Genomic DNA, 57,671 nt, shown 5'->3' on the forward strand with positions numbered 1-57,671 from the left:
GTGGAGAACCTGTGCCTCGCCTCGGACGCCCTGGTCACGGACTACTCGTCCCTGATGTTCGACTACGCCAACCTCGACCGGCCCATCGTCATCCACTCCGAGGACTGGGAGGCGTACGAGGCGGCGCGTGGCACGTACTTCGATCTGCGGTCCTTCCCGCCGGGCGCCGTCGCGCGCAGCGAGGACGAGCTGATCGACATCTTCGCCACGGGGCACTGGCGGGGGTCGCGGTCGGCGCAGTTGCGGTCCGCGTTCCGTGACCGGTTCTGTCCGTACGACGACGGGCGGGCGGCGGAGCGGGTGGTGCGGCGGGTCGTGCTGGGTGACACCGCGCCGGTCGGCTTCGTCCCGCTGTCCGGGCGCCACCCCGTTCCGTCCGCCGCCGCGGCCCGGCCGTCGTCGCCGCTGGCGACGGTCCCGGGCCAGGCCCAGCCGGGTGCGGACGACTCCCTGCGCGCGTAACGGTTTTCAGCGTTTTCAGTCGCCCCCGCCGCCCCTACCCGTCCCATCCCCTCCAGGGGCTGCGCCCCTTCGACCCCCAGGTGCGGGTTCGTCGTGGTTGCTCGCGCGGTTCCCCGCGCCCCTGAAGAGCAGGGGCTGCGCCCCGTGCATTCGTTCCAGCCCCCCACCCGCCCCCAGCCGAACCACGCGCCCCACGCACCGAACCCGAAAGGCAAGAATGCCCCGCTTCAGCATCATCGTCCCCACGTACGGTGTCGAAGGGCGCCTGTCGCTCGCTCTGGAGTCGGTTCTCGGTCAGCCGTTCGGTGACTTCGAGCTGATTCCGGTGCATGAGGCGGCGGCGGACTCACCGGCCGGGGCGGTCAGCGCCGCGTACGCCACCAGGGACACCCGGGTGACCCCCGTCCAGTCGTCGCCCTCGGGCGGGCTGAGCGCCGCCCGCAACGCGGGACTGGCCGCGGCGCACGGGACGTACGTCCTGTTCCTGGACGGGGACGACACGCTCGCGCCGGGCGCGCTGCAGGCGATCGCGGACCGGCTGGGCGGGACAGGCGACCCCGACGTCCTGTACTTCGCGCACGAACGCGCGCACTGGTGGGAGGGCGGTACGACCGTCGTGCGCCCGACCGGTCCGGACACCCCGGCGTGGAGCGCGGCCTACCGCCGGGACTTCCTCGGCGAGCGCCAACTCATGTTCCCCATCGGCCATTTCACCGACCTCGGCTGGAGCGGGCTGGTCGCGCTCGCCGCCGACCGTACGGCCGAGCTGCGGGACACGGTCTGCGTACGCCATCTGCTGCGCCGGCGGGGCAGCCGGCTGGACGCGCCCGGCGACCACCAGCTCGAACTCCTCGACCAGGTGGAGCTGGTACTCGCCAGGGCCGCGGCCGGACAAAGGCTGTCGGAGGCGTTGTTCGCGCAGCTGTTCGCGGTCGTGCTGCGGAGCCTCGCCCACCCGGAGCGGCTGCCCGCCCACCACCGCCGCGCGTTCTTCCGCCGCGCCACGCACCTCTACCGCCTCCACCACCCGGCCGGCTTCCGCCCGCCCACCGGCAGCCTCGGCGTCCAGCACCGGCTGCTCGCGACCGGCTCGTACGCCGGGTTCCGGGTCCTGTGCGCCGCCCACCGGGCGGTGGCCGGAGCCCTGGCGGCGCTGCCCCGCCCCCGTGCGCCCCTGACCCGCGCCCTGTACGCCGCCCAGCGCGTCCTCCCGCTGGACAGGAACCTCGCCGTGTACTGCGCGTACCGGGGCCGTGGCGTCGGCCGCGACCCCGCCGCCCTCCACGCGAAGGCCCGTGAGCTCGCCCCGTGGCTCCGCTCGGTGTTCCTGGTCGAGCCCGACGCGGTGGACCGTCTCCCGTCGGACGTCGAGTACGCCGTCATCGGCAGCCGGCGCTCCTGGCGGGTTCTCGCCCGCGCCAAGTACCTGGTCCACAACGCCGACTTCGACGCCGACTTCGCGGACGCGGTCGTCAAGCGTCGCGGCACCGTGCACCTCCAGACCCAGCACGGCACCCCGCTGACGACGAGGGGCGTGCGCCGGTCCCCGTACCCGGTGGCGGCCGCCGCGTCCGGCCGCTTCACGGACCTCCTCGGGCGCGTGGACCGCTGGGACTTCTGCCTCTCCACCAACCGGCACTCCACCGAGACCTGGGAGCGGGCCTTCCCGGGCCGGTACGAGCAGCTGGAGTACGGCTGTCCGCGCAACGACGTCTACTACACGGCGACGGCCGAGGACGTGGCGCGCGCCCGGCGCGAACTGGGTGTTCCCGAGGGCAGGAAGGCCGTCCTCTACGCCCCCACCCACCGCGACCACGCCACCGGCCACGGCCCCCGGCTCGACCTGGCGGCCTTCTGCGAGGCGGTGGGCGAGGAGTTCGTGGTGCTGCTGCGGGCGCACCACTTCTCCGACGGGTTCTCCGGCGACGGGTTCTCCGGCGACGGAACCTCCCGCGGGAGCGACGGCCGGATCATCGATGTCGGTGCGCACCGCTCCACCGAGGACGTCTGCCTCGCCGCCGACGCGCTGATCACCGACTACTCGTCCCTGATGTTCGACTACGCCCACCTCGACCGGCCGATCGTGATCCTCGCGGACGACTGGGAGGTCTACCGGGAGACCCGGGGCGTCTGCTTCGACCTGCCGACCACACCGCCCGGTCATGTGGCGCGTACCGAGCGGGAGTTGGCGGACCTGTTCCGTGACGGGTCGTACGCGGACCTGAAGGCCGACGTCCTGCGGGCCGTCTTCCGGGAGCGGTTCTGCCAGTTCGACGACGGGCGGGCGGCCGAGCGGGTCGTACGGCGGGTGTTCCTCGGCGAGCGGCCGGAGGCGCTGCCGCCCGTCGTGCCGCTCGCCGAGCGCACGCCGGCCCCGGCGCCCGCCGCCGCGACCCTCGTGAGGAGCTGACGGACATGCCCCGTTTCAGTGTCATCGTCCCCGTCGTCGAGGTACGGGGCTTCCTGCGCGCGTGCCTCGACTCGGTCCTGGAGCAGTCGTACCGGGACCTGGAGGTTATCGCCGTGGACGACCGGTCCCGCTCCTACCGTGAGCTCGCCCGGCTGTTCGACTCCGGGCAGTGGCAGGACACGGAGTCGGCTCGGCCGCGGGCCGGCTTCCGGGAGCGGTACTGCGAGTTCGACGACGGGCGGGCGGCCGAGCGGGTGGTGCGGACGGTGATGCCGGGTGAGGCGGCGCAGGCGGTTCCCGCGCCGGGGCGGGCCGGGTCGTCGACGGCCACCGGCCTCGTGTGGTCATGAGGGTGCGGGCGTGGGTGCTGTTGCTCGCCGCCGGCTTCGCACTGCTCCAGTTCGCCGGTGTCACCGGGCGCGCCACCCCCGACACCAGGAACTACGTCTCGTACGCCCTCACTCTCGGCGGCGCGAGCCTGCGGGAGTCGGCGGCCGGGACCATCGACCACTACTGCGGGAGCCGGGCGGCGACGGCCGCCCGCGACCACAGCGTGGACGTGGTGCGCTTCCGCGCGCCGAGCCCGGCCGCGCGGGTCGCCGAGGAGTGCCGCCGGGAGCTGTGGCGGACGGTCGACCGGCGGCTGGCGGCCGGGCAGACCGGCGGCCCCATCGCGCCGTTCACCTCGGAGCGGTTCCAGCGGATCTTCGAGGTGCGGCCCGGGTATCCGGTGCTGCTGGCCCCGTTCGTCACGGTGTTCGGGGTCATGTGGGGCGTGTGGCTGGCGAGTGTGCTGATCGCGGCGGCCGGGGGTGTGCTGGCCTTCCTCGTCCTGCGCGCCGTCCGCGCCCCGGCCCCCGTCGCCCTCACCGGCCAGGCCCTCTACTACGTCCTCCCGTGCGGGACGACCGCCATGCGGCCCATGACCGAGGGACTGCTGCTGGCCCTGACGCTGGCCGCGCTGTGGGGGTGTGCCCTGGCGATGGAGGGGCGCGTGCGGACGGGGGTGCCGCTGGTGGGCGGCTCCCTGTCGGCGCTGTTCACGGTGAAGCACTCGCAGGCGCTGTTCCTGGGGGTGTGTCTGGTGGGGGCGTGCGCGGTGGTCGTCGCGCTGCGCGCACGCGGTGGTGAACGAGAGGGGTGTGAGCGGGTCGAGCCGTGGGTGCGGGCGGTCGGGGCGGTCTCGGCGGGCGCGGTGGTGTGCACGCTGGCGCTCGCCAGGCTGCTGCACTACCCGGCGGCGACGGAGAGCCTGCAGGACCTCCTCACCGACCACTTCACGCGCCCCGACCGGGCCCGGCCGTGGCCGGAGTTCCTGCGTCTGGAGCTCGGCTTCTGGGTGGAGTGGGGGCGTCAGCAGCTGACCCGGCCGTTGTTCCCGGCCGCGCTGGTGGCGGGCGCGTGGGGCGCGCTGCGGCAACGGCCGGTGTTCGGGTGGTTCGTGCTGGCGGGCGCGTTCACGGGGATCCTCAACCAGGCCGGGCACCCGGACATCACCATCTGGGGCGACCGGCTGATCGTGGTGGCGTGGCTGCTGCCGGTGCTGGGGCTGCCGTTGTCACTGGAGCGGATCACCGCCCCCCGCCGCTCACTCGATGTGGTGACCGCGCGCTGAGCCGCCGACCCGGATGAAAATATCGGGAATAAACGGCAAATGCCTCAGACAGTCCAGACCGGTCACCCTTCCGGTCGTCGCGTCGCCCTCGGGGTCACCGCCCTGCGCGGCGGACGTACCTGGCTGACCCGGCGGCCGACCCCGTATGTCGTCATGGGCGGGCTGTTCTGGCTGGTCATGACGCTGGCCTACTGGCGGGTGCCGCTGTGCTGCGACGCCGGCCAGCACGCGGCGGTCGTCGAACGGCTCCGCTGGGACCTGCTGCACCCGGCCCACCCCACCGCCGCCCTGCCGGGCGCGGGCAGCCCTTACTACTCCCCGTACACCGTCGCCCAGGGCGCCCTCGCACGGCTGACCGGGCTGAGCGGCTGGTCGCTGGTGAAGCTCGCCGGGCCGGTGAACCTGGTGGTGCTGCTCACCGGGATCGGCCGCTTCGTGCGTGTGCTGACGCCCCGGCCGTGGGCACCGGTCCTCGCGCTGCCGTTCATGACGCTGTTGTGGGGCACCGAGCGGGTCCTGTGGAGCGGCTATCTCGGGCTGATGTCGATGGCGACGACCCTCGGCTATCCGTCGACGTTCGCCATCGGGCTGACGTTCTGGGCGTGGGCGTGGACGGGGGAACGCGCGCGGGGCGGCGGGTTCTCTTGGCGGGTGCGGTACGTCGGGCCGAGCGGCCTCGGGAGCGTGGGGGCGTACGCCGGTCTCGGCGCGCTGTACGGACTGATCCTGCTGGTGCACCCGATCACGGCCGTGGCGTCGGTGGCCGGGGCACTGGCGATCGTGGCGGCCTGGCAGTGCGGGTGGCGGGGGCCGCTGGTGGGGCGCTGGACGCTGACGGGAGCGGTCGCCCTGGCGGTCGCGGCCTCGTGGCCGTACTACGACATCCTGTCGCTGGCCGGGAACACGGGCGTGGACGGCATGCACCGGACCCTCTACGAGGGCGCGGCCGGACATCTCTGGCTGGCGCTGCTCGGGCTGCCGGCGCTGTGGGTGCGGGGGCGCAGGTCTCGGAGGGACCCGCTGGTGCTGATGTTCACGGCGGAGTGCCTGGTGGTGGCGTACGGCTGGGTCAGCGGGCACTACACGTACGGCCGGGTGCTGGGGCTCGCGGCGGTGCCCGCGCAGTTCGCCCTGACGGTGGAGCTGGCGGCGCCCCGGCCGTGGGAGTGGGCGCGGCGGGCGCTGGGGGGCGCGGCGGCCGCGGGGGCGTGCGCGGGGTTCCTCACGGTGCAGGCCGGGACGGTCGTGCCGCCCGCGCTCGACCCCGTCGGCTTCGAGCAGCCGCCGCGGTGGCCCTCGTACGACTGGGTGGCGCGGCATGTGCGGGCGGGCGACGTGCTGATCACCGACGGGTATTTCGCGGGGCGCGCGATCGCGGGGTACGGGGTGAACATGGCGGCACCCACCTGGCCCGATCCCGCGGTGGAGGAGGGGGAGCGGGTGCGGCGGTACGCGGATGTCCGGGCGTATCTGGATCCCGCGTCCTCGCGTGCGGGGCGGGCGGTGATCGCGCGGCGGTACGGGGTGCGGTGGCTGGTGCTGTCGCGGTGGCAGCGGGTGCCGGAGGAGGCGGTGGTCGTGGACTGGAGTCCCGAGACCGGGGAAGTGCTGGCGCGGATCGCTCCGTAGGGGGTGGTTCGGAGCGATCCGCGACGTGACGGCCGGTGGGGGCTTGACGCGCGGTTCCCGCGTCCCTGACCAGCGGGTCTCAGCCCCTCCCGAACAGCCGGACCTACTCGACGACCAGCTCGACCGGGATGTTGTTGCGGGTGGCGTTGGAGTAGGGGCAGACCTGGTGGGCCTGCTCGACGAGCTTGCGGCCGGTGGCCTCGTCGACGGTGTCGGGAAGTTCGACGCGGAGGGTGACCTTGAGGGCGAAGCCCTCGCCCTGCTTGCCTATGCCGACCTCGGCGGTCACCGCGGCGTCGCTGACGTCGACCTTGGCGGCGCGGCCGACGAGGCCGAGGGCGCTGGCGAAACAGGCGGAGTAGCCGGCGGCGAAGAGCTGCTCCGGGTTGGTGCCCTGGCCGTTGCCGCCGAGCTCCACCGGGAGGGCCAGGTCGAGGTCGAGCTTGCCGTCGTTGCTGACGGCGCGACCATCGCGGCCGTGGGTGGCGGTGGCGACAGCGGTGTAGAGCGCGTCCATGGGAGAACCATCCCTTTCACAGGTCATGTCACGTCCGGCGGTCCGGTCCGACCGCCGTTCACGGACTCCAGTAGAGCACACAATTCAATTGTCCACAACTAAATGGCGGGCAGGCGTTATCCTGGACCCATGACCACAAGTGCCGCTCCCATGCCCGAGGGGATCTCCGAGGAGGTCTCCGGGCAGGTCTCCGAGGAGGACTTCCTCCGTCTCGACCGGCAGATCTGCTTCTCCCTGCACGCCGCCTCGCGCGCCTTCAACAGCGTCTACCGCGTGGCCCTCAAGGACCTGGGGATCACCTATCCCCAGTACCTGGTGATGCTGGTGCTGTGGGAGCGGGGCGAGCTGCCCGTGAAGAAGCTGGGCGAGCATCTGAGGCTCGACTCCGGAACCCTCTCGCCACTGCTCAAGCGGCTGGAGGCGGCCGGTCTCGTACGGCGTGAGCGCAGTGCCCGCGACGAGCGGTCGGTGGTGGTGCGGCCGACCGAGGAGGGCACCGCCCTGCGGGAGCGCGCGCTGGCCGTGCCGCGCCGGATCGTCTCCGCGACGACCCTCGACATCGACGAGATCCGCGATCTGCGCGACCGCCTGGACCGCCTGACGGTCGCCCTGGACGAGGCGGCGCTGGAGGAGCCGACGGACTGACCGTCACCCGCTCGGCGATCGACCCGAGCCGTTCGACCCGTTCGACCCGTTCGGCCTGTCCGACCCGTTCGGCCTGTCCGACCCGTTCGCGCCGCCCGAGCGCGCCGACAGAATCCCACAACCTCAAACGGAACCCCGATCTCCCGCGCGCCATCTTCCCCACGGGGCCGCGAAGCCTCCCTTAAGGGAAGATTGCACACATACCTCTCACAGGTGCGGGGCAACCATGGCTCTTCAGCAGGCGCAGGTCTCGGTCGTCGTCATCGGGTACGACGATGCCGCCCACGTGGCGGACGCCGTGCGCTCGGCGCTCGCGCAGGGGCCGGCCGTCCGTGAGGTGATCGCGGTCGACGACTGTTCGACGGACGGCAGCGGGGAGTTGCTGGAGCACCTGGCCGAACCGGAGCCACGCCTGAGGGTGATTCGGCGCCGGTCCAACAGCGGCGGCTGCGGCACCCCGCGCAACACCGGGCTGGACGCCGCGGCCTCGCCGTACGTGATGTTCCTGGACAGTGACGACGTGCTGCCGCCCGGCGCCGTGGACGCGCTGTTGGGTGCGGCCCTGGAGCACGACGCGCCGGTCGCGTCGGGGCTGTGCGTGCGCAGGGAGCTGCCGTCCGGCCGGGAGACCCCCTGGCAGCCCGAGCTGTACGCCCGGCGCACGCTGGTGGAGCACCCGTCCCGGCGCGCGCGCCTGGTGCACGACACCCTCTGCGTCAACAAGCTCTACCGCACCTCCTTCCTGCGCGAGCACGCGATCCGTTTCCCCGAGGGCCGTTTCCCGTACGAGGACTTCGTGTTCGGCGCGCGCGTGCTGGCCGCCGCGCCGCGCGTCGCGCTGATCCCCGACCCGGTGTACGTCTGGCACGTCCGCCGGTCGGCCGCCCGTCTCTCCCTCTCCCTCGACCGCTCCGGCATCGCCAACTGGCAGGCCCGTATCGAGGCCGACCGGATGTCGTACGACATCCTCCTGGGCGCCGGCGAGAAGCGGCTGGCACGGGCCACGCGGACGCGCTTCCTCGACCACAGCCTGCGGATGTACGCGCGCGAACTGGACCTGCGCGGCACGGAGTACCGGCGCGAGTGGTGGGCCCTGACGCGCGCGTACCTGGCCTCCTTCGACGAGGGTGACTTCACGCCGGCGCCCGCGCCCGGCCGGGTCGTCGCCCGGGTGATCCTCGCCGCCGAGGAGCCACGCGACCTGGCCCGCCTCAAGGAGATCGCGGCCCGCCCGGCCCGGCTGGCACCGCCGTACGCGTGCGCGGGCGACGGCTCCCCCGTCTGGTCCGCCGACCTGCCCCAGGTGGAGCTGGACCACCTCCTCGTCCGCCCCGTGCACCTGCTGCCCGCCGCCGTCGACGCGGAACTGCGGCCGCGCGCGCGGGGAACGACGCTCCGGCTGCGACTGCACGAGCTGTACGGGCGGATGGCGGAGGCGGGGCCGGAGACCGTGGAGGTGGAGTTCGTCGAGCGGGAGGACGGGCGGGTGGGGTTCGTCGGCACGGCGTCCCTCACCGCCGAGCCGGACGTCGACAGCTGGACGGCCGAAGTCCCGCTGGATCTCGCCGCGTTGGGCAGCGGCACCTGGGACCTCCGGCTGCGGCTGCGCTTCGCGGACGGCAGCCACCGGGAGACCACCGCGCACGCCCTCGCGGGCGCCGGGCTGCTGCGCCGGAGCGCACTGCCGAGCACGCGCCATGGAGTGCTCCTCGTACAGCCGTACGCGACCCACGCGGGGGCGCTCGCGGTACGGCTCGCGCCCGGTTGGCGAGGATTGACCGACGTCGTACGCCGTCGCCTCAAACGCCTGCTTCACTGATGACCGACCTGATCACACCCGCGTCATCGCTGTGACATCGCTTCCGCATCACTCCACATCGCTCGATATCGCTCCACATCGCTCGACATCGCTCTGACTACGAGGGGACGGTCGTCCATGACCTGGCTGATCACCGGTGGCGCCGGATACATCGGGGCGCATGTGGTGCGCGCGATGCTCGACGCGGGCGAGGAGGCCGTCGTCTACGACGATCTGTCCACGGGGATCGCCGAACGGGTGCCCGAGGGCGTGCCGTTGGAGATCGGTTCCACCCTCGACGGCGAGCGGCTGGCCCGGGTGATCCGTGATCGTGGCGTCACCGGCGTCGTCCATCTCGCGGCGAAGAAGCAGGTCGGCGAGTCCGTCGAACTGCCGCTGCACTACTACCGGGAGAACGTCGAGGGCCTGCGCACCCTGCTGTCGGCCGTCACGGACGCCGGGGTCGCGTCGTTCGTCTTCTCGTCCTCCGCCGCCGTGTACGGCATGCCCGCCGCCGCGCGGGACGGGGCCCTCGTCACGGAGGACACGCCGTGCGCGCCGATGAGCCCGTACGGCGAGACCAAGCTGGTCGGCGAGTGGCTGGTGCGGGCCACGGGCCGGGCGACCGGGCTGTCGACGGCCTCCCTCCGCTACTTCAACGTGGCGGGGGCGGCGACCCCCGAACTGGCCGACACCGGCGTCTTCAACCTCGTCCCCATGGTCTTCGAGAAACTCTCCGAGGGCGCCCCGCCGCAGATCTTCGGCGGCGACTACCCGACCCCCGACGGGACGTGCGTGCGGGACTACATCCACGTCGTCGACCTCGCGGAGGCCCATGTGGCGACCGCCCGGCGGCTGTGCGAGGCGCCGGGCACGGACCTCACCCTCAACATCGGGCGTGGGGACGGCGTCTCGGTGCGCGAGATGATCGACCGCATCAACGCGCTCACCGGCCACGACCTGCCTCCCTCGGTCGTCGACCGGCGTCCGGGCGACCCCGCGCGGGTCGTCGCCTCGGCGGACCGGATCGCCGCCGAGCTGGGCTGGAAGGCGCGGTACGGCGTCGAGGACATGATCTCCTCGGCGTGGGCGGGCTGGACGAAGCGGCGTCAGCGCCTGTGACTGAATCGACGCGAAGTGGGAACTGTCCGGTGCCGTTTGCTCGTGTGTACTAGGGGAAGTCAACGACGAGCAGAACGACAAGTTCGACGACGACAGACAGTACGGCGACGACAGTACGACGTGTCCGACAGGGCGTTACGGGGGTAGCGACGGTGCCGGCTTGGGACATCGATCCGATCAACGTGCAGACCACGCTGAATTCGACCGGTGAAGCGGCGGGCGGCCTGGAGAAGGCCGCCAACTCACTGGTGACGAACATGGCGAGCGCTGCCGAGTCGGCCGGTACGGCCGTGCCGGGCGGCCAGTTCAACGGTCCCATGATCGGGCCGGTGGCCACGGGGACGCCCCGGGTGCCGGTCGGCCCGGTCGCCGCGGCGCTGAGCAGCTACCTCCAGGAGCGGCAGCAGAAGCTGGCGTACATGGCGCAGCGGACCATCGACTCCGTGCAGGGCGCGGCCGACGCCACCAACGCCTACGTCACCGGCGACCTGGACATGGCCGCCACGCATCAGGCCAACGCCCTCAAGGCGACGGTGGTGCCTCCCCCGCCGGGTGTCGACGGCAACGGCGGGCAGGGGCCGAAGTGAGCGACGACATCCCCGTCATCCCGGAGGAGGTCCCCGAGTTCACCGGCAACCTGGAGCTGCTCGACCAGAACATCGCGGGCGTCCGCTCGGCCGGCACCTCCCTGAAGGACTCGGGCTCGGCGATCCACACCCGCTTCGGCGGCCTCTCCGCGTACTACAAGGCGCCCGAGGCGGAGGCGCTGTTCGCGACGACCGCGCCGGTGGCGGCCAAGGGTGACGAGTTCGCCACCGAACTTCAGACCGTGGCCTCGGCGCTGGACACGTACGCCGCCGCCGTCGGCCCGCTCAAGCAGAAGTTCGACCAGCTCCGCCGGGACGCGATCGCCTTCCGCAGCAAGATCGAGGGCGACGACGAGTGGCGCGCCGACGGCGACCTCGTCGAGGAGAACAACAACCGCCGCTCGGACATCAACGCCACGTACGCCGCGTTCCAGGCCGCCGAACGCGACTGCTACAACAAGATCGTCGCGCTGGTCGGCGGCGAGGCGCTCGTCGTCAACGACGGCTCGAACAAAGAGAACATGTACGGCTACCGGGGCGAGGACCTCGACAACGTCGGCGGTCTGCCCTGGGGCGACCCGGTCGAGGAGTCCAACCCCTGGTACTACGTCCACGAGCACGTCTGGGACTTCGCGGTCGGCTTCGTCGTCGACGGTGTGTGGGGCACGATCAAGGGCCTCGGCACGCTGGTCGGCTTCAACGGCTGGGACGCGGCGGGCCAGGCCTGGGTCGGCCTCGGCAAGCTCGCCACGGGCATCCTCATCACCGCCGTACCGGTGGTGGGCACCGCGTACTGGCTGGCCCCCGACGACAAGCTGCCCTCCTGGCTGCGCGACTCCCGTACGGCCGTGGTGGAGACCGGCAAGGCGCTGATCGCCTACGACGAGTGGGGCAAGAACCCGGCCCGGGCGGCCGGGGCGGTGACCTTCAACGTCGTGACCACGATCTTCACGGGCGGCGCGGGCGGCGCGGTCTCCGGCGCGGGCAAGGCGGGCGCCATCGCCAAGGCCATCTCCTTCGCGGGCAAGGCCGGCAGGATCGTCGACCCGATGACGTACATCACCAAGGGCGTCGGCGCGACGGCGGTGAAGATCAGCGACGTCATGGCGAGCCTGCGCGGCATCACCGACGGCACGCACATCAGGCTCGGCGAGGGCACGTACCAGATCGCCGACGCGCCGAACATCACGGACGACCTCCCGGCCGGCCTGACCCCCGAGAACAGCGTCCGCATGGAGACGCCCAAGGGCGAGGTCGTCTACCTCGACACCGACACCCTGCTCGTGCACAACGCCGACGGCACGGTGCGGGAGTCCCTGAACGGCATCAAGCACGAGGGGACCGCGGCGGAGCGCGGCGCCGATGTCTCGCAGCCTCAGCCGGAGTTGGTGGGGGCCGGGGCGAAGGTCGGCGACGGCGGTACGGCTGTGGGGCGGGTCGGGGACGACGGCCTGCCGGGCGGGCGTACGGACAATCTGCCGGGCGGGCGCGGTGACAACCTGCCGGGTGGCCGCGCCGATGACCTGGGCCGGGGACCGGCCGGCAGTCATGAGACGCCGGGCGGTGGCGGTCGTGGCGAGACGCCGGGCGGCGGGCCTACGGAGACCCCTGCGGGTGGCGGGCACAGGGAGACGCCGGGCAGCGGCGGGACCGACGGACCCGGCAGCGGCGGTACCGACAGCCCCGGTGGCGGCGACGGCCCGGGTGGTGGGCCTCCGCAGGATCCGCCGGGCGGCGGCACGGGTGCCGCCGACGACGGGGCGAACGACCCCGGTGGCTGGGAGCGGCAGGACGGCGACCCTCAGCCGTTCGAGCGCGGCGGTGAGCTGGAGAACCGGGTCCGTCAGGAGATGCGGGGGACGAAGGTCAAGCCCGGCGACCTGGAGCGGGTGCTGGACAACCTGGCCGGTCATCCCGCCGGCCGGGAGGTCGCCGAGACCATCGCGTCCGGCCGTTTCGACGGCGCCACGGGTTTCGACCAGACTGTCTCCAGCCTGGCCCATGCGGACAAGATGTCCGGTGGCATCGAGCAGTTGCGCCTGGGCAACCGGCTGTACGAGAGCGGCGTCCGCGACATCTCCTTCGAGGTCAAGGGCGGCTTCGACATCAAGCCCGGAGTCAGGACCGGCGAGGGCACGGACCTGGACGTCATGGCCCGGGACGCGGCCGGCAACGTCCATGGCTACCAGTTCAAGGAAGTCGCGAACCCCAAGAGGACCGTCAAGAAGATCTTCGACAACATGCAGCAGTTGGCGCAGTCCGGTGCCGACTTCAAGACGTTCGTGGTCGACACGAAAGGCACGATGGCCGACCATGCGGCCATGAGGACGGCACAGCGGCTCACCGAGGTGTACGGGAAGACCAACGTGCAGTTCATCATCCGTGTCGAGGACGGGGTCATGCGGATCCCGCCCGACGGTACGTTCATGCCGGAGGCAGCACTGTGATCGCCAGCACCCCTGTCGCCCGCTGGACCTGGGGACGCGACACCGAGAACGGAAGTGATGTCACGGAGTGCCTCCAGGCCCTGCTCGGCGCGTATGCCGTTCTCGCGCGGCACCGGCTGGCCGTCGGCGCTCCGACGGTCCATGTGTCCGTCCACGAGGCCGGCGGCTCGGACAACCGCCTCTTCGAGGGCGACCTCCCGCTCGGCGAGGTGCCGTCCGCCGCCGACACGGTCCGGACACTGGCTGCCCGGATCGAGGGGGAGCTGCGCCCCGGCGAGATCGGTGCCGTGTACGCCGACATCGTCTGCCACGGTGTTGTACGGACCCCCGACGCGGACGGCGAGACCCACGAGGAGCGGCTGTTCGTGCTCGGTGCCTCGGCCTTCCTGGACTACGTCACCGCCGACCTCAGGACCTTCTCGGACGCCTGGATGCCGTACGACCTGGAGGGGCGCCCTCAGGCCGGCGTTCACGCCGCGAACTACCCACGGCTGGCCGCAGCACTGCGCGACCTGTCCGAGGTGCTGGACGCGGAGATCGACCCGGACGACCCGACGTACTTCGGCAGGCCGACCGAGACGGGCGTCGACAACTTCTTCGAACCGGACGGCTCCCCCTCCGACGTGTGGTCCCGTTTCGAGATCCCGAGGCGCACCGAGGTCTTCCGGCACGGACCCGTCTTCGACTCCGTGGGCTACAAGCGGTCCAGGGCCGGGCAGGTCCGGTACGTCCCGGTCGTCGCCGACCACGGCGGCGTCCTCGGCTACCTCTGGGCCTCGGACGCGGACGCCGCCGCCAGCTTCGAGCCCCGCGAGGCGGCCGGGGAAGAGGCCCGCAAGGCAGGCCTCGTCTGGCTCGACCGCCTGCACAAGTCGTACGAGCACGGCCTGACCCCGACCGAGGCTCTCACCGCCTGCGCCCGCACGCCCGCCGACCCGGTCGCCGGCCACATCCCCCCGACTGCCGAGCCCCGCCCCCTCCTGCTGGACGACCTGCGCGAACTCGCCGGGCACGGCGACTGAACCGTCACGGGACGGTGGTAGGTCGCGGTGGTGAGTGACGGTGGTAGGTCGCGGTGGTGAGTGACGGTGGTAGGTCGCGGTGGTGAGTGACGGTGGTGAGTGATGTCAACGCTCCTCCGCTCCCGCAGCACGTGCGCGTCATGGACATGGGAACTCGATGGCTTCGTGCCCCCCTGCCTGAGATCCGCGCTGTCCGTGGCGGCCCGAATGTCCGCCGTGCTGCGCGAGCACGAGCTGCTCGTACCCGACAGCCTCGAATGGGACTGGTTCGTGTACGGCAGCGGCGGCACCGGGCTCATCACCCGTATGTCGCTCCAGGGGCCGATCGACGACGAGGACGTACCCTCACGCGTCGAGCGGAGCCGTCCCGCCGGCTTCCCCGACGCGTCGGTGGGGAGCATCCTCGTCATGGGCGCCGGGACCTGGCTCGACGCGACGGGCGAGAAGCGCGGGGAACACCGGCTGGTCGAGCTGACGGTAGCCCCCGACGCACCCGGGATCTGGGCGGAACTGGCCGTCTTCCACGACATCTGGGGCCCCTTCGACTTTCGGGGCGAGCCGCATCCGGACATCGAGCGACAGAACGCCCCACGCCTCACGGCAGCCCTCCGGTCCCTCGACGCGCTGCTGGGCGTCCCCGCCGAGCCCGGCGATCCCACGTACTTCGGCAGCGCCGAGGGCCACGGCATCAAGCGACCCGACGTGATCGACGGCCGGGGCCCGGACCTGACCGACCTCCTCTGACGTGACGACACGCATCGACATCGACGCCCCCGGGGTGGAGGTCGACGACGGAGAGCGCCTCTTCTATCAGGGCGAGCTGTTCACCGGTGAGGTCGTCGAATTCCAGGGCAGTGCGCTGGTCAGCCTGGAAACCCACCGGGACGGAATCGTGGACGGCCCGGTCAGACAGTGGTACGAGGACGGCACCCTGCGAGCCGACGGGACCATGCGCGGGGGATTTCCGACCGGGGAATCCCGGAGATGGCATCCCGACGGCTCCCTCGCAGCAAAGCGGATCATGACCGAGGACGGCCATCGCCCGCTCGCGGAACTGGAGTGGGACGAGAATGGGAAGCAGATCCTTTCCTGGTACGCGCCGGGATTCAGGCCGGAGTAGCGGGCGCGCGCTCGCGGCAGGCCTCACCATCACCGTACGAAGCGGTCGTCCACGAGGCGGCTCTCCGCATCCGGGTGGGTGGCAGCCGCACGAACCGGCGGCAACTGGAGCAGATCCTCGAACGGTCCGAGCTGGCCAACGTGACCGTACGCGTCCTGCCCTTCGACACCGACGACTTCGCCGGTAACGGGTACTCCCTGCTCTATCTGCACGGAGCCGTCCCCCAGTTGGACACCATCCAGATCGACACAGCCCATCGTGGGGAGTTCTTCGGAACCGAGTCGCACCTGTTGCAGTATCGGCGACGCTATGAGCGAGTGTTGGCCACGGCTCTCCCACCCACGGAGTCCCGCGACCTCATCGCCCGCCTCGCCCGCGATCTGTGAAAGGAACCGGCATGCGCGACCCCCTGCACTGGCAGAAGTCTTCGTTCTCCGGCACTGATTCAGGCGACGACTGCGTCGAACTCGCCCCCACCCCCGCCTCCATACGCATACTCATACGCGAAAGCGACACCCCCACCACCCACCTCACCACCACCCCCCTCCACGCCCTCCTCACCACTCTCAAAGCAGGTACCCTTGGCGGCCGTTGACCCGCAGCGCGCCCTCGGCGCGATCCTCGGCTCCGCCGTGGGCGACGCGCTCGGCGCGCCCTTCGAGTTCGGCCCCGAAGGGGCCTTCTCCGCACGCTTCCCGAAGGCCGGGCACGGCGGGGAGATGTGCGGGGGCGGCGGGTGGGACCCCGGTGAGGCGACCGACGACACGCAGATGGCGGTCCTCGTCGGGGAGTCGCTCCTCGACCACGGCGGGCTCGAACTGCCCGATGTCTTCCGGCGGTTCCAGCGCTGGGCCATCGCCGACCCCAAGGACATCGGCATCCAGACCGAGGACGTGCTCACCAGCGGCGACCCCTGGGACCTCGCCGCAGGCATCCATTTCCAGGTCAACCTAAGGGCCGCAGGCAACGGCGCGTTGATGCGGGCCGCCACCTCCGCCGTGTACTTCGCGGGGGACGGCCGGGAGCCGACCATGAACGCCGGGCGGCAGCTGTCCGCACTCACGCACGGCGACCCGGCGGCCTGGGAAGGCACCGCCGCCTTCCACGAACTGCTCCGGGTCGCGCTGGCCGGAGGCGACCCGCTCGCCGCGCTCCCCGAGACCCTTGCCGCCCTCCACCCCGACCACCGCACCCGGTACGCGGTCGTCCTCGCCCCCGACTGGCACCCCGACCAGGCCACCGAGTTCAACGGCGCCGTCTGGCCCTGCCTCGGCTCCGCCGTGTGGGCCGTACGGACGACCGGCGACTACGAGGACGCCGTACGCGCGGCCGTCGACCTCGGCGGCGACACGGACACGGTCGCCGCGGTGACCGGAGGGCTCGCGGGGGCGGTGTACGGCGCCGAGGCCATCCCGGAGCGGTGGCTGGAGCCGCTGCACGTACCCCTCCCCGGATTCGGGGAGCGCGTACTGCGCACGCCCGAACTCATCGACCTGGCAACGCGGTTGGCGGCTCAGGAGGCGTCCTGACAGCCTCAGCCGTCGCCCGGCTCGTAGGCGCTGATGACGTACTCGGCCTCGTCGTCGATGGCGTTCTCTTCCATGTCGAGGGTGATCCGCGAGGGATACCCACCGGCGGCGTACTCCACCTCCGCCGTGTCCGCCTGCTCGTGCCAGGCCTTCTCCAGCCGGTCCAACAGGTCGCCGATCTTGGGAATCCGGTCAAGTCCCTGCTCCACCGTCCACCGGCTGTCGTCGTCGAGGCCGACGGCCTCGGCCACCTTGCCGTCCCGGACCGTCACACGGAAGGTCCCCGCCAGGACCTGAGAGTTCGACGTGAGTGTGTAGACGTACGAGGCAGGCTCTTGCCACGTGATGTCGATCCGCGCCGTGGTGCCCTTCGGCGAGGCTCTCCCGGTCGGTTCGGGAGGCGTCTCGCCGTCACAGGCGGCGGTCGCCCCCACCATCCCCGCGATCAGTACGGCAGCTGAGAGGACGGAACGGGCGCGGGAGCGTAAGAGAGTCACGGCGACCCCATTTCTGAGCGGCTGTGATGATGACGCCACCCACCTGCGGAACGTTCGGGTCCACCTTCCCCGCCCTCGATGCGCTCCGCAGCGGCGCCCCTACAACGCCCGCAACGCCCCTGCCGTAGCCCGGGTCAGGCTCTCCAGATACCCCTTCGGCAGCTTCGATGCCCGGACGACCACCGACCGCCAGTACAGCGGGCCGGAGATCACGTCCAGAGCCAGGTCCTCGTCCACACCCGCCCGGACCTCGCCCCGGGCGACCGCCGCCGCGACGATCCCGGTGGCGACACTCTGCTGGCCCTCGCGGAGCGCCTTCTGCATGGCCTCGGCGATCTCGGGGTTGCGGGCGGCCTCGGCCTGGAGGTCGGGGATGATCTGGCCGGCGACGGGGTGGCGCAGGGCTCGGGACGTGACCTCGTACAGCAGCCGGAGGTCACCCTCCAGGGAACCCGTGTCCGGCATCGGCAGGCCCTGGACCGCCACCGCCGAGACGAGGTCCAGCACCAGGTGCAGTTTGGAACGCCAGCGCCGGTACACCGCCGTCTTGCCGACGCCCGCGCGGCGCGCGATCCCCTCGATGGACATCCGGGCGTAGCCGACGGCCGCCAGTTCCTCGAAGACCGCCGCCCGGATCGCCTCGGTCACGTCCTCCCGCAGCACGGCCGCCCCGGCGGGGGCCCGGCGGCGCGGCCGTGGCGGCGGCTGCGCTGCGGAGGGGTCGGCGTTCGTCGTCATGGCTCACAGCATAGGGGCGTGACGACGAAACGGTTGCGTTCCGACGTCGCATCGGCTTACTCTCGCGTTGCGACGATACGGTCCCGTCCCGACGTAAGAGCAGGGCAAGGGCAGCGTAGGAAGCGTGCGACGCCGAACAGCCCATTCGCCGAACAGCCGGACAGCCGCGTACGCGGGACGCCCCCCCACTAGCGAAAGCAGCGGATGTGAGCCAGGTCCTCCACACACCGCCACCCCCGACGGCGGCCATCCCCCCGGCCGCCCCGGGCACCCCAGCCGAGACCCCGGCCCAGCTCGCCGAGCGGTACGGCCTCAGCGTCAGCGGGGCCCGCCCCTCGCTCGGCGCGTACGTACGGCAGCTGTGGGCCCGGCGGCACTTCATCACCGCCTTCGCCACGGCGAAGCTGACCGCGCAGTACAGCCAGGCGAAGCTGGGCCAGGTCTGGCAGATCGCGAACCCGCTGCTGAACGCGGCGGTCTACTACCTGATCTTCGGTCTGCTCATGGGCACCAAGAACGGCGTGCCGGACTACGTCCCGTTCCTCGTGACCGGCGTGTTCGTGTGGACCTTCACCCAGAGCTCGATCATGGCGGGCACCCGGGCCATATCCGGCAGCCTCGGCCTCGTCCGGGCCCTGCACTTCCCCCGGGCCTCACTGCCCCTGTCGTACTGCCTGCAGCAGCTCCAGCAACTGCTGTTCTCCATGGCCGCGCTGGTCGTGATCCTGCTGGCCTTCGGGGTGCCGGTCGCCATGTCGTGGCTGCTGGTCATCCCCGCGCTGACGCTTCAGTTCGTGTTCAACGCCGGGATCGCGATGGTGATGGCGCGGATCGGCGCCAAGACGCCGGACATCGCGCAGCTGATGCCGTTCGTGCTGCGTACCTGGATGTACGCGTCGGGCGTGATGTTCAGCATGGACCGCATCCTCGCCGACCGGGACCTGCCGGCGTTCGTGCACGTCGTGCTGGAGTGCAACCCGGCCGCCGTCTACATCGACCTCATGCGCTTCGCGTTGATCGACAGCTTCCACGGGGGCCAACTGCCGTCGCACGTCTGGGCGATCGCGGCGGGCTGGGCGCTCCTCGCGGGCGTCGGCGGGTTCATCTACTTCTGGAAGGCTGAGGAGACGTACGGCCGTGGCTGACATCGACACGATCACCCCCACCGTTCCGGGCGCGCGGCAGGAGGCGGGCCGGGCCGGCACCGCCGCCGAGCCCATCCCCACCGTCGTCGTCGACTCCGTCGACATCGTCTACCGCGTCAACGGAACCGGGGCCGGGCGCGGGACCGCCACCGCCGCGCTCAACCGGATCCTGCGGCGGAAGAAGACCGAGAAGGCGGCCGGTGTGCGCACGGTGCACGCCGTGCGGAACGTGTCCTTCACCGCGTACCGGGGCGAGGCCATCGGGCTCATCGGCACCAACGGCTCCGGCAAGTCGACCCTCCTCAAGGCCGTCGCCGGACTCCTCCCGGTCGAGAACGGTCGCATCTACACCGACGGCCAGCCCTCCCTGCTCGGCGTCAACGCGGCCCTGATGAACGACCTCACCGGTGAGCGGAACGTCCACCTCGGTGGGCTCGCCATGGGCATGTCCCGGGAGCAGGTCAAGGAGCGGTACGAGGAGATCGTCGACTTCTCGGGCATCAACGAGAAGGGCGACTTCATCACGCTGCCCATGCGTACGTACTCCTCCGGCATGGCGGCCCGGCTGCGGTTCTCCATCGCCGCCGCCAAGGACCACGACGTGCTGCTGATCGACGAGGCCCTGGCGACCGGCGACCGCTCCTTCCAGAAGCGGTCCGAGGCGCGCATCCGCGAGCTGCGCAAGCACGCGGGCACGGTGTTCCTCGTCAGCCACAACAACAAGTCGATCCGGGACACGTGCGATCGGGTGCTGTGGCTCGAGCGCGGGGAACTCCGTCTGGACGGGCCGACGGACGACGTGCTGAAGGAGTACGAGAAGTTCACCGGCGGGAAGAAGTAGCGCCGAAAGCCGAAAGCCGAAAGGGCCCCAGGAGGCGCTACCTCTCCAGGAAGCTGAACAACGCCTCCCACCTGTCCACGATCTCCGCCGTCCCGTAGCGGCGGATGTTCTGCCTCGCCCGGTCGCCCATGCGGTCGCGCAAGGTCTTGTCGGTCATCAACAGGTCCAGCTTGCGGGCCAGTTCGCCGGTGTTGCCGGGGGCGACGAGCAGGCCGTCCTCCCCGTCCCGCACGATCTCGTGGACGCCGGGTGCGCAGTCGAAGGCGACACAGGGGACGCCCATGGCCATGGCTTCCATCAGGGCGAGGGGGAAGCCTTCGCCCCGGGAGGAGAGGGCGAAGACGGAGCCGCCGCGCAGGGCGCCCGGTACGTCGTGCGTACGGCCCATCCAGGACACCGAGTCGTCGAGGCCCAGGGCCGTGCACTGCTTGCGCAGGAGGTCCTCGTCCTCGCCGGAGCCGTAGACGAGCAGCGTCCAGTCGGGGTGGCGGGGGGCCACCTCGGCCCATGTGTCGAGGAGCATGTCGACACCCTTCTCGTCGCTGAGCCGGCCGATGCTGACGACGGCCTTCCCGGTGCGCGGCGAGGGCACCTCCGGCACCCACGGCACGGCGTTGGGCAGGTACGAGGCGTTGTCGAGGCCCTCGCCGATCCACAGGTCGGCGTCCTCGCGGGTGAGGACGAGCATCCGGTCGACGTCCCGGTAGTGCTTCAGCACCCGCCTGAAGCGCGAGGAGCGGCGCGAGGTCTCGAAGGACTCGTGGCTCATCCCGATGACGGTCAGACCGGCGGTGTCGGCGAGCCCGACCCACTCCATCGCCCACACCTGGGTCACGATGACGACCCCGCCGGGGCGCGCGGCCCGGAACAGACCGCTCAGCACGGCGGCCTTGTCCCGCCTGCTCGCGTCCCGCGCCCGGCCGGGGCCCGGCGGCTGCCCGTCGTACAACCTGGTGGTGGGGTACGGGAGTTCGCCGAGGTCGTGCGGGTCCTCGGGGGTGGTGACGCCGATGACGTGGACGCGGTGGCCGCGCTCGGTGAGGAGGCGGGCCAGGTGATGGGACCAGCTGGTCACTCCGCCCGTCTCGTCCACGCTGTTGGACACCAGGAAGACGTCCCGCCCGGTCACTTGTGCCTCCACTCGGAGAAGAACTGGTCGACGACGCTCTGGGCCGCCGTCCCCTTGTCGTACTCGCCGAAGTCGGCCGTGAACCGCTCCCGCGCGGCGGCGTACTTGAGCGTCTGCTCCTCCAGCGGCATCGACCGCAGGACGGAAGTCAGCTCGTCCTCCGTGCGCACGATCGGGCCCGGCGCCCGTTCGAGGAGGTCGAAGTAGGTGCCCCGGCCCTCGTGCACGTACTCCTCGTAGTCGTACGTGAAGAAGAGCATCGGGCGGTCCAGCAGCGCGTAGTCGAACATCACCGACGAGTAGTCCGTGATCAGGGCGTCCGCGAGAGCGAGGACGGGGCTCACGTCGTGGTGGGCCGAGACGTCGATGACGCGGCCCCGGACCGACGGCGGGAGCACGACGTGGTTGAGGTAGTGGGCGCGGACGAGGAGGACGTACTCGTCGCCGAACGTCTCGGCGAAGCGCTCCACGTCGAAGGGGAGGGTGAAGCGGCGCTGCCCCTGGTGGCGGAAGGTGGGGGCGTAGAGCAGGACCTTCTTGTCCGCCGGGATCGGCGGGATACCCAACTCGGCGGCGAGCGAAGCGCGTTCGGCCGCTGCCCGGGCTCCGTCCCCGCGCGCCCCGCGCGCCTCTCTGGCCCGCACGAGCGCGTCGTTGCGCGGATAGCCCACCCGCAGCAGCACCTTCTCCCGCAGCCGGAAGGCCTTCGCCAGCGTGCGGACGTCGTGCTCGGAGCGGATCAGGAAGTGGTCGAAGCGGTCGAGGGTGCGCTGTTGTTCGGCCTGCTCGGCACGGGTCTTGAGCTTCCAGCCGGACTCGTCGAAGCCCATGCGCTTGAGCGCGGAGCCGTGCCAGGTCTGGAGGTAGGTCGTGCCGGGGCGCTTGGTCAGCTTCAGCGGGAAGCTCTGGTTGTCGATCCAGAACTCGGCGCGGGCCAGCGCCCGCAGATACGGCAGCGACCAGCGGCGCACGAGGGTGGCGTCGGCGGGGAAGCCCTTCGGACGGCCCGTGTACGACCACACCGCCTCGAAGTCGAGACCCTGACGGCGCATCTCCTCGTAGATCGCCCGGGGGCTGTCGCTGTACTGCCGGCCGAGGTGGCTCTCGAACACCACCAGGCGCCGGCGCATGGGCATGCGCTGGAAGACCTCGTGATAAAGGCGGATTTTGGTGTCGCCGGAGGTGGCCTTCTTGCGCAGCGTCTTCGCCTTGCGGTAGCCGGTCTTGGCGAGCCTGCCGGGCGTCCCCTGCAGGCCTCGGGTGACGAGGACGTTGGCCTTCTTGTCGGGGACGAGGCGGAACGCGAGGTGGCCGCGGGCCGAGATCTGCGGCTCGACCCGGTCGGCGACCAGCCGGGTGAGCCGGGGGCGGACCGGCAACGCGCCGGTGGCCAGGCCCGGTTCGGCGGCGGTGAGCCGGCTGGAGGTGCGCTCGCCGTCGACGTCCAGGTGAAGGCGTACGTCCCAGACGGCGTCCACGATGCCGAGCGGACGGAGGGTCCTGGAGATGTCGGCGGTGGCCTGCCAGGACACGTACGGGCCGTCGTGCCGCACGGTCGCCACCGGCACCCGGAAGGTCTGGAAGCGCACACCCGGGCGGCGGGCGTAGAACTCCAGCTCGGCGGTGAGCCGGGCGCCGGGCGGGATGACCCCGAGGGGGTTGGTGACGCGCCCGGCGAGCCGGACGGCGCCCCGGCCCGTCTCCCGGTACTCCGTCAGCTCGTTGCGCAGGAACAGCTTCCCGACCGGCCGGGCGTGGTAGCCGAGTTCGGTGACGTCCAGGATCCGCCGGGCGAACTCCCCCTCCTCCCCCGGGGCGTCCAGGTGCTCGGCGCACCAGTAGATCCGTCCGTCGCGCTCGACGAGCGGCGCGGAGACCTTGTCGCGGTTGGTGAGCGTGTCCACGGCGGGCAGCAGGTTGTCCCAGTCGCTCATCCGCAGGAGGTGGGCGCAGATGGCGTGGATGGGCTCGACCTCGTCGTACGCGGCCGGGTCGATCGACGCCAGGTAGGCGCGGGCCAGCCCGGCGAACTCCTGGCGGTAGGCCGCGTCCCGGAACGGCAGGTCACGCAGGTGCAGCACCAGGTCGTGCTTGAGGAACTTGACGTCCTTGTGGAACTTCAGCTCCCGCATCCCCTGGTCGGCGAGGAGCCGGTCCACCCGGCGGTGGATCTCCATGCGGTGCGCGAAGTTGGCGATCTCGGCCCGCCGGTTGCTGATCGACTTGGACTCCGTCCTCTCGACGACGTTCCAGTCGTAGACCCGGTTCGGGATCAGGGTGATCCGGCGGGCGGCCGCGTAGGCCTGGGCGGAGAAGAAGAGGTCCTCGTAGTGGATGCCGACGGGGAACTCCAGGCGGTTGTCGACCAGGAAGTCACGGCGGTAGCACTTGTTGGTGGACAGGGTGTCGTAGACCAGCAGGTCGGGCAGCTCGGAGACCGAGTCGAGGGTACGGGTGCGGGCGTACAGCCACGGGTACCACTTGACCTCCTTCCGGGTGCGCGTGTCCACGTGGACGCGGACGCAGAGACCGGAGACGAGGTCGGCGCCGGTGCTCTCGGCGGCCTCCAGCATGTTCCGGCAGGCGTTGCGCTCCAGGACGTCGTCGCTGTCGAGGAAGAGGACGTACTCACCGCGGGTCTCACGGATGCCCTGGTTGCGGGGCGCGCCGCAGCCGCCGCTGTTCCCGGGGAGCCGGTAGGCGCGTACGCGGTCCGGGTGCTCGGCGGCGAGGCGGGCGGCCACCTCGTACGAGCCGTCCGTGCTGTGGTCGTCGACGATCACGACCTCGACGCTCCGCAGCGTCTGCTCCAGTACCGAGCGGACGGCCGTGGGCAGCCTGGCCTCGTCGTTGTAGACGATCACGACGACGGATACGGCGGGTCGCTGGTCCACGTCCGCGTTCACCCCATTCATCCGGTTTCACCACTGCTTCTACCCTCTATAGACCCTGGTGCGGTTGAGGGCCACTTGGGTAGATGTCCGCGACGGTGCACGGGTTGCCTCATCCGCCACCGGGGGACGCCCGCCGCGATACGCTCCGGAGACAGGCTGAGCGGAGGGGGCGGTCGATGCGCGGGGTGGTACCTGAGCCGCTGCGGACGGAGGATCCGCGGGAGATCGCCGGGTATCCGCTGTACGCCCGGATCGGCGAGGGCGGCATGGGCACCGTCTATCTCTCCCGCAGCCGGGGCGGCCAGCCGGTCGCGCTGAAACTGGTCCGTCCGGAGTACGCCGACAGCCCCGCCTTCCGTGAGCGGTTCGCCCGCGAGGTGGCCGCCGGGCGCCGGGTCTCCGGCTACCACCTGGTGCCGATCGTCGACCACGACGCCGGCGCGGAGCGCCCCTGGCTCGCCACGCACTACGTCCCGGGCGTCCCCCTCGACCAGGCCCTGGAGACCCACGGCCCGCTCCCCGTCCCCACCGTCCTGCAGCTGCTGGCCTGCGCCGCCTACGCGCTGGACGCCGTGCACACCGCCGGGGTGATCCACCGCGACGTCAAGCCCGCCAACCTGCTGCTCGCCGCGGACGGGCCCTGGCTGCTCGACTTCGGTATCGCCCGGGCGGCGGGCGCGGCCACCCTCACCACCGCCGGACGCCTCATCGGCACCCCGCGCTACATGTCCCCCGAGCACGCCCTCGGCCGCCGGGTCACCTCCGCGTCCGACGTCTTCGCGCTCGGCCTGATCGCCGCGGTCGCCGCCACGGGACACCACCCGTACGGCCGCGGCAACCCCCTGGCCATCGCGACCCGCATCGCCGCCACCGACATCGCCCCGCCCACCCTGGACGGCATCGACCGCCCGCTCCTGGACGTCATCCGCCGCTGTCTCACCGCCGACCCGGCGGCCCGCCCCTCCGCCGCCGCCGTCGCCGAACACTGCGCCGGCGCGGCCCGCCGGGACGTCCGCGACTTCGGCTCCTGGCTACCGGCCCCCTTCGCCACGTCGGTGGCCATCATCGAAACGGCCTTCCGCGCCCTGTCGTTGACGGAGGCCCCGACGACACCGGCCCCACGGCTCTCGGAAGCGCCGACGGCCCGTCAACTCCCGTCGACGGCCCCGATCACCGTGCGGGACGAGGAGTGGCGCAGGAGAGTGCGCCGGGAACCGTAGGCCGAGGTCCGTTGTCCGTACCACTGTGGGCAGTCGTTCCGCAAGGCGGAACGGGTGGGCACAGCCAACAGCCGCCGGACGCCCTATAAGCTCTGGTCCCGCCCAACAAGAGCCCAACAGTGCACAGGAGTTGCGCACCGTACCGGGGGAGGCTCCCATCAGCAGCAGCACTGGCGACATCCTGAGCCCTCTGGGACCGCAGGACCCACGAGAGACCGCCGGATACCACCTGCACGCCCGCATCGGCGAGGGCGGCATGGGCACGGTCTATCTGTCGCACACCCGCGGCGGCCAGCCCGTCGCCCTGAAGGTCATCCGCCGCGAATACGGCCAGGACCCCGACTTCCGCCGCCGTTTCGAGCAGGAGGTCCAGGCGGCCCGCCGCGTGCAGGGCTACCACATCGTCCCGGTCGTCGACCACGACACCACCGGCGAACTCCCCTGGCTGGCGTCGGCGTTCATCGCGGGCATCCCCCTGCACGACGCCCTCGTCGCCTTCGGACCGCTCCCCCTGCCCGCCGTCTTCCAGCTCGTCGGCTGCGCGGCCCGCGCCCTCACCTCCATCCACGCGGCCGGCGTCATCCACCGCGACCTCAAGCCCAGCAACATCCTGCTGGGCTCGCAGGGCCCGTACGTCATCGACTTCGGCATCGCCCGCGCCGCCGACGCCACCCACCTCACGCAGTCCGGCGGCCTGATCGGCACCCCGCAGTACATGTCGCCGGAGCACGCCCTCGGCGAGCCGGTCACCCCGGCCACCGACGTCTTCTCGCTCGGCCTGATCGCCGCCGTCGCGGCCACCGGACGCCACCCGTACGGCGACGGCGGCGCCATCACCATCGCCGCGCAGATCGCCAACACGGCCCAGCGTCCGCCGAAGCTCGACGGGTACGACGAGCGGCTGCGGCCCCTGCTGGAGCGCTGCCTGACCGCCGAGCCGGCGGACCGCATCGGCACCGAGGAACTGGCCGCGCTCTGCCAGGAGTCGGCGGGCCGAGGCATCGGAGACTTCACCGGCTGGCTGCCGCAGCCCCTCACCGCCGAGATCGCCCGCCGCGAGCACTCCGCCCGGACCCCGCCCCAGCCGACGGCGCCCCAGATGCCCGCGGCACCTCCGGTGGCGCCCCCGGCCGGTCCCGCGACCATCGCCCCGACGCCTCCCGCCGCACCGCCGCACAACCCGGCGGAGCAGGGCACCACCCAGGGCGTACCGCAGGCGGCCCCGACGCCCCCACCGACCGGCTTCGGCCCCCCGGCACAGGGCCAGGCCCCGGCTCCCGGCTACGGCTACCCGCCCCCGGCCACCGACACCTACCACCTCACCCCGCAGCCCCCGGCACCCGCACCGGCCGCTCCCAAGAAGAGCCGCCGCGGCCTGAAGGCGGCCCTCGTCGCCCTGGCCCTCGTGCTCGTGGCCGGCTCGGGCGCGGCGGCCGCCGTGTATGTGCTGGACGAGAAGGACGACAGCAACGCCACGGCGAACAGCACGAAGGACAGCGGCAAGGACGAGGACGGCGACAAGGCGGCCTCGACGCCGACCCCGACCGAGTCCGCCGCCGACTCCGGCGCCGGCTCCGACGGCGAGGACGGCGGCGGGGACGGGACGACCCCGAGCGGGTCCCCCACCATCCCCGAGAACGCCCGGTACACGGCCCTCTTCGAAGGCAAGGCCTTCACCCTCCGCACCCCCACCGGCTCGGACTACGTCAACGTCGACTTCGACAAGCCCGAGGTCGACACCGAGGACGCGATGGCCGACGACCTGAAAGACATGTACCTGAACAACAGCTACTGGTACTTCGAGACGACGATGGGCAAGAGCGTCGGCGCCACGCCCCAGGAGTGCGCCGAAGGCACGGGAACGAACGTCCTGCCCTCGACCCTGGACTCCGAGGACTTCGGCGATCAGGCGGAGATCGACGAGGGCACCAGGCTCTGCACGGTCACCACATCCGGCAACCTCGCCATGTACGAGATCACCGCGCTGACGCCGGGCGACTACAGCTGGGAAGTCCCCACGGTCCAGGGCAAGCTGACGCTCTGGAAGATCACCGACTAGCCCAGCCCGCCACCGCACACGAAGGGGGCGCCCCACAACCGTGGGGCGCCCCCTTCGCCGTACCGCCTGCCGCTCTACGAGTGGCTGCGCAGCAGCGTCCTCATCGTCCGCATCGCCACCGACAGGTTGGCGAGGTCGAACGCGTCGGAGCTCTGGATGTCCTCCAGGGTCGTGCGGGCCCGGCCCAGGAGCGCCGCGTTCTTCTGCTCCCACACCTTGAAGCGCTCCTCGGGTGTGGAGGTGCCGTTGCCCGCGGAGAGGACCTCGGCGGTGAGAGACGCGTGGGCCGCGTACAGGTCCTCGCGGATCGCCGCGCGGGCCATGGACTGCCAGCGGTCGGCGCGCGGCAGCTCGATGATGCGGTCCATGAGCTGGGTGATGCGCAGCCGGTCGGCGAGGTCGTAGTACACCTCGGCGACCTCCATCGGCGTCCGGCCGACCCGGTCGGCGGCGGCGACGATGTCGAGCGTGGGGAAGGCCGAGGAGAAGCCCGCGACGCGCGTGGCCAGCTCCTCCGGGACCCCGGCGCCCGTCAGCTCGTCGTAGATCTTCTGGTACCACTCCAGGTCCGCGCCGCGCAGCAGCTTGGGCAGCTCGCCCCAGACCAGGTGCACGTCCTCCTTGAAGAAGGCGATGGTCCCGCTGAGCTCCAGCGGCTGCGGCCGGTTGTTGAGCAGCCAGCGCGTACCGCGCTCGACGAGGCGGCGGGAGTGCAGCCGGATCCGGGTCTGGACGGCCGCGTCCACCTTGTTGTCCAGCGCCTCGACGCCGTCCCACACCGCGGCCGACCCGAAGATCGCGCGGGACGCGGTCTGCGCCCGGACGATCTCCTCCAGCGAGGCCCCGGTCTCCTCCCGCAGCCGGTGCAGGAAGCTCGTACCGCCCGTGTTGACCGTGTCGTTGACCAGCAGGGTCGTGACGATCTCGCGGCTCAGCGGGTGGCTGTCGATGCGCTCGGGGAACCGCTCGCCCAGCGCGGCCGGGAAGTACGCGTGCAGTAGCTTGCGCAGGTAGGCGTCGTCCGGCAGCGAGGTGTGCAGCAGTTCGTCGGCGACCGTGATCTTCGTGTAGGCGAGGAGGACGGCCGTCTCGGGGCCGGTGAGGCCCTGTCCGGTGCCCAGGCGCTCGCGGATCTGCCGGTCGGTGGGCAGGAATTCGAGCGCCCGGTCGAGGTGGCCCTCACGGACCAAGTGGCGCATGAAGCGCTGCTGGGCGTGGAGCATGTCCTTGGACTGGGCGAGGGCGTTGGCGATCGCCGTGTTCTGCGCGTAGTTGTTGCGCAGGACGAGCCGGCCGACCTCGTCGGTCATCTCGGCGAGCAGCCTGTTGCGCTGCTTGACCGTCATGTCGCCGTCCCGGACCAGGCCGTTGAGCAGGATCTTGATGTTCACCTCGTGGTCGGAGGTGTCCACGCCCGCGCTGTTGTCGATGGCGTCGGTGTTGACCCGCCCGCCCTTCTGCGCGAACTCGATCCGGCCCAGCTGGGTCAGGCCGAGGTTGCCGCCCTCGCCGACGACCTGGACGCGCAGGTCGGCGCCGTCGACCCGGATCGCGTCGTTGGCCTTGTCGCCGACATCGGTGTGCGACTCGGCCGAGGACTTGACGTACGTGCCGATGCCGCCGTTCCACAGCAGGTCGACCGGTGCCTTGAGGATCGCCCTCATCAGGTCGGCCGGGGTCATCTTGGAGATCTTCTCCTCGATGCCGAGCACGTCCCGGATGTGGCCGTTGATCGGGATCGCCTTGGCGGTGCGCGGGAAGACGCCGCCGCCGGTGGAGATCAGATCGGTGTCGTAGTCGGCCCAGCTGGAGCGGGGCAGCTCGAACACGCGACGGCGCTCGGCGTACGAGGTGGCCGCGTCCGGGTTCGGGTCGATGAAGATGTGCCGGTGGTCGAAGGCGGCGACCAGCCGGATGTGCTCGCTCAGCAGCATGCCGTTGCCGAACACGTCACCGGACATGTCACCGATGCCGACGACCGTGAAGTCCTCGGACTGCGTGTCCACCCCCAGCTCCCGGAAGTGCCGCTTCACCGACTCCCAGGCACCACGCGCGGTGATGCCCATGCCCTTGTGGTCGTAGCCGGCGCTGCCGCCGGAGGCGAAGGCGTCCCCGAGCCAGAAGTTGTAGTTCTCGGCGACCCCGTTGGCGATGTCGGAGAAGGTCGCGGTGCCCTTGTCGGCGGCGACGACGAGATAGGTGTCGTCCTCGTCGTGCCGTACGACGTCGGCGGGCGGCACGACCTCGCCGGCGACCATGTTGTCGGTGATGTCGAGCAGCGCGGAGATGAAGGTCTTGTAGCTCCGGATGCCCTCGGCCAGCCACGCGTCCCGGTCCACCGACGGATCGGGCAGCTGCTTGGCGACGAAGCCGCCCTTGGCGCCGACCGGCACGATGACGGTGTTCTTGACCATCTGCGCCTTGACCAGGCCCAGAATCTCGGTCCGGAAGTCCTCCCGCCGGTCCGACCAGCGCAGACCACCGCGGGCGACCTTCCCGAACCGCAGGTGCACGCCCTCGACCCGCGGCGAGTACACCCAGATCTCGTACGCCGGTCGCGGCGCCGGCAGGTCGGGGATGGCCTGCGGGTCGAACTTCATGGAGACGTAGTCGTGCGGCTTGCCGCCGCTCGCCTCCTGGAAGAAGTTCGTGCGCAGCGTCGCCTTGATGACGGTCAGGAACGACCGCAGGATCCGGTCCTCGTCGAGGCTCGCCACCTGGTCGAGCGCCGCGTCGACCTCCTCGAGCAGCGCGTCGACGATCTCGCGGCCCGCCCGCTGCCGGTCCGGCGACATCCGCGCCTCGAACAGCGACACGAGCAGCCGGGTGGTGTGGACGTTGTCGCGGAGGGTGTCCTCCATGTAGTCCTGGCTGAAGGTGGACCCGGCCTGCCGCAGGTACTTGGCGTACGCGCGCAGCACCATGGCCTGCCGCCAGGTGAGGCCCGCGCTCAGCACGAGCGCGTTGAACCCGTCGTTCTCGGCCTGTCCGGTCCAGGTGGCGGCGAAGGTCTCCTGCACCCGCTCCCGGGCGTCGTCCCCGCCGTAGTCCACACTCCCGGCCTGCGGCTTGGGCATGCGCAGCCCGAAGTCGTAGATCCACGCCGTCGTCCGGTCCGCGCAGCGCAGCTCGTAGGGCCGCTCGTCGATGACTTCGACGCCGATGCGGTTGAGGACGGGCAGCACCGCGGAGAGCGAGACGGAGCCGCCCTTGCGGTAGATCTTGAAGCGACGCTCGTCGGGCGCGGCGCCCACCGGCTCGTACAGGCTGAGCTCGAAGTCCTCGTCCTGGTCGAGCGCTTCGAGGCGGACGAGGTCCGCGACGGCCGAGCGGGGGTTGTGGTCGGCCTTGTACCCCTCGGGGATCGCGTTGCCGTACTTGCGCAGCATCTCGGCGGCGCGCTCCTCGCCGACCTCGGCGTTGAGCGCCTCGGCGAACCCGTCCGACCAGGACCGGGCGGCCTCGACCAGCTTGGCCTCGATGCGGTCCTTGTCGGCGTCGCTGAGGTGCGGCAGTTCGGTGCCGGGCTGGACGCGGACCACGAAGTGCAGCCGGGAGAGGATCGACTCGGTGTTCCAGGCGGTGAAGTCGACGCTGATGCCGCCCAGTTCCTCCTTCAGGATGTCGATGATCCTGAGGCGTACGCCGGTGGTGTAGCGGTCGCGCGGGAGGTACACGAGGGCGGAGTAGTAGCGCCCGTACTCGTCCTGGCGGAGGTAGAGCCGCAGCCGCCGGCGCTCCTGCAGATAGAGCACGGAGGTGACGATGGAGCGCAGCTCGTCGGCCGAGGTCTGGAACAGTTCGTCGCGCGGGTAGGTCTCCAGGATCTGGAGCAGGTCGCGCCCGTCGTGGCTGTTGGGCGAGAATCCGGCGCCCCTCAGGACGTCGTCGACCTTGCGGCGGACGACGGGCACCCGGCGCACGGACTCGGTGTAGGCGGCCGAGGAGAACAGTCCGAGGAAGCGCCGCTCACCGACCACGTTCCCCTCGGCGTCGAACTTCTTCACGCCCACGTAGTCGAGGTAGGACGGCCGGTGGACGGTGGCCCGGCTGTTGGCCTTCGTCAGGACGAGGAGCTTGTGCTCACGGGCCTTGGCGCGGGCGTCGGCGGGCAGCCGTTCGAAGGAGGAGCTGACGGGGTGCTGGTCGTGCCCGGCGTGGTGCGGGTCGGAGCGCAGGATGCCCAGCCCGGTGCCCGCGACGGCGGACAGCGAGTCGTCCTCGCGCAGCTCGTACTCGCGGTACCCGAGGAAGGTGAAGTGGTCGTCGGCGAGCCAGCGCAGCAGCTCGCGGGCCTCCTCCACGTCCTGGTCGCGCAGGTCGTCGGCGGTGTGCTCGGCGGGCAGCCCGTCGGCGATCCGGACCGCCGCGTCCCGCATCTTCTCCCAGTCCTCGACGGCCTCGCGGACGTCGGACAGGACACGGAGCAGATCGTTGTTGATCTGCTTGAGGTCCGCCCGGTCGGTCTCGCGGTCCATCTCGACGTGGATCCAGGACTCGATGTGCGCGTCGTGCGGCAGCGTCTCACCGGCTGCCACGGCGGCGGACGCCGCGGCGACGGCGGCCGGTTCGATGATCAGCTCGACGAGCTTGCCGGTGACGTCCCGTCGTACGACGACCTGCGGATGGATGACGACGTGGATGCCGCGTCCCTGCCGTGACAGCTCATTGGTCACGGAGTCGACGAGGAAGGGCATGTCGTCGGTGACGACCTCGACGACGGAGTGGCTGCACGTCCAGCCGTTCTCCTCGACGGTCGGGGTGTGGACCCGTACGTTGGCCGTGCCCTGGGGGCGGTTCTCGGCCAGCCGGTAGTGGGAGTGGGCGGCTCCGAAGACGTCGACCGGGTCGCGGCCGCTCAGGTCCTCCGGGGCGGTGTGCAGGTAGTAGCGCTGGAGGAACGCGAGCACGGTCTCGTGGTCCGGTTCGCCGGACGTACTCTCGCTCGTCGTCCCAGTCGGTAGATACCCCCCGACCGGGCTGTTCTCAGCTACCCGGGCGGCCCGTTCGAGCAGCTCGGCCTTGGCTTCGTCCAGCTTGGTCTGCATTGTCCTCTGGCTCCTGTCGCGCGCCGTTGCGTGACGTAGAAGGAAGTACGAACTCGTCCCCTCCGACGCGCCACCACGACACGGGGTGTCCGGTCTGCTTCGACGCTATGCCGCAGGGTGAGATGAGCGGGGGGTAATCAGCCATTCTCGGCACCCGGCAGAGGTGTGACGCTGCTCTCGGCGCCGTCCGCCCCATGGGTGCACCCGGCGTCCCGGGAGCCTTCGTGGCTCCCTCCCGCCCGCGAGGACCAGCGACCGCCGCCCGGCCACGGATGTAGTCCGTGCTCACCGGGCGCAGGGCAGGGACGAAGGCGTCCCCGCGAGCTATCGCGCTGATCACGCCACAAGGCTATCCCTCCGGACGGGGGGCACGTCATGAGCCGTATGTGTACAAAACCGGGGGTCGAACTTTGACGTTCTGCACAGTGCCCATCGCGCACTTTTGAGCTTACCTCCGCGCAACCGAGCTTATACGCGCTTTCACCGCACCCCGAATCCGCACACCCCCTTGGCAAACCCGCACCCCGGATGCACGTTGCCCAGGAAGCCATAGCCTGACGAAGGAAGCCCTGGCGGAGGACGCGCCGACGCCGGCTCGCGCCCGGCCGCGTCCGCCGCACTGCCGAGGGGAGCCCCACCATGACGCCCAAGATCCTCATCGTGACCGGCGACGCGGCGGAGTCGCTGGAGGTCCTGTACCCCTACCAACGCCTCCGCGAGGAGGGGTACGACGTCCACATCGCCGCCCCCAGCCGCAAGAAGCTCCGCTTCGTCGTCCACGACTTCGAACCGGGCTTCGACACCTACACCGAGAAGCCCGGCTACACCTGGCCCGCCGACCTGGCCTTCTCCGAGGTCGACCCCGGCCAGTACGTCGCCGTCGTCGTCCCGGGCGGCCGGGCGCCGGAGTACCTCCGCAACGACCCCGAGCTGCGCAAGATCCTCAAGTCCTTCTTCGACACCGACAAGCCGGTCGCCCAGATCTGCCACGGCCCGCTGCTCACGGCCGCCGTGGACGCGCTGCACGGCCGCCGCGTCACCGCGTACCCGGCCCTCGAACTCGACATGCAGGCCGCCGGCGCCACCTTCCAGGACGCCGAGACCGTCGTCGACGGCACCCTCGTCTCCGCCCGCGCCTGGCCGGACCACTCCCGCTGGATGCGGGAGTTCCTGACCGTGCTGCGGGCGAAGGCGCCGGTGACGTGAGAGGGGAGGGGGGAGGGGGTTACGCCGCCAGCCGCTCGGCCTCGGCGACGGCCTCCTCCAGGGTGTCCACGACGGGCACGCCGACCCCCTCCAGGCTGGCGCGGCCGTGGGAGCCGCCGGTGTAGAGCACGGCCTGCGCCCCCACATGCCGGGCGGCGACCGCGTCATCGGCGGCGTCCCCGATCACGACGGTCCGTCTCGGTTCCACGCCCACGAGCCGGCGCAGATGCCGCACCATGTGCTCGGTCTTGCTGCCCCCGGAGGGACCGGTCCGCCCGTCGACCCGGACGAAATGCGGCTCGATCCCGAACCCCCGGACCAGCGGAACCAGCTCCTCGTGCACATACATGCTGAGGATCGACTGGCTGCGCCCCGCCGAAAGCCAGTCCGTGAGCAGCGCCGGCACGCCTGCGGTCAGCCCACAGGCCACCCGGTGCTCCGCGTAGTACCGATGGAAGACCACGTCCATGGCCTCCCACTCCTCGTCCGTGGGCAGCCGCCCGATCAGCCGCTCGTAGAACTTCGGCACCGGCACGCAGTACAGCTCCCTGTACCGCTCCAAGGTGATCGGCTCGATCCCCAACTCCGCGAACGCCGCGTTCGTCGCCCCGATGATCGCCTCGTTGTCATGGAACAACGTCCCGTTCCAGTCCCAGACGATATGCGCCCCGACTCCGTGCTTCCCCATACCCGAAAAGGTACCCCCCACCACCGACAACCCAACGGGGGCCGCACACCGCCGCCCACGACCAGACCCCGGACCCGACTCCGCACCCGGCCCTTACGGCCAGCCGCGACGACCGCGCCGGCCACCGCGGCCACGGGCAGTCACGGCCGCCACCTCAGCCGCCGCAGCGGCGGCGGCAGCGGCAGCCAAGCGCGACCGCCGCCGCAACTGCGAGCGCCGTCTCAACCGCCGTACCGGCCAGCAGCCGCGAGCGTTGCCGTGGCTGCCGTGGCTGCCGTGGCCGCCGTGGCCGCCGTGGCCGCCGTGGCCGCCGTGGCCGCCGTAGCCGCCGTAGCCGCCGTAGCCGCCGTGGCCGCCGTAGCTGCCGTGGCCGCCGTGGCCGCCGTGGCTGCGGGCAATCGTGCCGCTGGGGCGGCACGGGTGGGCGCAGCGGCACCCGGCGAGCGCCGGTACGCGAAACCCGTCCCCGCCCGGCACCAGCGGAGGGCGCCGCGCACCAACCCCGCCGGAACCCTCGGCCCCGCCGGGGACGCTCAGCCCCCCAACCCCACCAGGTTGGGAATCTCCTGTGTCGCATACCAGAGCAACTCGTGATCGTCCGCCCCGTCCACGATGAACTGCGCGTCGTCATCCCCCTGATCCGCCGCCCCCAGCGCATCCGCGGCCTCCCCCACCTCCCCCTCGGCCTCGAGCGAGTCGACGTGCACAGCCGCGGCCTTGCTCAACGGCACCGGCCCAGCCACCCGCACCTCCCCGAGCGCCACCGGATCGAGCCCCCGGTCGGGGTCGGCCACCGCATCCCGGTCCGCCACATCCACGGCCACGACAACCCTCCGCCGAGCAGCCGTCGGATCCACGGCCACCAGCCGCAACGACGCGAGCGCCGCCCGGTTCAGCGCCGCGTACTCCAACTCCTCGATGTCGTCGGACAGATACCACTCCCGCAGAGCCGGCGTGACGGCGTACGCGACGAACGCCCCCTCCCCCAGCTCACCCGTCTTGTACGCCTCGGCGAGCCCGGGAAGGGTCAGGGGGACGTAGACGCGCATGGCAGGCCGCTTTCGTAGTCGTGATCTCGGAGCGCCTCGGAGCGTTTCGGCGGTTCGTCCGGCGATGCGTTTCGGTTCGTCGCAGAGGTTCCGCGAAGCCTCCGGAGGGCCTTCAGGATACGTGCGGGCGTCCCCTTTCGGGTCCCCGCCCGCCCCTGCGGACGCGTCCACCCCAGGCCCGCCACCTCACCCGGTCCACCCCCGCCCCGCCGGGCCCGACCCCCCTCCCCATCACCCTGATAGGTGAACTTCTCGCGGCCCCCGACAGACCCCCACGCTCCCTTGCGACGACCCCCTCCGGCCTCGTACAAGATCCCCATCACCAAGTTACCGACTGGTACTCGCGGCCTCACCGACGAACGGGGATCTCCGATGAACAAGGTCATGACCAGGACCAAGCGCCACCCCGGCAGCCGCCCACCCGTCCGCCACGACACCCGCCGACCCGGCCGTACGCCGGCCCGCACGACTCCGGGTGGCGGCCGCCTGTCCACGCCCCGGTTCCCGGCCCCCACGCCCCCGGCCCCGGCCCACAGCGGACCCGTCCCCCAGCCCCGCCCCACCGACCGTTTCGCCGACCTCCTCCTCGCCGTCCTCAGCGGCCGCCGCCCCGTCCACAGCATGCTGCGCCACACCGCCGGAAGGGCCTACGACGAACTGGCCTGGCTGGCCGAACGCGGCCCCCTGCGCACCCCTCACGGCGCCCACCCCGTCGTCCGGGACATCGGCTACTACGTGGCCGGCCCGGGCGCCCTGGAGGTCTTCGCCCGCATCGGCGCCGGCGACCGACTCCGCGCCATGGCCTTCCGCCTGGAACACGGCCCCGACCACCGCTGGCGCTGCACGGCGGTGGAACTCGGCGGCCCCAGGCTCCCCCACCCGACCGACGACTGAGCCCCGCCCGCACCCGAAGAACCACCCCACCCGCGCGGCCGTACGTCCTGCCCCCTCAGCACCCGCACACGGCCGCGCCACCCCCGCAGCCGACCAGCCCCCAGCATGCCGTGGCCACTTGCCCGCCATGCCCGACTGCCCACCTGCCCACCTGCCCACGAGCCGCCGTACGCGCCGCCCACCGGCCCACCTGCCCGCCGTACGCGCCTGAACCAACGCCCGGCGTCTGAACCGACGCCCGGCTCGCCCACCCCACCCGCAACGCACGAAGGGCCGGACACCCGAAGGTGCCCGGCCCTGTCACAGCCTCACGGCTCGTGTCTCACCACTCGCCCCAGCGGAGCGCCCTCGCGGAGCGCCCTCGCGGAGCGCCCTCGCGGAGCGCCCTGTAGGGGTGGCCCTCACTTCTTGCGGCGGCGGCTCGTCTTCCCCTGCTGCTTGCGGCGCTCCGCACGGGTGAGGCCGTCGGCCTCGGAGCGGATGGGCTCGTCCTCGGGGAGGTCGCCCTCGACGATGCCGCCGTCGCCGTCGACGGTGGGCGCGGAGAAGTGGAGACGGTCACGGCGCTGCGGTGCCTCCAGACCCTTCGCCCGGATCTCCGGCCGGGACGCACCCGCCTGCGCCGGCACCGCGTCGTTCTTGTCCAGGGACGGCTTCGTGTCCTCGACCGGAACCTCCTCGACCTGCTGCTCGACCTGGACCTCCAGGTTGAACAGATAGCCGACGGACTCCTCCTTGATGCCCTCCATCATGGCGGTGAACATGTCGAAGCCCTCGCGCTGGTACTCGACCAGCGGGTCCTTCTGGGCCATCGCACGCAGACCGATGCCCTCCTGGAGGTAGTCCATCTCGTAGAGGTGCTCGCGCCACTTGCGGTCCAGCACGGAGAGGACGACCCGGCGCTCCAGCTCACGCATGATCTCGGAGCCGAGCTGCGCCTCACGCGCCTGGTACTGCTCGGTGATGTCGTCCTTGATGGACTCGCCGATGAACTCGGCGGTCAGCCCGGCCCGGTCCCCGGCGGCCTCCTCCAGCTCCTCGACGGTGACCTTCACCGGGTAGAGCTGCTTGAAGGCGCCCCACAGCCGGTCGAGGTCCCACTCCTCGGCGAAGCCCTCGGCGGTCTCGGCGGCGATGTACGCGTCGATGGTGTCGTCCATGAAGTGCTGGATCTGCTCCTGCAGGTCCTCGCCCTCCAGGACGCGGCGGCGCTCGCCGTAGATGACCTCGCGCTGCCGGTTGAGAACCTCGTCGTACTTGAGGACGTTCTTCCGGGTCTCGAAGTTCTGCTGCTCGACCTGCGACTGGGCGGAGGCGATCGCGCGGGTGACCATCTTGTTCTCGATCGGGACGTCGTCCGGCACGTTCGCCATGGACATCACGCGCTCGACCATCTGGGCCTTGAAGAGCCGCATCAGGTCGTCGCCCAGGGAGAGGTAGAAGCGGGACTCGCCGGGGTCGCCCTGACGGCCGGAACGACCGCGCAGCTGGTTGTCGATACGACGCGACTCGTGCCGCTCGGTGCCGAGGACGTAGAGCCCGCCGAGCTCCTTGACCTCCTCGAACTCCGCCTTGACCGCTTCCTCGGCCTTCGCGAGGGCCTCGGGCAGGGCGTGGGCCCACTCCTCGATGTGCTCCTCGGGGTCGAGGCCGCGCTGACGCAGCTCCGCCTCGGCGAGGTCGTCGGGGTTGCCGCCGAGCTTGATGTCCGTACCACGGCCGGCCATGTTCGTGGCGACGGTCACGGCGCCCCTGCGGCCGGCCTGGGCGACGATCGTCGCCTCCCGGTCGTGCTGCTTGGCGTTGAGCACCTCGTGCTGGACGCCGCGCTTGCTCAGCTGCTGGGACAGGTACTCGGACTTCTCGACCGACGTCGTACCGACGAGGATCGGCTGGCCCTTCTCGTGCTTCTCGACGATGTCGTCGACGACCGCCTCGAACTTCGCGACCTCGGTGCGGTAGATCAGGTCGGACTGGTCCTTGCGGACCATCGGCCGGTTCGTCGGGATCGGGACGACACCGAGCTTGTAGATCTGGTGGAACTCGGCGGCCTCGGTCATCGCCGTACCGGTCATGCCGGACAGACCGGGCTGTTCCTTGCCGTTGTGGTCGTGGCGCTTGTAGAGGCGGAAGAAGTTCTGCAGGGTGATCGTGGCGAGCGTCTGGTTCTCGTCCTTGATGTCCACCCCTTCCTTCGCCTCGATCGCCTGGTGCATGCCCTCGTTGTAACGGCGGCCGGCGAGGATACGGCCGGTGTGCTCGTCGACGATCATGACTTCGCCGTCCATGACGACGTAGTCCTTGTCCTTCTTGAAGAGCTCCTTGGCCTTGATGGCGTTGTTGAGGTAGCCCACCAGAGGGGTGTTCACCGACTCGTAGAGGTTGTCGATGCCCAGCCAGTCCTCGACCTTGGAGACGCCGGACTCGTGGATGGCGACGGTGCGCTTCTTCTCGTCGACCTCGTAGTCCCCGGTCTCCTCGATGCCCTTGAGGGGGTTGCCGGGCTCGCCCTTCTTCAGGCGCGTGACCAGCTTGGCGAAGTCGCCGTACCACTTGGTGGCCTGGTCGGCCGGGCCGGAGATGATCAGCGGCGTACGGGCCTCGTCGACGAGGATGGAGTCGACCTCGTCGACGATCGCGAAGTTGTGGCCGCGCTGGACGAGCTCGTCCTGGGACCACGCCATGTTGTCGCGGAGGTAGTCGAAGCCGAACTCGTTGTTCGTGCCGTAGGTGATGTCGCACGCGTACTGCTCGCGGCGCTGGGCCGGCGTCATGTTGGCAAGGATGCAGCCGACGCTCAGACCCAGGAACTTGTGGACGCGGCCCATCATCTCGGAGTCGCGCTCGGCCAGGTAGTCGTTGACCGTGATCAGGTGGACACCCTTGCCGGACAACGCGTTCAGATACGCGGGCAGCGTGCCGACGAGGGTCTTGCCCTCACCGGTCTTCATCTCGGCGACATAGCCGAAGTGGAGGGCGGCGCCGCCCATCATCTGCACGTCGTAGTGGCGCTGGCCGAGTGCACGCTTGGCGCCCTCGCGCACGGTGGCGAACGCCTCGGGGAGCAGGTCGTCGAGGGTCTCACCGTCGGCGTACCGCTGCTTGTACTCCTCGGTGAGGGCGCGCAGCTCGGCGTCGGAGAGGTCGACGAAGTCCTCTTCGATGGAGTTGACCTGGTCCGCGATGCGGTGCAGCTTGCGCAGGATTTTGCCTTCGCCTGCACGCATGAGCTTCGAGAGGACGGACACGGGGGCTTGTCTCCTTGCCGGTCGGGCCTGGGACGGTCGGTTTCAATGACAGTTGGCAGTTTTAAATCACAGCTTGAGCAACGGCCATCGTAAGCGAGGACCCCGCCGTGCAGGGAGGTCTGGCAGTGACAGCTACCAGGACAACGGGCGGGCGTTGCGGTTGGTGCCGCGTTCCGTCCACGAAATGCGCGAATTGTGACCGCCTCCTCACGCACCGCGCCCTCGCACCATCTCCCCGCCGTCCACAGAACAGCCTCAATCGGGATGGCGCCCTTCCGCTCCGCCGAGCAGAATCGCCCGATGGAACCCGTCACCCTGACCACCGAGCGCCTGCTGCTGCGCACCGTGGACCGGCGCGACACCGACACGGTGTACGCGGCTGCCCAGGACCCGGACATCCAGCGCTGGACCACGATCCCCTCACCGTACTTGCGTGAGCACGCGAAGGGTTTCGTCGAGCAGGCCGTGCCCGAAGGCTGGGCCACCGCCTCCATGTTCACCTTCGGCCTCTTCCTGGCCTCCGGCGAACTGGCGGGCATGCTCGGCATCACCATGCGCTCCCTCGGCACCGGCGAGATCGGCTTCTGGGCCACCAGGGAGCATCGCCGCAACGGCTACATCACCGAGGCCACCCGCGCCGCCGCCCACTGGTCCTTCACCACCCTCGCCCTCGACCGCCTCGAATGGCGCGCCGAAGTGGGCAACACCGCCTCCCGCTCCGTGGCGGAACACACCGGCTTCACCCTCGAAGGCACCCTCAGATCCGCCCTCAACAACAACGGAGTCCGCCGCGACTGCTGGATAGCCTCCTTGCTCCCCTCAGACCTGGGCCTACCGTCTCCGGCGCCCTATCTACCGGCACGCCGATAACCCATCCCGCTCCGTGACCATGCCATCCGGCATCCGAGCACGGGGCACACCATCCAGCCCGCCCGGCGTTCGAACACGAGGCCGCGCCATCCAGCCCGCCCGGCGTCCGAACACAAGACCACGCCATCCAGCCCGCCCGGCGTTGAGGACGAGGCCGCGCCATCCAGCCCGTCCGGCGTTTGAGGACGAGGCCGAAGGCCGATGGGGGTCTGGGGGCGCAGCCCCCAGGAGGGGCCGGGGTCGAAGGGGCAGCGCCCCTGGGATGGGACGGGTAGGGGCGGCTGGGGCGAAAAAGGCACGGCACCCCACCCGATCCGGGCACCGCACCCGCACCCGCACCGACACCGGCGCCCGCGCCCGCCCCCCGCCTCCACACCCAACCCCGCAGCTCACCCCCCGCTGTCAGTCCCCTCCCCTACCCTGCGGAGCATGACCTCCCTCCCGCGCCCCACCACAGAACTCACCGCAGACGAGGCCCGCCGACTCGCCCTCCGGGCGCAGGGCTTCCTCGGCGCCCCGGACCGCAGATCCGGCGTCCGCGGCGTCCTGCGACACCTGGGCGCGGTCCAACTCGACACCATCTCGGTCCTGGCCCGCTCCCACGAACTCATCCCGTACGCCCGCCTCGGCGCCGTAGGCCGCACCACGGTCGACAAGGCCTACTGGACCACCACGTCCACCACGTCCACCGCATCCACCGGCGCGCAGCCTGCACGCCCCCACGCCTTCGAGTACTGGTCCCACGCCGCCTGCATCCTCCCCATCGAGGAATGGCCCCACTTCGCCTTCCGCCGCCGCGCCTACCGAGCCCGCCCCCACTGGAACCACCAACTCCCGGACGACGCCTACGACCGCGTCATCAAACAACTCCGCGCCGAAGGCCCCCTCACGGCCACAGAGCTGGGCGGCGCGAAACGCACCAGCGAATGGTGGGACTGGTCCGGCGAGAAGGTCGCCGTCGAGCGCGCCCTGATGTACGGCGAGGTGGTCTGCGTAGAGCGCCGCCGCTGGAAGCGGGTCTACGACCTCGCCGAACGCGCCGTCCCGGACACCCTCCTGCACGACGAGCTGGACGACACGGAGTGCGTGCGCCGTCTGGTCCGCCTGGCCGGCGAGGCCCTCGGCGTCGGCACCCGCGCGGACATCGCCGACTACCACCGCCTCAAGGGCGAGCAGTTCGACGCGGTGGTCGCCGACTCGGGCCTGGTCCCGGTCACCGTGGAGGGCTGGGCCAAACCCGCCTGGGCCGACCCCGCGGCCCTGGCCACGCCCCCGCGGGGCCGCCACCGCACCACGCTCCTGTCCCCGTTCGACTCCCTCGTCTGGGAACGGGCCCGCACGGAACGCATCTTCGGCTTCACCCACCGCCTGGAGGCGTACGTCCCCAAACAGAAGCGCGTCCACGGCTACTTCGCGATGCCGGTCCTGTCCGGCGGCCGGCTCGTCGGCCGCGTCGACCCCGCTCGCGACGGCCGCACCCTCGTCGCCAAACAGGTCACCCTCGACGGCCCCAAGGCGATCCCGGCGGTGGCCCAGGCCCTCCTGGAGGCGGCGACCTGGGTGGACTGCACGGACGTGCGCGTGGAGCGAGTGGACGCTCCCGAACTACGCGATCCCTTGGTCCGCGCCCTGACGTGACCCACCGGCCCAGCGACCCGAGGAACCGAAGATCCGGGGACTCGGGGGCTCAGGGACTCGGGGACCTGGGCCCGGCCTAGCGGATCTCGAGGATCTTCTCCCGCATCGCGTACACCACGGCCTCCATCCTGGAGTGCAGCTGCAGCTTCTCCAGGATGTTGCGCACATGGTTCTTCACGGTGTTCTCGGAGATGAACAGCTCCTTGGCGATGTCCCGGTTGTTCATACCGGTCGCCACGAGCTTGAGCACTTCCAGTTCCCGGTCGGTCAGCCGCGGCGCCGGCACGAGACGCCGCTCGTCGGTTCGCTGGATCATCGACTTGAACTCGGTGAGCAGTTTCGACGCCATGGAGGGGCTGATCTGCGACTGCCCGTCGGCGACCGCGCGAATGGCCGTGGCCACCTCGTCCGTGGAGATCTCCTTGAGGAGATAACCGGTCGCCCCCGCCTTGATCGCATCGTAGAGGTCGGCCTCCTCGTCGCTGATCGTCAGCATGATGATCTTCGCGCTGGGGGCCACCTCCTTGATGGAGGTACACGCCTCGATACCGCCACGCTTGGGCATCCGTACATCCATCAGCACGATGTCGGGCAGCAGATCCGCGGCCTTGTCGACCGCCTCCGCCCCGTCGCCGGCCTCGCCGACGACCTGGATGTCCTCCTCGGCGGCGAGCACGATCTCCAGGCCGCGGCGGAAAAGCGCGTGGTCGTCCACGACGAGAACGCGGATCGGTTCCTTGCGCGGGGAGCCCGCGGCGGAGCCCATGCCGACGGAGCCGTCATCGGCATCCTCGTCACGCATCGGTCCAAAACTGCTGTCCGCCATCGTTCCTCCCCCTGAAGGCCGTGGCCTGTGTTTCTGTGCCATCGCCAACCCAAGGCAACGGACCGCCGGTTGGGGCCGGTTCAGCCATGATTTCATGCCTGGCCGACGCTGCGGTGACAGAGCGGGCCACAAGGGGTCGCACACCGGTGCCCCCGGGGGGCGCACAAGCCCTCCAGGGGCACCGGCTCAGCTGTCACCCGGCGCGGTCAGCCGCCGAGCGCGCCACCCGCGGCGTCCCCATGCGCCTGGGCGACCATCGGGTCCGTGCTGAGGTGGATGACGCCGTAGTCGTAGGCGTGCCGCCGGTAGACGACACTCGGTTCCTTGGTCTCGGAGTCGACGAAGAGGTAGAAGTCGTGCCCGACCAGTTCCATCTCGTAGAGAGCCTGGTCGAGGGTCATCGGGGAGGCTACGTGGGTCTTCTCGCGGACGATGAGGGGGCCTTCGCCCTTCACCTCCAGCGAACCGATCTTCTTGGTGGGCACGCCGTCCGGCTGCTCCTCGTCGGCGACGTATCCGTTGCCGTTGAGGGTCGCCACGCCGGGGACGTGGTCGGCGACCTCCGCGGCCGTAAGCCTGCGCGCGCCTCGGCGCGTGTAACGCTTGTCGTGCTGCTTGCGCAGCCGGGCTTCCAGCTTGTCCGCCGCCAGGTCGAGCGCCGCATACGGATCGCTTGCCGCTGCCTCGGCCCGGATCACCGGCCCGCGGGAGTGGAGCGTGATCTCCACTCGGTCACTGCGGTCGGCCTGTCGGGGGTTGGGCTCCTTGGACACCTCGACGTCGAGGCTGATCACCTTGCCGTCGAGCTTCTGGATCTTCTCCAGCTTCAGCTTCTCGGCCACGTGCTTGCGGAACCGCTCGGGCACCTCGGTCTTGCGGCCCTTGACGACGATGTCCACGCAGAACTCCGTTCCCGGATCACTCCGCTCCAATGGCGGAGCATCTCCCTTGTGCACCAGGTTCCGGTGGCTCCCGGAACCGCGGACTCGGTGACTTCCACCTCCTCCTCCCCCGTGGACAAGATCTCCACCCCACCGGCACGGGGTGATTCAGAAAACCCGCAGCACAGCATTCGGATATGTGGTGAACGGCCGGGGCCATTCCCTCACAACCGAACATATCTCGCCCGGACGGATGTCGTCACCCTCTACCGGGACGTACCTCCGTTCAGGTGAATTGACCCTCTCCTTACCTGCAACGATGCAAGATCTCTGTCAGTTCCGGTTTATTTGGAAAGAGTCGGGCGGCGCGGCGACCACCGCCGCGCGGATCCCGTCTCCGCCGCCGTCCACGTCCACCATTCCCGTTTCCCCTTGTGTCCACCTCGCCTCCTTTGCCATTCGTCGTGCGTCGAACTCGCCCGGCGCGGCCGCCCAGCCGTCGCGGGCCTCCCGCACCGCCCGTGCCGCCTCCGCGAGCGAGGCACCGGTGGTCATCAGGTCGTCCACGAGCACGACCACACCACCGCCCAGCAGCCGGGCACCCCCGGCGGCCACCTCCAGGGCGCCCGCGAGGTTGCCCAGCCGCTGCCGGGAGTCCAGCCCCGACTGGTCGGCCACCGCACGCCGCTGCCGCAGCACCCCGGCCACCCGGGCCGACGTCCCGGTACGCCGCAGCTCCCCGGCCGCCGCGAGCGCGATCCGCCGCGCCGGGTCGTGTCCCCGCGCCCGCACCGCCCGCCGCGCGGACGGCACCGGAACCAGCAGCACCGGCCCGTCGCCACCGCCCGCCCGTACGGCCCCCGCCAGGGCCGTGCCGAGTGGTCCGGCGAGCGCCAGCGCCCCCCGTTCCTTGTGTGCGATCAGCGTGGCCCGCACCGCGTCCTCGTACGGCGCCGCAGCGTGCACCACCGGCAACCCGGCAGGCTCCGGCACCGGTCGCACCCGGCACGGCGCGGCCCCGGTCAGCGCCGCGCGGCACTCCGGGCAGAGCACCGCGCGAGACCTCCCACAGCCTCCGCACTCGGCCGGCAGCACCAGATCCGTGAGGTCCTGCCACCACCCCCGCATGCCCACCACTGTGCCCACGCATGCGAAGCGCCGCCACCCCTGTGGACAACCGCCTGTGGACAACTCACCGGAACCGCAGAAGGGTTGTCACCCACACGAACGACGAGTGCCCGAAAAAGCCCGAGTGCCACCACAACAAGACCGGCCGGCACCCTCGACTCCCGTTTCCCCGTCGACGCCCTGCCCATTTGACCTGCCACGCCCGCTGCCGGAGCCGGAGTCACGAAAGCCTAGGGGAGGTACAAACTCCGCTCGGCGGGAGGGGCCTGCGGGAGGGCCTGCGGGAAGGGCCGGACCGACCGGACCACGGCCGCCGCCGGCCACAGACGGACAAGCGGGGCGACACCCGGCACCCCCGGCCACCGCCCCTTCGACGTCCGCCCACCGCAGCGGCCCGCCGCGGGACACCCCCGCGGAGCCCTCCCCCAGCGGCACCACACGCACCACACGCACGGCGCGTCCGGCACGCACCGGCCGCACCCACCCACGACCAGGCCCACCGCACGCATCGCCCCGGGCCCTCACCCGGGATAGACCGGCGCCGACCCTTCCTTGACCACCGTCTGCCACTGCTCCCCCGGGGACAGCCGGACGATCCCATCGGCCGAGTGCGCGACGAGCGGCTGGCTCTCGTCCTCGGACGCGGCGATCTCCTCCACGCCCGTGAGCGCGGAGGGCCCGGAGCCCGGCGTCGGGGAGCCGTCGACCCGGACGTACCGCATCTGCTGCACGCCACCCTGTTCACGCCCCACGACCACGAGTTGGCTGTCGCCCGCCCACGACATGGCGGTGACGTCCTCCAGGTCCGGTGTCACTGACCGCAGCTCGACGATCGAGACGGTGGTGCTCTCCGCGTCGGCGTCCCGCTCGATGCGCCCGATGTACAGCGCCCGCTTGCCCTCGTTCTCCAGGATCAGCGCGACCCGCACCCCGTCGGCGGCCACCCGCACCGCCTCGATGCGTCCCTCGAGGCGGGGCGTCCTGACCTCCAGCGGCTCACCCATGCCGTCCGCCAGGACCAGCAGCCGGGGGTTCTTGGGGTTCCGGTCGGCCACCCACAGGTCGCCCCGCCCGTCCCAACTGGGCGTCGTCAGCCGATCCTTCGCGGTCGCACCGGAACTGCGCAGCGCAGGATCGCCGAGCGCGCCACCGGCCGTCAGCGGCGTCACGTAGAGCTCGCTCCCGTCGGCCGACACACCGGCCGCCCGGTCCTCACCACGCGACACGGCAGCCGACCGCAGCTGTTCCTGGCCCTCACCGAGCGCGCCGGGAACGGCCGTCGGCGTGGTCACCGCGTCCCGCTCGGACAGCCGTACGAGCTTGTGGTCGCCGTCGATGAAGTACTCGTACACCGCTCTCTTGCCGAAGCCGTGCGAGGCGACGATGCCGGCCTGGCCCTCAACGAGCTCGCACAGCTGCGCGCCGGTCGATCCCTGCAGCTCCACCTCGTCGACACCCGTGGGCATGTAGTCCTGGAGGGTGAAGAGGAGTTGGGCGGCCATCTCCTTGCATCTGCTGTCCGAGACGCGGTCGGCCTTCTTGTTCAGCGGCACGACCAGCCTGTTCTGGTCGTCGGGGGTCAGCGCCCGGGTGCCCTTCCGCAGGGCCGTACCGGAGGGGAAGCTCGTCCTCGCGACCGGGTTGAGCCAGCTGGTGGGGCCCTTCAGGAGGTCCCGGACCACCTGGGTCACCGGATCGACCTGGCTGCGCACGTAGACCGGGTCGGCGACCGTCCCCGGCTCACCGGACTGCGCGGCGGAGGTGAAGTAGTACTTGTTGATGGACTTGTAGTTGCGCTCGAAGTCGGACCTGCCGAGCACCACTCCCGGCGGCAGCGCGTCGATGCGCCACTGCCGGGTGTCCTTCACGCGCGTGAGGTGCACGGTCCGGCGGTACTCGCCGCCGGTGGGCGCGTACGCGTGCTGCCCGTCCACCAGGGCGACCTTGTCGCCGGACAGCACGTACCGGTATTCGTCGGCCTCCGGCCCGTCCCCCGTGACCTGGGTGTACGGGGTGGGCGCCTCGGCGAGGACCGTGGTCGACTCGCCCGGCTCCCAGTTCTTGAGCGCGTCACCGGTCAGGTATTTGCGAGCCGTCTCGTAGTTCAGGTCGTCACTGGTCAGGGCCTCCAGGAAGCCCTGCACGATCTCCCGCGGCTCGGCGTCCTCCGCGGGCGGCAGCGCGAAGACCCGCACCTTGGCGTCCTGCCTCGGCGTGGACTCGACATCACGCATGTCACCGTTGTCCGGCATCGAGGCGCACCCCGCCAGCAGTACGGCACCGATGCCGACACAGGCCGTCGCCCGCACCGGACGCCTGCGGCCGCGTTTCGCGCGGTCAGCGCCCACGGAATGCCTCCCCCTGCTCGTGCTGCCGCTCCGCATCGCTCGCGGCCCTCTCCTCGGCGCGCCCCGCGCCGTCCTCGGGCCGCGCGGACGCTGCCGGGGGCGGCGTCGAGGGCGGCAATCCGGGCCGGGGCACCACGCGCGCGCCGTTGCCCGGCAGCGCCGTCGGATCGGCCGTCGGAGCCTGTCCGGCGCCCGGCCGGGGCCCTATGGCCGTCCTCGCGGCACCGTGCTCACCGGCCTGGACCGGCACCGTGGCGAGCTTGCCACCACCGCCGAGCGGCAGACCGGCGTCGTCGAGGCCACGATGGCGCCGGGAGTCCCTTGGCTCCAGGGGTATCGGGGAGCCCCGCAGCGGCTCGTCCGCCGTCCTCGGCAGGGTGAGCCGGAACTGCGAGCCGCCGCCCGGCTCGCCCCACGCCTGCAGCCAGCCCCCGTGCAGCCGGGCGTCCTCCAGGGCGATGGACAGCCCCAGTCCCGTACCGCCGGTCGTACGCGCGCGTGCCGGATCCGCCCGCCAGAAACGGCTGAAGACCCGGGTCGCCTCGCCCGGCTTGAGTCCCACCCCGTAGTCCCGCACCGCGACCGCGACCGCGCCGCCCGCCGCCGCGAGCTTGACCACGACGTCCTTGCCCTCACCGTGCTCCACGGCGTTGACCACCAGGTTGCGCAGCACCCGCTCCACTCGCCGGGCGTCTGCCTCGGCCACGACGGGCTGCTGGTCCCCGAGCACCCGTATCCGCGTCCCCTTGCGCTCGGCGAGCGGCTCGGCCCCGCTGACGACCTTCCGTACGACCGCCCGCAGGTCTATCGGCTCGGCCTCCAGGGCCGCCGCGCCCGCGTCGAACCGGCTGATCTCCAGCAGGTCCGCGAGCAGCGACTCGAACCGGTCCAGCTGATCGGCGAGCAGCTCGGCCGACCGCGCGGTCACCGGGTCGAAGTCCACGCGCGCGTCATGGATGACGTCCGCCGCCATCCGTACGGTCGTCAGCGGCGTACGCAGCTCGTGCGACACGTCGGAGACGAACCTCCGCTGCATCCGCGACAGGTCCTCCAACTGCTGGATCTTCAGCTGGAGGTTCTGCGCCATCTTGTTGAAGGCCTCGCCGAGCCGTGCGATGTCGTCCTCACCGCTGACCTTCATCCGTTCCTGCAGCCGCCCGGCGGACAGCCGCTCGGCGATCCCGGCCGCCATCCGCACCGGCGTCACGACCTGCCGCACCACGAGCCAGGCGATGGCCCCGAGCAGGACGACGACGAACAGCCCGGCCGTCGCCAGCGTCCCCTTGACCAGGCTCAGGGACTTCTCCTCCTGGGTGAGCGGGAAGAGGTAGTACAGCTGGTACGACTTGCTGTTGGGGTCGCTGACCTGCTTGCCGATGATCAGGGCCGGCTGGGGATCCTGGCCGTTGTCGTAGTAGATCCGTGTGTAGCTCTGAACCGCACTGGTGCCGTCGTCGACCCGCTCACGCAGCTCCACAGGCACACTGAGGTCCCATTGCACGCCCCCGGAGACCCGGGGTCCGAGGCCGCCGTCGGCGGAGGCGGGGCTGAGCGTCACGACGTCGAACGCGCCCTGGCCTCCGCTGGAGAGCGAACTCACCAGGTTGGTCATCCACTCGCTGACGTTCTGCACGCGGTCGCCGTCCGGCTCCGCGCTCTCGTTCCCGGCCGCGCTCGCCTCGCTGTCCGCCTTCTGCTCGGCGACCGTGAAACCTCCGGTGGCCTGGCTCTGCGAGGCCTTGACCTTGGCGTCCAGCAGTCCGTTACGGACCTGCCCGATGACGACGAAGCCCAGCAGCAGCACGACGCTGAGGGACATCAGCAAGGTCGTCACGACGATCCTGAGCTGGATGTTGCGCCGCCACAGCCGCATCACGGGCAGCAGCGGGCGGCGCACCCAGCGCATGAACAGCCTCAGGACCGGGCTGCCCTGGACTCCGCCCTGCAGCAACCCGCCCTCCAGGAGACGCCCCCAGCGGGATCCCGACGACTTCCGGCCGACAGGCCGCTCCGCGCGGGTCCCCGGCTGGCCGGGCGCCGAAGCGGCACTGTCACCGGACATGTCAGCTGGGCCCTGCCTTGTATCCGACACCACGGACGGTCACCACGATCTCCGGCCGCTCCGGGTCCTTCTCGACCTTGGAACGCAGCCGCTGCACATGCACGTTCACCAGACGGGTGTCCGCCGCGTGGCGGTACCCCCAGACCTGCTCCAGCAGGACCTCACGAGTGAACACCTGCCATGGCTTCCGCGCCAGCGCGACCAGCAGATCGAACTCCAGCGGCGTCAGGGCGATCGACTGCCCCTCCCGCTTCACCGAGTGCCCGGCCACATCGATGACCAGGTCACCTATGGCGAGCTGCTCCGGCGCCGGCTCCTCCGACCGCCGCAGCCGCGCCCGGATCCGGGCCACCAGCTCCTTCGGCTTGAACGGCTTCACGATGTAGTCGTCCGCGCCCGACTCCAGGCCGACCACCACATCGACGGTGTCGCTCTTGGCCGTGAGCATCACGATCGGCACCCCGGACTCCGCCCTGATCAGGCGGCACACCTCGATCCCGTCCCGGCCCGGCAGCATCAGATCCAGCAGCACCAGATCCGGTTTGGCCTCACGGAACGCGGCCAGCGCCTTGTCGCCGTCGGCTACGAAAGACGGCTCAAAACCTTCACCACGCAACACAATGCCGAGCATCTCGGCCAGTGCGGTGTCGTCGTCGACGACAAGGACTCGTCCCTTCATGAATGCCATCATCCCATTAACTAAATCGTTACCTGGCGTGACCTGTCACACAGCTCGGCAAGCGCATCAGCGGTCACGGGCGACACAGCCCCCTCCTCGGTGACGATCGCCGTCACCAACTCGCCCGGCGTCACGTCGAACGCCGGGTTGTACGCCTGGGTCCCCAGGGGTGCCACCGCGATCCCGCCTCCCGCCTCTGCTCCCGCCACCGGCACCTGAGGTGCCGTGATCTCGGTCACCTCATGGCCCGCGCGCTGTTCCACCTCGATGGACGCCCCGTCCGGGGTGTCCGGATCCACCGTCGTCACCGGCGCCACCACGATGAACGGCACGTGGTGATACCGGGCAAGCACCGCCAGCGGATACGTCCCCACCTTGTTCGCCACCGATCCGTCGGCGGCGATCCGGTCGGCGCCCACCAATACCGCGTCCACCTCCCCCGCCGCGAACAGCGAACCCGCTGCATTGTCCGTGAGCAAGGTGTACGCCATTCCGCTGCGCGCCGCCTCATAAGCCGTCAGCCGGGCACCCTGCAGCAACGGCCGTGTCTCGTCCACCCACAGCCGCCGCAGCCGCCCCGACCGGTGCGCCGCGAGCGCCACCGCGAACGCCGTGCCCTCACCACCCGACACCAGCGCCCCGGTGTTGCAGTGCGTGAGCACCCGGTGCCCGCCGCCCGGCAGCAGCTCGTCGAGCAGCGCCAGCCCGTGCGCGGCCATGCGGGAACTGGCCTCGGCGTCCTCCCGGTGCAGCGCCCGCGCCGCGACCAGTGCCGCCTCGGCGGCCCGCTTCTGATCGCCCGTCCGGCCGAGCTCGGCCCGGTACGCGGCCCGCGCCCGGCGCACACCGACAGCGAGGTTCACCGCGGTGGGCCGGGCACCTCCCAGCGCGTCGGCGGCCTCCTCCACATCGAACCCGCGCGCGGCGGCGAGCGCGACGCCGTACGCCCCGGCGATTCCCAGCAGCGGCGCCCCGCGCACGGCGAGCGAACGGATCGCCTCCACCAGCGCGGGCGCGTCCGTGCACACCAGCTCGACCTCCTCGGCAGGCAGCCTCGTCTGGTCGAGGAGGACCAGGACGGGGCCTTCGGGCGGCTCGTCCCAACGGATCGCGGGTATCCCCGTCGGCCGGATGTCGTCGCCGGATCGCGCGTACTGATCAGCCATGCGGTCAGTCTGCCCCGTATCCGTCGGACAATTGAAGGTGCGCAGCACATACGGCCCCCGGTCACTTCTCGGACACCGCGTGGCACGATGGGCGCCAACCTGCCGCCGCGACCGCGGACGGGCACCGTGAAGGAGCGACGATGAAGGACACTCCGGGCTGGGCCTCGCCCGGATCCGCCCCCTCGGGCGGCCAGGAGCCGGACCAGCAGGGCTCCGCGCAGCCGACGGACCAGACCGGCGCGGACCAGACGCAGCCGCCGTCCAAGTGGTCCAAGGAGCAGCCGCCTCCCGCCCAGTGGTCCGCTCCGAGTCCGCAGGCTCCCGGCCAGACCCCGCCACCACCGCCCGTCCCGGGCTGGGGCGGCCACCCCGGCCCCCAGCACCCCGGCCCCGGCGGCTACGGCCCGCCAGGCGGCCCCGGAGCCCCGGGAGGCCACCCCGGTTACGGCGCCCCCGGCCCGGGCTACGGCACTCCCGGCTGGGGCGGCGGCTGGGGCGGCCCCCCACCCGCGGCCAAGCCAGGTGTGATCCCGCTGCGCCCCCTCGGCATCGGCGAGATCCTGGACGGCGCGGTCTCCACCATGCGCACGCACTGGCGCACGGTCCTCGGCATCTCCCTGGCCGTCGCGGTCATCACCCAGATCGGGGTCATCCTGCTCCAGGGCCTCGTCCTCAACGACACCGCGAGCTCGGACGCCCTCAACGACCCGACCGCCACCCCCGGCGAACTGGGCCGCGCCCTGGGCGACACCCTGCTGAGCACCTCCGTCGTCATGGTGATCTCCCTGCTGGGCACCATCATCGCGACGGCCCTGCTCACGACCGTGACCAGCCGCGCCGTCCTCGGCAAGTCGGTGACCATCGCCGAGGCCTGGCGGGACGCCCGCCCGCAGCTCCTCAGGCTGGGCGGCCTGACCATCCTGCTGCTCCTGGTCGCCGGCCTGATCATGACCGTGGGCGTCCTGCCCGGCATCCTTCTCGCCGCCGGAGGCTCCACCGGCGGGGGTGTACTCCTCGCTCTCTTCGGCGGACTCGGTGCCTTCGTCCTCACCGTGTGGCTGATGATCCGCTTCTCGCTCGCCTCGCCCGCCCTGATGCTGGAGAAGCAGGGCGTCGGGAAGTCGATGAACCGCTCCGTCAAGCTGGTGCGCGGCTCGTGGTGGCGCGTCCTCGGCATCCAGCTGCTCGCCGCGATCATCGCCTACGTCGTCGCGTCGATCGTCGTGATCCCCTTCTCCTTCGCGGGCGCGGCCCTGGACGGCGACGGCATCTCCGGCCTGCTCGCCACCGGCGGCACCGCACTCGGCTGGACCTACCTCGTCATCAGCGGCGTCGGCGCGGTGATCGGGTCCACGCTCACCTTCCCGATCAGCGCGGGCGTCACCGTGCTGCTCTACATCGACCAGCGCATCCGCCGCGAGGCCCTCGACCTCGAGCTGGGCCGCGCCGCCGGTCTCCAGGGCTACGGCGACGCCCCCGGCGCCACCCCGGGGAGCTGATGGGGTGAGTCTGTCGGGGGGAGGACTGACAGCCGTACCGATGTCGTGGCGCTCGGCGGACGAGCCACCCGTCACCCTCCCGCGCGACCCCGCGCGGGAGGCGGCCCGGCGCGAACTGTCCAAGGGCATGTACCACGAGAACGACCCCAGTTGGTACGAGCGCGCCATGGACGCCTTCTGGGAGTGGCTCGACAAGGTGTTCGGCGCCGCCTCGGCCGCCACCCCCGGCGGCACGCTCGGCCTCGTGGTCATCGTCCTGGCCGTACTGGCCCTCCTCGGAGCGCTGTGGTGGCGCCTCGGCACCCCACACCGCACGCCGACCTCCTCCGCCGTGCTCTTCGACGACCGCCCCCGCAGCGCCGCCGAACACCGCGCGACCGCCGAGGCGCAGGCCGCCCAGGGCCACTGGAACCAGGCCGTCCAGGAACGCATGCGGGCCGTCGTCCGCTCGCTGGAGGAACGCGCCCTGCTCGACGTACGACCAGGCCGCACCGCCGACGAGGCGGCCTCCGAAGCCGGCTCGGTGCTCCCCGCCCACGCGGACCGACTGCACGCCGCCGCCCGGGACTTCGACGACGTCACATACGGCGGCCGTTCCGCGGCCGAAGGAACGTACCGCCGGCTCGCCGACCTCGACACCGACCTGGAACGCACCAAGCCTGCCCTGGCCAGCAGCGCCGCCGACACCGCGAGCACGGCCCGGAACACACGCCCGGGAGCCGCCGGATGACCACCGAGGCCACGCTCCCGTCCACCTCGGTCTCGCCCACGGCCCGCCAGGTGTGGACCCGCGCGCGCGGTGTCGTGCTCGCGGCGGTGATCCTCCTGGCCGCGGCCGTCGTGATCGCCGTGATCCGCTCCGGCGCCGAACACGGCCGCCTCGATCCGCGCTCCGCCGACACCGACGGCAGTCGCGCCGTCGCCGAACTCCTCGACGACCGGGGCGTGTCCACGCGTCTGGTCACCACTCTCGACGAGGCGAGCGCCGCGGCCGGCCCCGACACCACCCTCCTGGTCGCCGTCCCGGACCTGCTGACCGACGCCCAGCAGAGCCGCCTCCGCGCGGCGACCGAGGCCTCTGACGGCCGCACGGTCCTCGTCGCCCCCGGCCCCCCGTCCGTGAGCACCCTCGCGCCCGGAGTCACCGCCGACGCGGCCCTCAGCCTGGACTCCACGCTCACGCCCCGCTGCGAGCTGTCCGCCGCCCGCCGCGCGGGCAGCGCCGACACCGGCGGGGTCCGCTACCACGTCGTCTCCGGCGCGGCCGACACCTGCTACCCCGAGGACGGCCTGCCCACCCTGGTGCGCGTCCCGGCCGCCGAAGGGGACGGCGACACCGTCGTCCTCGGCGCTCCCGACATCCTCTACAACAGCAGCCTCGACGAGCAGGGCAATGCCTCCCTCGCCCTCCAACTCCTCGGCTCGCGCCCCCATGTGGTCTGGTACCTCCCCTCGCTCGCCGACGACTCGGCCCCCGACTCCGGCAGCCGCAGCTTCTTCGACCTGCTCCCCTCGGGCTGGCTCTGGGGCACCCTGCAACTCTTCTTCGCCGGAGCCCTGGCCGCCCTGTGGCGGGCACGCCGACTCGGCCCCCTGGTGCCCGAGAAACTCCCCGTCGCGATCCGCGCCTCCGAAACCGTCGAAGGCCGCGCCCGCCTCTACCGCAAGGCGGGGGCCCGCGACCGCGCGGCCGCCGCTCTTCGCTCCACCACCCGCACGCGCCTCGCCCCTCTCGTAGGTGTCCCGGTCTCCCGGGCACACACGCCCGAGGCCCTGCTCCCCGCCCTGTCCGCCCACCTCCGCGGCGACGGACAGCCCCTGCACGCCCTCCTCTTCGGCCCGCCGCCCAGCGACGACACGGCCCTCATCGCCCTCACCGACCAACTCGACGCCCTCGAAAGAGAGGTACGCCGTTCATGATGGACCCGACCACTGACAACGCCGGGACCACCGGGGATCCGGACGCCGCCCGAGCCTCCCTGGAGGCCCTGCGCGCCGAGATCGGCAAGGCCGTGGTCGGCCAGGACCCCGCTGTGACCGGCCTCGTCGTCGCCCTCCTCTGCCGCGGACACGTCCTACTGGAAGGAGTCCCTGGAGTAGCCAAGACGTTGCTCGTCCGCGCCCTCGCATCCGCACTGGAGCTGGACACCAAGCGCGTCCAGTTCACCCCGGACCTCATGCCGAGCGACGTCACCGGCTCCCTCGTCTACGACACCCGCAGCGCCGAGTTCTCCTTCCAGCCCGGCCCGGTCTTCACCAACCTGCTCCTCGCCGACGAGATCAACCGCACCCCGCCCAAGACCCAGTCCTCCCTGCTGGAGGCCATGGAGGAACGCCAGGTCACGGTCGACGGCACCCCCCGCCCACTCCCGGACCCGTTCCTGGTCGCGGCGACCCAGAACCCGGTCGAGTACGAAGGCACCTACCCCCTGCCCGAGGCCCAGCTGGACCGCTTCCTCCTCAAACTGACGGTCCCGCTCCCCTCCCGCCAGGACGAGATCGACGTCCTCACCCGCCACTCCGAGGGCTTCAACCCGCGCGACCTGCGCGCCGCCGGACTACGCCCCGTCGCGAACGCGGCCGACCTCGAAGCCGCCCGCGCCGCCGTGGCCAAGACGACGATCTCCCCCGAGATCACCGCCTACGTGGTGGACATCTGCCGCGCCACCCGGGAATCCCCGTCCCTCACCCTCGGTGTCTCCCCCCGAGGTGCCACGGCCCTGCTCGCGGCCTCCCGCGCCTGGGCCTGGCTTACGGGACGCGACTACGTCATCCCCGACGACGTCAAGGCACTCGCGCTCCCGACCCTCCGCCACCGCGTCCAGCTCCGCCCGGAAGCCGAGATGGAAGGCGTGACGGCCGACTCGGTCATCAACGCGATCCTCGCCCACGTCCCCGTCCCCCGCTGATGGCCCCCACCGGACGCGCCGCACTCCTCGCGGCCCTCGGCACCCTCCCCGTAGGCATCTGGGAGCCCAGCTGGACGGGCATCCTCGCCGTGAACGCGCCCTTGGCCCTGGCATGCGCCTGCGACTACGCTCTGGCCGCACCAGTGCGCCACCTGGGCCTCATTCGCTCCGGCGACACCTCCGCACGCCTGGGCGAAACCGCGGACGTCACCCTCACGGTCACCAACCCCTCCAACCGTCCCCTGCGCGCCCACCTCCGCGATGCATGGCCCCCCAGCAGCTGGCTGCCCGGCTCCGAAGTGGCCGCCTCCCGCCACCGCCTCACGATCCCTCCGGGCGAGCGCCGCCGCGTCACCACCCGGCTGCGCCCCACCCGCCGCGGCGACCGCCAGGCGGACAGGGTCACGATCCGCTCGTACGGCCCCCTCGGCCTCTTCGCCCGACAGGGCGGTCACAAAGCCCCCTGGACCGTACGCGTGCTCCCGCCGTTCACCAGCCGTAAGCACCTGCCGTCCAAACTGGCCCGCCTGCGCGAACTCGACGGTCGCACCAGCGTCCTGACCCGAGGCGAGGGCACGGAGTTCGACAGCCTCCGCGAGTACATCCCCGGCGACGACACCCGCTCCATCGACTGGCGCGCCACGGCCCGTCAGTCCTCGGTCGCCGTACGCACCTGGCGCCCCGAACGCGACCGCCACATCCTCCTCGTCCTGGACACCGGCCGAACCTCCGCGGGCCGTGTGGGTGACGCGCCCCGCCTCGACGCCTCCATGGACGCGGCTCTTCTCCTGGCCGCTCTGGCCTCCCGCGCCGGCGACCGCGTGGACCTCCTGGCCTACGACCGCCACGTACGAGCCCTCGTCCAGGGCCGCACAGCGGGCGACGTTCTCCCGTCCCTGGTCAACGCCATGGCCCCGCTCGAACCCGAACTAGTCGAAACGGACGCCCGCGGCCTCACAGCCACCGCACTCCGTACGGCCCCCCGCCGCGCCCTGATCGTCCTCCTCACCACCCTCGACGCGGCCCCCGTCGAACAGGGCCTTCTCCCGGTCCTGTCCCGCCTCACCCAGCGCCATACGGTCCTGGTGGCCTCGGTCGCCGACCCGCACATCGCCCGCATGGCCGACTCCCGAGGCACCACCGATGCCGTCTACGAGGCCGCAGCAGCCGCCCAGGCCCAGGCGGACCGTCACCGCACCGCCGAACAACTCCGCCGACACGGCGTCACGGTCGTCGACGCCACTCCGGACGACCTGGCGCCGGCCCTGGCGGATGCCTATCTGGCGCTGAAGGCGGCAGGACGTCTCTGATCCATCAATCCCTCTGCCAACTCCTCTGGCCAGGAATCCCAAAAAGAGGAGAACCCGGAAACGCAAAAAGGCCCACACCATAAGGTGTGGGCCTTTCGCAATATTTGTTCGGCGGCGTCCTACTCTCCCACAGGGTCCCCCCTGCAGTACCATCGGCGCTGTAAGGCTTAGCTTCCGGGTTCGGAATGTAACCGGGCGTTTCCCTCACGCTATGACCACCGAAACACTATGAAACACTCAACCGCACCATCCCCCGTGACCAAACAAGGGAATGGGGTTGTTCGTGGTTTCAGAACCAACACAGTGGACGCGAGCAACTGAGGACAAGCCCTCGGCCTATTAGTACCAGTCAACTCCACCCGTTACCGGGCTTCCATATCTGGCCTATCAACCCAGTCGTCTACTGGGAGCCTTACCCCATCAAGTGGGTGGGAATACTCATCTCGAAGCAGGCTTCCCGCTTAGATGCTTTCAGCGGTTATCCCTCCCGAACGTAGCCAACCAGCCATGCCCTTGGCAGAACAACTGGCACACCAGAGGTTCGTCCGTCCCGGTCCTCTCGTACTAGGGACAGCCCTTCTCAATATTCCTGCGCGCGCAGCGGATAGGGACCGAACTGTCTCACGACGTTCTAAACCCAGCTCGCGTACCGCTTTAATGGGCGAACAGCCCAACCCTTGGGACCGACTCCAGCCCCAGGATGCGACGAGCCGACATCGAGGTGCCAAACCATCCCGTCGATATGGACTCTTGGGGAAGATCAGCCTGTTATCCCCGGGGTACCTTTTATCCGTTG

General features: G+C 71.2%; 45 protein-coding genes and 2 rRNA genes (2 of these 47 only partly in view). 29 read left to right on the forward strand and 18 right to left on the reverse strand.

The features are described from left to right. From OG272_RS19395 to OG272_RS19415, 5 genes are all read left to right on the forward strand, one after another. Positions 1-462, forward strand: the final stretch of a protein-coding gene (locus OG272_RS19395) for a CDP-glycerol glycerophosphotransferase family protein (RefSeq protein ID WP_405894210.1). The gene continues 1,818 nt to the left of window position 1, outside the view; 462 of the gene's 2,280 nt are visible here — the last part of the coding sequence; its start codon lies off the left edge, out of view; it ends in the stop codon at positions 460-462. A 217-nt stretch (positions 463-679) separates the two neighbouring features. Then, a complete protein-coding gene (locus OG272_RS19400) occupies positions 680-2,872 on the forward strand; it encodes a CDP-glycerol glycerophosphotransferase family protein (RefSeq protein ID WP_327729447.1) in 2,193 nt (730 codons plus the stop codon). 5 nt (positions 2,873-2,877) lie between these two features. After that, positions 2,878-3,222 (forward strand): CDP-glycerol glycerophosphotransferase family protein, encoded by a 345-nt coding sequence (locus OG272_RS19405; protein ID WP_327729446.1) that lies wholly within the window; start codon positions 2,878-2,880, stop codon positions 3,220-3,222. Next, on the forward strand, positions 3,219-4,487 hold the full coding sequence (locus tag OG272_RS19410; RefSeq protein ID WP_405894213.1) for a hypothetical protein: 1,269 nt from the start codon (positions 3,219-3,221) through the stop codon (positions 4,485-4,487). The genes OG272_RS19405 and OG272_RS19410 overlap by 4 nt, the downstream gene beginning before the upstream one ends. 39 nt (positions 4,488-4,526) lie before the next feature. Continuing rightward, on the forward strand, positions 4,527-6,116 hold the full coding sequence (locus OG272_RS19415; RefSeq protein ID WP_327729444.1) for a hypothetical protein: 1,590 nt from the start codon (positions 4,527-4,529) through the stop codon (positions 6,114-6,116). Between the two features lie 103 nt (positions 6,117-6,219). Here OG272_RS19415 and OG272_RS19420 read toward each other — a convergent pair whose 3' ends face one another. Continuing rightward, positions 6,220-6,633: an organic hydroperoxide resistance protein gene (locus OG272_RS19420; protein ID WP_037703658.1), complete on the reverse strand. Its 414-nt coding sequence runs from the start codon at positions 6,631-6,633 to the stop codon at positions 6,220-6,222. Positions 6,634-6,762: 129 nt separating this feature from the next. On the opposite strand from OG272_RS19420, the gene OG272_RS19425 reads away from it, so the two are divergent. The 11 genes from OG272_RS19425 (at position 6,763) to OG272_RS19475 (ending at position 16,903) form a co-directional block, all read left to right on the forward strand. Beyond that, on the forward strand, positions 6,763-7,278 hold the full coding sequence (locus OG272_RS19425) for a MarR family transcriptional regulator (RefSeq protein ID WP_326582387.1): 516 nt from the start codon (positions 6,763-6,765) through the stop codon (positions 7,276-7,278). A 226-nt stretch (positions 7,279-7,504) separates the two neighbouring features. After that, complete coding sequence (locus OG272_RS19430; RefSeq protein ID WP_405894216.1) at positions 7,505-9,097, forward strand: glycosyltransferase family 2 protein; 1,593 nt, start codon at positions 7,505-7,507, stop codon at positions 9,095-9,097. A gap of 117 nt (positions 9,098-9,214) precedes the next feature. Next, on the forward strand, positions 9,215-10,198 hold the full coding sequence (gene galE / locus OG272_RS19435; protein ID WP_327729442.1) for a UDP-glucose 4-epimerase GalE: 984 nt from the start codon (positions 9,215-9,217) through the stop codon (positions 10,196-10,198). A 152-nt stretch (positions 10,199-10,350) separates the two neighbouring features. After that, the gene (locus OG272_RS19440; RefSeq protein ID WP_326582384.1) at positions 10,351-10,785 is read left to right on the forward strand and encodes a DUF6507 family protein; all 435 of its coding nucleotides are present in this window, start codon (positions 10,351-10,353) and stop codon (positions 10,783-10,785) included. After that, positions 10,782-13,232, forward strand: a complete 2,451-nt coding sequence (locus OG272_RS19445; protein ID WP_405894219.1) for a hypothetical protein — start codon at positions 10,782-10,784, stop codon at positions 13,230-13,232. Before OG272_RS19440 ends, OG272_RS19445 begins: the two co-directional genes overlap by 4 nt. Continuing rightward, the gene (locus OG272_RS19450; protein WP_405894220.1) at positions 13,229-14,254 is read left to right on the forward strand and encodes a hypothetical protein; all 1,026 of its coding nucleotides are present in this window, start codon (positions 13,229-13,231) and stop codon (positions 14,252-14,254) included. The genes OG272_RS19445 and OG272_RS19450 overlap by 4 nt, the downstream gene beginning before the upstream one ends. A 102-nt stretch (positions 14,255-14,356) precedes the next feature. Further along, entirely contained in the window at positions 14,357-14,998 is a 642-nt protein-coding gene (locus OG272_RS19455) for a hypothetical protein (protein ID WP_405894222.1), read from the forward strand. Position 14,999: 1 nt separating this feature from the next. Further along, positions 15,000-15,374 (forward strand): hypothetical protein, encoded by a 375-nt coding sequence (locus OG272_RS19460; protein WP_327729438.1) that lies wholly within the window; start codon positions 15,000-15,002, stop codon positions 15,372-15,374. Then, a complete protein-coding gene (locus OG272_RS19465) occupies positions 15,314-15,760 on the forward strand; it encodes a Scr1 family TA system antitoxin-like transcriptional regulator (RefSeq protein WP_405894224.1) in 447 nt (148 codons plus the stop codon). The genes OG272_RS19460 and OG272_RS19465 overlap by 61 nt, the downstream gene beginning before the upstream one ends. 11 nt (positions 15,761-15,771) lie before the next feature. Further along, positions 15,772-15,969, forward strand: coding sequence for a DUF397 domain-containing protein (locus OG272_RS19470; protein WP_405894226.1), 198 nt, complete (start codon positions 15,772-15,774; stop codon positions 15,967-15,969). Continuing rightward, positions 15,956-16,903 carry an ADP-ribosylglycohydrolase family protein gene (locus OG272_RS19475; protein ID WP_327729436.1) on the forward strand — a complete coding sequence of 316 codons (948 nt, stop codon included), beginning with the start codon at positions 15,956-15,958 and terminating at the stop codon, positions 16,901-16,903. The genes OG272_RS19470 and OG272_RS19475 overlap by 14 nt, the downstream gene beginning before the upstream one ends. Positions 16,904-16,908: 5 nt before the next feature. On the opposite strand, the gene OG272_RS19480 is transcribed toward OG272_RS19475, so the two are convergent. Both OG272_RS19480 and OG272_RS19485 read right to left on the reverse strand, forming a co-directional pair. Next, positions 16,909-17,400 (reverse strand): DUF6174 domain-containing protein, encoded by a 492-nt coding sequence (locus OG272_RS19480; RefSeq protein ID WP_326582379.1) that lies wholly within the window; start codon positions 17,398-17,400, stop codon positions 16,909-16,911. 99 nt (positions 17,401-17,499) lie between these two features. Continuing rightward, entirely contained in the window at positions 17,500-18,138 is a 639-nt protein-coding gene (locus OG272_RS19485) for a TetR/AcrR family transcriptional regulator (protein ID WP_326582378.1), read from the reverse strand. 206 nt (positions 18,139-18,344) lie between these two features. Here OG272_RS19485 and OG272_RS19490 point away from each other — a divergent pair, with 206 nt between their 5' ends. Then, a complete protein-coding gene (locus OG272_RS19490) occupies positions 18,345-19,283 on the forward strand; it encodes an ABC transporter permease (RefSeq protein WP_327729435.1) in 939 nt (312 codons plus the stop codon). Between the two features lie 10 nt (positions 19,284-19,293). Continuing rightward, positions 19,294-20,124, forward strand: coding sequence for an ABC transporter ATP-binding protein (locus OG272_RS19495; protein WP_405896039.1), 831 nt, complete (start codon positions 19,294-19,296; stop codon positions 20,122-20,124). A gap of 37 nt (positions 20,125-20,161) precedes the next feature. Here the strand turns inward: OG272_RS19495 and OG272_RS19500 are convergent, their stop codons facing one another. Both OG272_RS19500 and OG272_RS19505 read right to left on the reverse strand, forming a co-directional pair. Continuing rightward, positions 20,162-21,253, reverse strand: a complete 1,092-nt coding sequence (locus OG272_RS19500; protein ID WP_405894227.1) for a glycosyltransferase — start codon at positions 21,251-21,253, stop codon at positions 20,162-20,164. Continuing rightward, complete coding sequence (locus OG272_RS19505) at positions 21,250-24,168, reverse strand: bifunctional glycosyltransferase family 2 protein/CDP-glycerol:glycerophosphate glycerophosphotransferase (protein ID WP_327729433.1); 2,919 nt, start codon at positions 24,166-24,168, stop codon at positions 21,250-21,252. The genes OG272_RS19500 and OG272_RS19505 overlap by 4 nt, the downstream gene beginning before the upstream one ends. Positions 24,169-24,323: 155 nt before the next feature. Here OG272_RS19505 and OG272_RS19510 point away from each other — a divergent pair, with 155 nt between their 5' ends. Beyond that, on the forward strand, positions 24,324-25,367 hold the full coding sequence (locus tag OG272_RS19510) for a serine/threonine-protein kinase (RefSeq protein WP_326582374.1): 1,044 nt from the start codon (positions 24,324-24,326) through the stop codon (positions 25,365-25,367). A 229-nt stretch (positions 25,368-25,596) separates the two neighbouring features. Continuing rightward, positions 25,597-27,426, forward strand: a complete 1,830-nt coding sequence (locus tag OG272_RS19515) for a serine/threonine-protein kinase (protein ID WP_405896040.1) — start codon at positions 25,597-25,599, stop codon at positions 27,424-27,426. A gap of 74 nt (positions 27,427-27,500) precedes the next feature. On the opposite strand, the gene OG272_RS19520 is transcribed toward OG272_RS19515, so the two are convergent. Then, positions 27,501-32,474, reverse strand: a complete 4,974-nt coding sequence (locus OG272_RS19520; protein ID WP_405894229.1) for an NAD-glutamate dehydrogenase — start codon at positions 32,472-32,474, stop codon at positions 27,501-27,503. 639 nt (positions 32,475-33,113) lie between these two features. Here OG272_RS19520 and OG272_RS19525 point away from each other — a divergent pair. Further along, positions 33,114-33,680, forward strand: a complete 567-nt coding sequence (locus OG272_RS19525) for a DJ-1/PfpI family protein (protein WP_326582371.1) — start codon at positions 33,114-33,116, stop codon at positions 33,678-33,680. Between the two features lie 19 nt (positions 33,681-33,699). Here OG272_RS19525 and OG272_RS19530 read toward each other — a convergent pair whose 3' ends face one another. Together OG272_RS19530 and OG272_RS19535 are read right to left on the reverse strand one after the other, a co-directional pair. Continuing rightward, the gene (locus OG272_RS19530) at positions 33,700-34,368 is read right to left on the reverse strand and encodes an HAD family hydrolase (protein WP_327729429.1); all 669 of its coding nucleotides are present in this window, start codon (positions 34,366-34,368) and stop codon (positions 33,700-33,702) included. Positions 34,369-34,901: 533 nt separating this feature from the next. Next, complete coding sequence (locus tag OG272_RS19535; RefSeq protein ID WP_326582368.1) at positions 34,902-35,417, reverse strand: DUF6912 family protein; 516 nt, start codon at positions 35,415-35,417, stop codon at positions 34,902-34,904. Between the two features lie 372 nt (positions 35,418-35,789). Here OG272_RS19535 and OG272_RS19540 point away from each other — a divergent pair, with 372 nt between their 5' ends. Continuing rightward, positions 35,790-36,311 carry an Rv3235 family protein gene (locus OG272_RS19540; protein WP_327729427.1) on the forward strand — a complete coding sequence of 174 codons (522 nt, stop codon included), beginning with the start codon at positions 35,790-35,792 and terminating at the stop codon, positions 36,309-36,311. A gap of 401 nt (positions 36,312-36,712) precedes the next feature. On the opposite strand, the gene secA is transcribed toward OG272_RS19540, so the two are convergent. Next, on the reverse strand, positions 36,713-39,559 hold the full coding sequence (gene secA / locus OG272_RS19545; RefSeq protein WP_326582366.1) for a preprotein translocase subunit SecA: 2,847 nt from the start codon (positions 39,557-39,559) through the stop codon (positions 36,713-36,715). A gap of 300 nt (positions 39,560-39,859) precedes the next feature. Here secA and OG272_RS19550 point away from each other — a divergent pair, with 300 nt between their 5' ends. Beyond that, complete coding sequence (locus tag OG272_RS19550) at positions 39,860-40,429, forward strand: GNAT family N-acetyltransferase (protein ID WP_405894233.1); 570 nt, start codon at positions 39,860-39,862, stop codon at positions 40,427-40,429. A 429-nt stretch (positions 40,430-40,858) separates the two neighbouring features. Beyond that, positions 40,859-42,067, forward strand: a complete 1,209-nt coding sequence (locus tag OG272_RS19555) for a winged helix-turn-helix domain-containing protein (protein WP_405894235.1) — start codon at positions 40,859-40,861, stop codon at positions 42,065-42,067. Positions 42,068-42,143: 76 nt separating this feature from the next. Here the strand turns inward: OG272_RS19555 and OG272_RS19560 are convergent, their stop codons facing one another. The 7 genes from OG272_RS19560 to mtnA form a co-directional block, all read right to left on the reverse strand. After that, a complete protein-coding gene (locus OG272_RS19560; protein ID WP_239754909.1) occupies positions 42,144-42,893 on the reverse strand; it encodes a response regulator transcription factor in 750 nt (249 codons plus the stop codon). Positions 42,894-43,099: 206 nt separating this feature from the next. Then, entirely contained in the window at positions 43,100-43,792 is a 693-nt protein-coding gene (hpf, locus tag OG272_RS19565; RefSeq protein WP_405894237.1) for a ribosome hibernation-promoting factor, HPF/YfiA family, read from the reverse strand. Between the two features lie 315 nt (positions 43,793-44,107). After that, complete coding sequence (locus OG272_RS19570) at positions 44,108-44,902, reverse strand: ComF family protein (protein ID WP_327729425.1); 795 nt, start codon at positions 44,900-44,902, stop codon at positions 44,108-44,110. A gap of 521 nt (positions 44,903-45,423) precedes the next feature. Further along, entirely contained in the window at positions 45,424-47,250 is a 1,827-nt protein-coding gene (locus OG272_RS19575) for an LpqB family beta-propeller domain-containing protein (protein ID WP_326582361.1), read from the reverse strand. Next, positions 47,240-49,312, reverse strand: a complete 2,073-nt coding sequence (gene mtrB / locus OG272_RS19580; protein ID WP_326582360.1) for an MtrAB system histidine kinase MtrB — start codon at positions 49,310-49,312, stop codon at positions 47,240-47,242. Before mtrB ends, OG272_RS19575 begins: the two co-directional genes overlap by 11 nt. A 1-nt stretch (position 49,313) precedes the next feature. Further along, complete coding sequence (gene mtrA, locus OG272_RS19585) at positions 49,314-50,003, reverse strand: two-component system response regulator MtrA (RefSeq protein WP_189823911.1); 690 nt, start codon at positions 50,001-50,003, stop codon at positions 49,314-49,316. Between the two features lie 8 nt (positions 50,004-50,011). Further along, positions 50,012-51,157 (reverse strand): S-methyl-5-thioribose-1-phosphate isomerase, encoded by a 1,146-nt coding sequence (gene mtnA / locus OG272_RS19590; protein WP_328223225.1) that lies wholly within the window; start codon positions 51,155-51,157, stop codon positions 50,012-50,014. Positions 51,158-51,297: 140 nt separating this feature from the next. On the opposite strand from mtnA, the gene OG272_RS19595 reads away from it, so the two are divergent. From OG272_RS19595 to OG272_RS19615, 5 genes are read left to right on the forward strand one after another with little or no spacing between them, the layout of a single operon-like run. Further along, complete coding sequence (locus tag OG272_RS19595) at positions 51,298-52,656, forward strand: glycerophosphoryl diester phosphodiesterase membrane domain-containing protein (RefSeq protein WP_327729423.1); 1,359 nt, start codon at positions 51,298-51,300, stop codon at positions 52,654-52,656. Positions 52,657-52,696: 40 nt separating this feature from the next. Beyond that, positions 52,697-53,386: a DUF4129 domain-containing protein gene (locus OG272_RS19600; protein ID WP_326582357.1), complete on the forward strand. Its 690-nt coding sequence runs from the start codon at positions 52,697-52,699 to the stop codon at positions 53,384-53,386. After that, a complete protein-coding gene (locus OG272_RS19605; RefSeq protein ID WP_327729422.1) occupies positions 53,383-54,576 on the forward strand; it encodes a DUF4350 domain-containing protein in 1,194 nt (397 codons plus the stop codon). The genes OG272_RS19600 and OG272_RS19605 overlap by 4 nt, the downstream gene beginning before the upstream one ends. Continuing rightward, positions 54,576-55,565 carry a MoxR family ATPase gene (locus tag OG272_RS19610; RefSeq protein WP_326585801.1) on the forward strand — a complete coding sequence of 330 codons (990 nt, stop codon included), beginning with the start codon at positions 54,576-54,578 and terminating at the stop codon, positions 55,563-55,565. Before OG272_RS19605 ends, OG272_RS19610 begins: the two co-directional genes overlap by 1 nt. Continuing rightward, positions 55,565-56,875: a DUF58 domain-containing protein gene (locus OG272_RS19615; protein ID WP_405894241.1), complete on the forward strand. Its 1,311-nt coding sequence runs from the start codon at positions 55,565-55,567 to the stop codon at positions 56,873-56,875. The genes OG272_RS19610 and OG272_RS19615 overlap by 1 nt, the downstream gene beginning before the upstream one ends. Positions 56,876-56,981: 106 nt before the next feature. Here OG272_RS19615 and rrf read toward each other — a convergent pair. Continuing rightward, positions 56,982-57,098, reverse strand: a 5S ribosomal RNA gene (rrf, locus tag OG272_RS19620). Between the two features lie 96 nt (positions 57,099-57,194). After that, positions 57,195-57,671 (reverse strand): 23S ribosomal RNA (locus OG272_RS19625) (it continues 2,647 nt past the right edge of the window).

Origin of the sequence: Streptomyces sp. NBC_00104 (genome assembly GCF_045160825.1) — a bacterium.
Taxonomy (GTDB): Bacteria; Actinomycetota; Actinomycetes; order Streptomycetales; family Streptomycetaceae; genus Streptomyces.

Coding starts and splice junctions, on each gene's coding strand:
- galE (WP_327729442.1), top strand. CDS start 9,215: ATGACCTGGCTGATCACCGGTGGCGCCGGATACATCGGGGCGCATGTG.
- OG272_RS19415 (WP_327729444.1), top strand. CDS start 4,527: ATGCCTCAGACAGTCCAGACCGGTCACCCTTCCGGTCGTCGCGTCGCC.
- OG272_RS19520 (WP_405894229.1), bottom strand. CDS start 32,474: ATGCAGACCAAGCTGGACGAAGCCAAGGCCGAGCTGCTCGAACGGGCC.
- OG272_RS19400 (WP_327729447.1), top strand. CDS start 680: ATGCCCCGCTTCAGCATCATCGTCCCCACGTACGGTGTCGAAGGGCGC.
- OG272_RS19600 (WP_326582357.1), top strand. CDS start 52,697: ATGTCGTGGCGCTCGGCGGACGAGCCACCCGTCACCCTCCCGCGCGAC.
- OG272_RS19405 (WP_327729446.1), top strand. CDS start 2,878: ATGCCCCGTTTCAGTGTCATCGTCCCCGTCGTCGAGGTACGGGGCTTC.
- OG272_RS19560 (WP_239754909.1), bottom strand. CDS start 42,893: ATGGCGGACAGCAGTTTTGGACCGATGCGTGACGAGGATGCCGATGAC.
- OG272_RS19470 (WP_405894226.1), top strand. CDS start 15,772: ATGCGCGACCCCCTGCACTGGCAGAAGTCTTCGTTCTCCGGCACTGAT.
- OG272_RS19425 (WP_326582387.1), top strand. CDS start 6,763: ATGACCACAAGTGCCGCTCCCATGCCCGAGGGGATCTCCGAGGAGGTC.
- OG272_RS19410 (WP_405894213.1), top strand. CDS start 3,219: ATGAGGGTGCGGGCGTGGGTGCTGTTGCTCGCCGCCGGCTTCGCACTG.
- mtrA (WP_189823911.1), bottom strand. CDS start 50,003: ATGATGGCATTCATGAAGGGACGAGTCCTTGTCGTCGACGACGACACC.
- mtrB (WP_326582360.1), bottom strand. CDS start 49,312: ATGTCCGGTGACAGTGCCGCTTCGGCGCCCGGCCAGCCGGGGACCCGC.
- OG272_RS19540 (WP_327729427.1), top strand. CDS start 35,790: ATGAACAAGGTCATGACCAGGACCAAGCGCCACCCCGGCAGCCGCCCA.
- OG272_RS19595 (WP_327729423.1), top strand. CDS start 51,298: ATGAAGGACACTCCGGGCTGGGCCTCGCCCGGATCCGCCCCCTCGGGC.
- OG272_RS19535 (WP_326582368.1), bottom strand. CDS start 35,417: ATGCGCGTCTACGTCCCCCTGACCCTTCCCGGGCTCGCCGAGGCGTAC.
- OG272_RS19615 (WP_405894241.1), top strand. CDS start 55,565: ATGGCCCCCACCGGACGCGCCGCACTCCTCGCGGCCCTCGGCACCCTC.
- OG272_RS19485 (WP_326582378.1), bottom strand. CDS start 18,138: ATGACGACGAACGCCGACCCCTCCGCAGCGCAGCCGCCGCCACGGCCG.
- OG272_RS19550 (WP_405894233.1), top strand. CDS start 39,860: ATGGAACCCGTCACCCTGACCACCGAGCGCCTGCTGCTGCGCACCGTG.
- OG272_RS19430 (WP_405894216.1), top strand. CDS start 7,505: ATGGCTCTTCAGCAGGCGCAGGTCTCGGTCGTCGTCATCGGGTACGAC.
- mtnA (WP_328223225.1), bottom strand. CDS start 51,157: ATGGCTGATCAGTACGCGCGATCCGGCGACGACATCCGGCCGACGGGG.
- OG272_RS19530 (WP_327729429.1), bottom strand. CDS start 34,368: ATGGGGAAGCACGGAGTCGGGGCGCATATCGTCTGGGACTGGAACGGG.
- OG272_RS19570 (WP_327729425.1), bottom strand. CDS start 44,902: ATGCGGGGGTGGTGGCAGGACCTCACGGATCTGGTGCTGCCGGCCGAG.
- OG272_RS19555 (WP_405894235.1), top strand. CDS start 40,859: ATGACCTCCCTCCCGCGCCCCACCACAGAACTCACCGCAGACGAGGCC.
- OG272_RS19610 (WP_326585801.1), top strand. CDS start 54,576: ATGGACCCGACCACTGACAACGCCGGGACCACCGGGGATCCGGACGCC.
- OG272_RS19605 (WP_327729422.1), top strand. CDS start 53,383: ATGACCACCGAGGCCACGCTCCCGTCCACCTCGGTCTCGCCCACGGCC.
- OG272_RS19505 (WP_327729433.1), bottom strand. CDS start 24,168: ATGAATGGGGTGAACGCGGACGTGGACCAGCGACCCGCCGTATCCGTC.
- OG272_RS19525 (WP_326582371.1), top strand. CDS start 33,114: ATGACGCCCAAGATCCTCATCGTGACCGGCGACGCGGCGGAGTCGCTG.
- OG272_RS19510 (WP_326582374.1), top strand. CDS start 24,324: ATGCGCGGGGTGGTACCTGAGCCGCTGCGGACGGAGGATCCGCGGGAG.
- OG272_RS19420 (WP_037703658.1), bottom strand. CDS start 6,633: ATGGACGCGCTCTACACCGCTGTCGCCACCGCCACCCACGGCCGCGAT.
- OG272_RS19455 (WP_405894222.1), top strand. CDS start 14,357: ATGTCAACGCTCCTCCGCTCCCGCAGCACGTGCGCGTCATGGACATGG.